Genomic DNA, 57,379 nt, shown 5'->3' with positions numbered 1-57,379 from the left:
CGTACGCCGGTCTGCTCGTCGCCGACCGAGCCGTCGATCTGCTCCGCGTGAACAGCGCTCTCTGTACCGCATCGGGCCGTGCCCGCTGTCGGGGCTGACGCCTTCTTCCAGCCCCCGCGTTCCTGACGAACACCGCACGCGCGGTGTGCCGTCGTCCGCCCAGCCCCCGGTCACCGAGCGTTCCCATGCGTCACGCCGCGCCGTCGTGGTGACGCATACCCGGCTCGCCGCGGTCCGGGGTTCCGACTCCCGCCGGAGCCCACCATGACTGAACCCCCAGGCACCGTGTTCCTCGCCGCGGCACCACCAGCCGACGCACCATCAAAGGTACTCAGCGCTCAGCGAGTTCAGCCGCTGCGCCGTCCCGGGCGGTGGATCCTCACCGCCGTCGTGCTGGTCCTCTCCGCGCAGATCGTGCACGGACTGGCCACGAACACCTTCTACCAGTGGGACCGCTTCGGCTACTGGTTCCTGCGCCCCACCCTGCTCGACGGGCTGCTCATCACCCTCGAAGTCACCGCGCTCAGCGCTGCGCTGGGCCTGTTCGGCGGCATCCTGCTGGCGCTGGCCAGGCTCTCCGGCAGCCCCGTCCTGCGCGCCGCGAGCTGGACGTACACCTGGCTGTTCCGTTCCGTGCCGCTGATCGTCGTCCTGATCTTCCTCTACAACTTCAGTGCCCTGTACCAGACGTTGAGCCTCGGCATCCCCTTCGGCCCGGCGTTCGTCACCTTCGACGAGTCCCGGCTCGCCACCGACATGACGGTCGCGGTCGTGGGCCTCAGCCTCAACGAGGCGGCGTACGCCTCCGAGGTCGTCCGCGGCGGCATCCTCTCCGTCGACCAGGGCCAGCACGAGGCGGCGGACGCGCTCGGCCTGCCCAAGCGCTACCAGTTCACCCGGATCGTCTTCCCGCAGGCCCTCCGGTCCATCACCCCGAACTACGTCAACCAGCTCATCGGCCTGATCAAGAGCACGTCCCTGGTCTTCTACGTGTCGCTGCTCGACCTCTTCGGCACGGCGCAGACGATGGGCGCGACCTACCCCGGCGACATCGTGCCGCTGCTGCTCGTGGTCACCGTCTGGTACCTGATCCTCACGAGCCTCGTGTCCGTCGTCCAGTTCTACGTCGAGCGGTACTACGCCCGGGGCGCCACGCGCTCCCTGCCGCCGACCCCACTGCAGAAGTTCCGCACCGCCCTGCGCGGCCTGCGCGAGCGCGTGCGCAGGGAGGCCGCCGTATGACCACCGGAGCGCTCACCGTCCCGCAGGCCGTGCCCGCCGCGGTCGAGGTGCACGACGTGCACAAGTGGTATGGCGCCCACCGGGTCCTCGACGGGGTCCAGCTGACCGTCCGGCCCGGGGAGGTCACCGTGATCCTCGGCCCGTCCGGCTCCGGCAAGTCCACCCTGCTGAGGGTCATCAACCACCTGGAGCGGCCCGAGATCGGGTACGTGAGCGTCAACGGCGAGCTGATCGGCGTGAAGCGCAGCGGGGACCGCCTCAAGGAACTCAGCGAGCGCGCCATCCTGGCCCAGCGAAGCCGCATCGGCTTCGTCTTCCAGAACTTCAACCTCTTCCCGCACCTGACCGTGCTGGACAACGTGGCTGCCGCCCCCGTGGCGACCCGCAGGCTGGCCAAGCCCGCGGCCCTGGAACTGGCCCGCGAACTCCTCGGCCGCGTCGGACTCGCCGACAAGGCCGGCGCTTACCCGCGGCAGCTCTCCGGCGGTCAGCAGCAGCGTGTGGCCATCGCCCGCGCCCTCGCGCTGCGCCCCGGGATCATCCTCTTCGACGAGCCGACCTCCGCGCTCGACCCGGAACTCGTCGGCGAGGTGCTCTCCGTCATCAAGGACCTGGCGACCAGCGGCACCACCCTCGTCATCGTCACCCACGAGATCGGCTTCGCCCGCGAGGTCGCCGACCGGATCGTCTTCATCGACGACGGCCGGATCGTCGAACAGGGCCCGCCCGCCCAGGTGCTGGACAAGCCGCAGCACGAACGGACCCGGGACTTCCTCAGCAAGGTCCTCTGATCCGCCCCACGACTGTCCCCCCACGCCGTTCCTCACACCCGCTCCCAGCCACGCGAAGGACGACCATGTCTGCCCACTTCACCCGACGCAGCCTGATACGCGGCATCACCGCGGCGACCGCCGTCGCCACCCTGGCCACCGGCCTCGCCGCCTGCGGCGGTGACAGCGACGCCGCGACGAAGACCGACGCCGCCGCCTCCGGCAGCGTGAGCGTCGGCCAACTCTCCAACGGCGCCGCGAAGGAGACCGCCCTGAAGGTCTCCGAGGTCAAGTCCATCAGCGCGCAGTTGCCCGAGTCCGTACGCAAGAGCGGCAAGCTCGTCATCGGACACGGCGCCCTGCCCGCCGGCTTCGCGCCGCTGGACTACGTGGGCAGCGACCAGAAGACCCTCACCGGCTCCGAGCCCGACCTCGGCCGGCTGGTCGCCGCGGTCCTCGGGCTCAAGGCCGAGAACAAGAACTTCACCTGGGAGAACCTCTTCGTCGGCATCGACAGCGGCAAGGTCGACGTCGGTTTCACGAACATCACCGTCACCGAGGAGCGCAAGCGGAAGTACGAGTTCGCGTCCTACCGCAAGGACGACCTCGGTTTCGAGGTGCCCAAGGCCAGCACGTGGAACTTCGACGGGAACTACGAGAACCTCGCGGGCCTGACCGTCTCCGTCGGCTCCGGCACCAACCAGGAGAAGATCCTCCTGGAGTGGAAGAAGAAGCTGGAGAGCGAGGGCAAGAAGCTCACCGTCAAGTACTACCCGGACCGCAACGGCACCTATCTCGCGCTCAGCAGCGGCAAGATCGACGCGTTCCTCGGCCCCAACCCGGGCATCGCCTACAACATCGCCAAGACGGCGAACACGCCCAAGGCGACCCGTAGCGCGGGCACCTTCTCCGGTGCCGGCGAGACGCTGCAGGGCCTGATCGCCGCCACCGTCAAGAAGGACAGCGGCCTGGCCGGGCCCATCGCCGCCGCGATCAACTACTTGATCGAGAACGGGCAGTACGCCAAGTGGCTGGCCGCCTGGAACCTCTCCAACGAGGCCGTGGCCAAGTCCGAGGTCAACCCGCCCGGGCTGCCGCTCGACAATGCGTGATCAGCTGTCGCGCGGTTTCGCGCGGCAGGGAACAGACGGGTCGGGCGCGGTGTTCGCACCCACGACGAGATGTGCGCCGCGCTCGCCGTTCGGCCCGACGCGCCCGACGAACGGAGGAGAGGACATGACACGTATCCGCCGTGCCGTCCGCCTCCACTCCCGGTCCCACATCGATCTTCTGCGCGTGGCCGGCGCGCTCTGTTGCTCCTGACGCTGCCCCAGCCGCCGGGCCCGCCCTCCCGCGCGGGCCCGCGTTCTCGTACGGACATCCAGGAAGGCACCCTCGTGTCGTCATCTTCTTCCGCATCCGCGCCCCTGCATCTCGCCGTCGCCCTCGACGGCACCGGCTGGCACCCGGCCTCCTGGCGCGAGCCGGTGGCCCGGCCCCGGGAGCTGTTCACCGCCGCTTACTGGGCCGATCTGGTCACCGAGGCCGAGCACGGTCTGATCGACTTCGTGACCTTCGAGGACGGACTCGGCCCGCAGTCCTCGCATTTCCTCGAACCCGACGAGCGCACGGACCAGGTACGCGGCCGGCTCGACGCCGTCCTTGTCGCCTCCCGCGTTGCGCCCCTCACCCGGCACATAGGTCTGGTGCCGACCGTGGTGGCCACACACACGGAGCCGTTCCATATATCCAAGGCGACAGCCACCCTCGACCATGTGAGCGCCGGCCGTGCCGGGCTGCGCGTCCAGATCGACGCCCGCCCGAACGAGGCCGCCCACTTCGGCCGCCGCACGATCCCCCGGATCGAGGCGTACGACAGCCCGGCCGCGCAGGACCTGGTGGTCGACCTGTTCGACGAGGCCGCCGACTACGTCGAGGTCGTGCGCAGACTCTGGGACAGCTGGGAGGACGACGCGGAGATCCGGGAGGTCGCCACCGGCCGCTTCATCGACCGCGACAAGCTGCACTACATCGACTTCGAGGGCCGTCACTTCAGTGTCAAGGGCCCCTCCATCACGCCCCGGCCGCCGCAGGGGCAGCCGGTCGTGACCGCGCTGGCCCACCAGACGGTGCCGTACCGGCTCGTGGCCCGGCAGGCGGACGTCGGGTACGTCACCCCGCACGACACCGACCAGGCCCGCGCGATCGTCGCCGAGATCCGCGCCGAACAGGCCGTGGCCGGACGCGCCGACCAGCCCCTGCACGTCCTCGGCGACCTCGTGGTCTTCCTCGACGACGACCAGGCCGGGGCGCGGGCGCGCCGGGAGCGGCTCGAGGCCCTCGCGGGGGAGCCGTACACGAGCGACGCCCGGATCTTCACCGGAACGCCGGTCCAACTCGCCGATCTTCTGGAGGAGTTGGCCGAGGGCGGCCTGACCGGGTTCCGGCTGCGGCCGGCCGTGGCCGACCATGACCTGCCGAAGATCACGCGCGGCCTGGTGCCCGAACTCCAGCGCCGCGGCCGCTTCCGGCACGCCTACGAGGCCGACACCCTGCGCGGGCTTCTCGGGCTCGACCGCCCCGCCAACCGCTTCGCAGCCGCCTGAGCCGGAGGGACCGCACCGATCATGAGCAAACGGCAGAAGCAGATCCATCTGGCCGCCCACTTCCCCGGCGTCAACAACACCACCGTGTGGAGCGACCCGGCCGCCGGCAGCCACATCGAGTTCAGCTCCTTCGCGCACTTCGCGAAGACCGCCGAACGCGCCAAGTTCGACTTCCTGTTCCTCGCCGAGGGCCTTCGGCTGCGCGAACAGGGGGGAAAAATCTACGACTTGGACGTGGTGGGCCGCCCCGACACCTTCACCGTGCTGGCCGCGCTGGCAGCCGTCACCGACCGCCTCGGCCTGACCGGCACCATCAACTCCACCTTCAACGAGCCCTATGAGGTGGCCCGCCAGTTCGCCAGCCTCGACCATCTCTCCGGCGGACGCTCCGCCTGGAACGTGGTCACCTCCTGGGACGCCTTCACCGGCGAGAACTTCCGGCGTGGCGGCTTCCTGCCGCAGGAGGAGCGCTATTCCCGCGCCGAGGAGTTCCTGACCACCGCGAACGAACTCTTCGACTCCTGGTACGGCGACGAGATCCTTGCCGACCAGGCCACCGGCACCTTCCTGCGCGACGCCAAGGCCGGCGCCTTCGTCCACCGGGGGCGGCACTTCGACATCCACGGGCGGTTCAACGTCCCGCGCTCCCCGCAGGGCCGTCCGGTGATCTTCCAGGCCGGCGACTCCGACGAGGGGCGCGAGTTCGCCGCCTCGAGCGCCGACGCGATCTTCAGCCGGTACGCCACGCTGAAGGAGGGCCAGGCGTTCTACACCGACGTCAAGGCACGTCTCGCCAAGTACGGCCGTGCGCACGACCAGTTGCTCATCCTGCCCGCGGCGACCTTCGTCCTCGGCGACACCGACGAGGAGGCCGCCGAGCTGGCCCGCGAGGTCCGCCGGGCCCAGGTCAGCGGGGCCACCGCCCTCAAGCACCTCGAGTTCGTCTGGAACCGGGACCTGTCGTCGTACGACCCGGACGGCCCGCTGCCCGACATCGACCCGAACGTGAGCGCGGAGCACATCTCCCGCGGTCGCGCCCAGGTCCGGATGTACCGTGACCCGCTCGCCATCGCCCGTGAGTGGCGCGAACTCGCCGCCGCCAACAAGTGGTCCATCCGCGACCTGGTCATCGAGACCGGCAACCGGCAGAACTTCGTCGGCGCTCCCGCCACCGTCGCCCGGACGATCAACGAGTTCGTCCAGGCCGACGCCGGCGACGGATTCATCCTCGTCCCGCACATCACCCCGGGCGGCCTCGACGTGTTCGCCGACAAGGTCGTCCCGCTGCTCCAGGAACAGGGCGTGTTCCGCGCCGACTACGAGGGCACCACCCTGCGCGACCACCTCGGCCTCACCCACCCGGACGAGGCGCGCACCGACCGGGTGGCGTCCTGAGGTTCCTCGCCATCACCCTGATCGTGCACCGCCCGGACCCGGTCATGGGCGTGGAGAAGTCCACGCACGAGCGTTTCCGGGAAGTCGTCGACAACGTGCTGCTCGCCGAGGAGCTGGGCTTCGACGGTTTCGGCGTGGGGGAGCGGCACGAGCGTCCGTTCATCTCCTCCTCGCCGCCGGTGGTGCTCAGTCATCTCGCCGCGCTCACGAAGCGCATCAGGCTCTTCACCGCCGCGACGACCCTGAGCCTGCTCGACCCGGCCCGCGTCCCGGCAGGCCGGACAGGACGATGAGCATGGCCCCATCATCCTGGCCTCGGCCGACCCTGGGCGGGTGGGTCTTCACGCGGTTGCAATGCTCCCGCACGGTTGCGGCAGTGAACCCCTGCCTGCCGTGGGAGAACGGACATGAGGCGCCGGCGTGGCCGGGCACGTTTCCCTCCCCCGAAGGCAACGTGCCCGGCCGCTCCCCCGGCGCCGGACAGGTGGTCTCAGCGCCCGCGTGCCGCGGCCCGTGCTGTCACCAGCACATGACGGCCGTTTCGCCCGAACCCCAGGCGGAGTACAGGCGGACGCGGACGAAGTAGCGGCGGTCCTTCACGAGCCGGACCTTGAGTGTTGCGTCGTGCGGTGTGCCTCCGTCGTCATGACCCGCGAGGAAGCGCGGTTCCCCGTCGCGTTCCTCGAAGATCACGACGACCCGGTCGCCCTCGCCGAAGGCGCCCACCGTGTAGGTGCGGGTCTCCGGTGGCTCGATGGTGAAGTCGGCCTGTCCGCCCGGGGCCAGGCGCAGCGGCGCCGACCGGAACGGGGCCAGCCCGGCCGGTTCGACGGGACCCCGGGGCGGGTACCAGCGGAGCGCGCACTCCTTGTCCGCCGGGGACAGCGTGCCCGGCGGGTGGAGGCCCCCGCGGTACTGCTCCGGCTCCAGGATCAGACCCGGTGCGAAGGGGTACTGCATGATCGACTGCGGGTCCCACACCGAGCCGTTGACCTCGGACGGGTCCAGCTTGCGCAGGACGTTGTCGTACGTCCGCTCCCGGCCCCAGAAGTTCGGTGGGCCCGCCAGCTCGGCGTACACGGCCTCGTCGTCCCAGTGGAAGCCGGAGAACGGGCTCTGGTGCTCGTGCAGCAGCCCCAGCGCGTGGCCGATCTCGTGCAGGGCCGTTCCGTGTCCGCCCGGCGCGGTCAGGTCCCAGCCCAGGTTCATCGTGCGTTCGTCCAGGCCGGCCGAGAGCGCGTCGCGGCCCACCGCCGACCAGGAGCCGTCACCGGGCTGGAAACCGATGCGCAGCTCTGCCTCGCGACGGTCACCGACCTCGGCGAACCGCAGGCCGATGCCCAGCTCCTGCCACTCGCGGAAGCACTCCCGTACGACGTCCTGCTGCTCCTTGGCACCGGCCCACGGCATCCGCCGCAGTTCCCCGGTCCCCGGCACCGGTATCACAGAGGTGTCGTCGGAGCCGTCCTCGGCGTCGAAGAAGTAGTAGTGCAGGACCGTCCCGTTGATCCACATGCGCCGTCCGCTCAGCAGCGCGCTCAGCCGCTTCGCGGTCAGCCCCGGTGCGTAGGAGGGGGCCGACTGCCGCGGGAGCGAGCAGTAGCGCTGAGTCATAGCCCCAGCCTGCCGTCGGGCCCACCCCTGGCGCCTGAGTCGGGGGCTACTCAAGTCGCCCTGTATCAGGAGTGAGTAGGCGGGCTCTTCATCATGTGACGACTTACTCCCAGGAGGCGAAGACCCTCGAGCTGCCGTGGCCGTTCACGGGCCGGGACGAGGAGCTGGCGCTGATCCGCCGCTCCCTGGCCGCCGGACGGCACGGCATCGTGGTGACCGGGCCGGTCGGCTGCGGCAAGACCCGGCTGGTCACGGAGGCCGTGCGCGGCACCGACTGCGCCCGCGTGACCGGGCTGCCCGAGGCCGGCGGGCTGCCCTTCGCCGCGTTCGCCCATCTGCTGCCCGAGACCGTATCGCTGCACCGCGCCGTCCAACTCCTGTCCGGTGTACGGCTCCTCGTGGTCGACGACGCCCATCTGCTCGACGAGGCCTCGGCCGCTCTGGTCCACCAGCTCGCCGCGCACGGCCGCACCCGCCTCGTCGTGGTCGCCGCCGACGGCGCACCGGTACCGGGCGCCGTGTCCAGGCTGTGGGCCGGCGAGCTCCTGCCGCGCCTCGCCCTGGAGCCGCTGCCCCACGAGGGGGTGGCCCAACTGCTCACCGCAGGGGGCGCGTTGGAACCGCTGACTGTGAACCGCCTGCACCGGTTGTGCCGTGGAGACCTGAGGCTGCTGCGCGACCTGCTCGGCGCCCTGCACGAGTCCGGACAGCTCACCCGCCTTCCCGACGCGGACGAACGGGCGTGGCGCGGCCCGGTGCCGGTCACCGCCACCGTGCGCGAGCGCATGGCACCGGTGTTGGACCGTTCCGGGCCCGAACGCGACACCCTGGAACGCCTGGCCTTCGCCGAACCCCTCCCGCTGCACCTGGACGGCCTCGACCTCGACGTGCTCGAACGCCTCGAGGCCGACGGTCTGCTCCACGTCGACGACCACGGCGCCGTCCGCCTCGCCCACCCCCTGCACGGCCCGGCCCTGCGCGCCACCGCCGGCCGGCTGCGGGCCCGCCGTCTGGCCCGCACACCGGAGCGGTGCGGCCCGGCCCTGGCGGCCGAACAGCGGGTGCTGGCGCGGCGGATCGAGGAGACGGACGTACGGCCGCTGCCGACGCCGGTGGGGGAGTGGCTGGCGGGGGAGGGCATACCCGTACCGGCCGGATACGCGGCCGTACGGGCCAGGTTCTCGCGGCTTCGGGGGGAGCTGCGAGAGGCGGCGGCGTGGGCGAGGGAAGGTCTGCGGGAGGCGCCGGGGGACGCGTCCTGCCGGATCGAACTCGCCCTCGCCGCCGCGCAGTCGGGGGAAGTGGCGGCCATGGGGACCGACACGGGCGCGGGGGACACGGCCGTGGAGGGGGACGGCGCCGGCTTCGAGGCCGTGGTCCCGATGGGCTCCGGCATGGTGACCGGCGAACCTCGCTCGTCCGCGGACGGCACGGCCGTCTGGACAGCCGCCGCGCGCGGTGACCTCGACGGTGCCGTACGAGCTCTCGCCGAGGACGGCTTCTACGCCCTGTACGACGCCGTACGCCTCGGTGTACCCGAGCGCGCCGTCGGACGGCTGCCCGCGGGCGGGCCGCTGGCCCGGCACGCCGACGCGCTGGTCCGCGGCGACGGACCCGCCCTCGACCGGGCCGCACGGGCCCTGCAGGAGCGCGGCTTCCTGCTCTTCGCGGCCGAGGCCCACGCCCAGGCCGTACGGGCGCACCGCGACCCGCGCGCCGCCCGCACCTCCCGTACCCGAGCGGTGGCTCTGGCCCGTCGCTGCCAGGGCGCCCGCACCCCGGCACTGTCCGGACTGGTCCTCGGTGAACTCACCGCCCGCCAGCGCCAGATCGTCACACTGGCCGCCGCCGGTCTGAGCAACCGGCAGATCGCGGAGCGGCTCACCCTGTCGATCCGCACGGTCGGCAACCACCTGTACAGCGCCTACGCGCGCCTCGGCGCCAGCGACCGCGGCGCCCTGCCCTGGCTGGTGGAACTGCCGGACTCGGCCTCCGCGTAACGGGAGCGGCCTCGCGTGCACCTCACGTCATGCCGCGCCGAACGCCGTGAACGCCCAGCCCGTCGCCTGGTGCACCGCGTCGTCCGGCACCGCGGCGCGGGCGTCGCGCAGGGCCTCGGCCAGGGACAGCCCCGTGTCGAGGCCCTTGTGCAGGGCGAGCATCAGCGGCACCACCGCGGCGTCGTTGACCGGTGCGCTCGCCGCCACCACGCCCGCCGTGCCCAGCGGGAGCAACGCCGTGACCAGACCGAGCAGTTCGTCCGCGCCCACCGAGGCCAGACGGGCGGTGTCGCAGCTGGAGAGGATGATGCGGTACGGACTGCGGTCGAGCCGCTCGAAGTCGTGCACGATCAGCGGACCGTCGGCCATCCGCAGCGACGAGAACAGCGGGCTGTCCGCGCGGAACGTGCCGTGCGCGGCGATGTGCGCCAGCGCCGCCCCGTCCAGTTCCCGCAGCACGCGCGGCACCCGGGCGTCGTCGTGGGAGAGGACCGTCGCCGCGCCGTACCGGTCGGCCACCTCGGGGACCTCGGCGCCGCCCGTGGCCAATCCCGGTCCCCGGACGAGGACATGGCGCCCGCCAGGCGGCGGCTCGGTCTCCCGCGCCCGCAGCCAGCTGCCCGCCGACGGCGACACACTGAGCACCCGGTCCCGCAGCGAGGGCAGCAGCGCCCAGGGCACCCGGTGCAGCGCGCCGGGCGGCACCACCACGACCGGTCCCTCGCCCAGGTGCGCCACGGCGCCGCCGAGCAGCAGCTCCTCCAGCCGCCGCCCCGCCGCCTCCACCAGCGGCAGCCGGGCCTCGGCCCCCGGGTGCGCAAGACGCCGTAGCCCCGCTTGTACGTGCTCGGCCTCGGCCACCGCCTCCGCCAGCGACCCTCCCTCGAACCGCCGTACCCGCCCCTGACCGCACAGCAGCACATGCACCCGCCCGTCCAGCACGGCGAGTTCGACCAGCCGCCCCTCACCGAGCCGTTCCAGCAGCCGTGCTGCGTCGAAACGGCGGCCGTCGCCGGGGGAGTCGCCGCGCATGTGATGGGTGCGGGAGCGTATCTCCCGTTCCCGGCGCCGCTGTTCACGCTCCAGGGCGGGCACCGGCCGCCCCTCCGTCCGGGCCTCCTCGGCGCGGGCGGCGATCTCCCGGAACGCGGTGAGCGCGCTCAGCAGCACGGGGTCGGCGGGCGGCCGGGTCGGCGGCGCGGACAGCACGGTGGCCCGCCAGCGCTCGCTCCACTCCAGGAGCCGACGCGGTCCGCCCCCGGCCAGGGACGCCTGCTGCGCCAGCGCCGCCAGTTCCGCGCCCTGTGCCGTCGCCCGGGCGCGCAACTCCGAGGCGCCCAGCGTCGTCCGGTGGTCGTCGAGCACGTCGAGCCCGCGCCGACAGGCCTCCAGCACGCCCCGCGTCGAACCGGCGGCCCGCGCGCGCAGTGCCTGCGCCGCCCAGCCCGTCATCCGGGCCAGCGGCGGGCCGACCGATCTGCTGCGCGCGGCCACCGTCAGATGCCGCTCCGCGTCCGCCGTCCAGCCCAGGTCCAGCGCGATCCGGCCCGCCAGCAGCGATGCCTCCGGGGCGGCGGGCGAGCCGAACGCCGAGAGCCGGTCGGCGACCGCGGCCGCGTCCGCGACCAGCCGCCCCGAGGACCGCCCGGTCGCCACCCGCGCCTCGAGCACCACCAGCCGGGCGTGCGTCTCCCACCAGGTGCGCCGCTGCCCCGCGAACAGCCGTACGGCGAGCGCCGCGCGGGCGATCGCCGTGTGCGGGTCGCCCGCCGAGCGGGCCGCCCGCGCCGCGGCGAGCAGCAGTTCGGCCTTGCGGGTGGACTGCCCGCCGATCCGGTCGAGCACCGCGATCGCCGCGTCCGCCTCGGCCAGCGCCTCCGGGGCGAGACCGGCCGCCATCAGCACCTCGCAGCGGCGGATGGACAGCATGAAGGTCGGCGTGCCGAGCTTGGCGTACCGCTCCTCGGCCTCGTCGAACAGCCGCAGCGCCGCTGGGATGTCGCCCGAGCGGAACGCTGCCAGGCCCCGGCTCTCCACCGCGTCGGCCTTGTCGTGCTCCTGGCCGGTGGTCTCCCACAGCCGCTCGGCGGCGGCGAAGTCGGCGTCCGCCCGCTCCACCGCGCCCAGTGCCAGATGCACCGTGGCCCGCAGCGTCAGCGCCCGCGCCGTCCAGATCACGTCGTCGGCCTGTCGCAGCACCGCGATCGCCCGCCGTACGTCCTCCAGAGCCTCCCGGTGATGCCCCAGCACCCACCACACGTAGGCCCGCCGGTACAGCACCCGGGCCCGGGTGTGCCCGGTGCCGCGTGCGACACCCCGTTCGAACGCCGTCAGCCCCTGCCGGGTGCGCCCCGCGTGCACCAGCGCGACCCCCAGCGTGGCCAGGACGTCCGCCTCGCGCTCGGCCGACTCCGCGTGGGCCGCGAGATCCCGGGCACGCCGCAGATGGCCCAGGGCGATCCGCATGTCGCCGAAGTCCCGCTGCCAGATGCCGATCACCTGATGGGCGACGGACGCGTGCAACGGGGGCGGGTCGGTCTCCAGCACCCGCTCCGCCCTCGCGAGCGCGTCGCCCGGGGCGGCGAACACCATGGGCAGCAGTTCGAGGACCGAGTCGCTTCCTGCTGTCACCTCTCGGATGGTAGTGGCCTCGGGATTTGCGTCACACGGGTTTGGCACGGCCCGTCGCGGCTGTATCAACGGGACGCTCCGAGGCTCTGATTGACGACCGCCGCCCCAGTGGGAGGACACCCCATGGCACCACAGCGATTCCACGAGCAGTTCGACCAGATCCAGCGCTCGCTGTCCGACGTCCCCCTGGCGATGGGGCCCGACGACTCGGCCGAGTTCATCTATGAGAAGGGCGTCGTCCTCGCCCGCGACGGCGAGGAGGCACAGGTCGTCGAGGAGACCGTGCGCGCCCACTTCACCACGGCTCCCGACCTGGTCGCGGACCATGTGCGACGGGTGAGCCCGGAGACCAACCGGACCGGCGTCACCCGGATCCAGGTCGGCGACCCGGGGCAGGGCGACCGCAGCGGTGACCCGGCCGTCGGGCGCGCGCTGCGTGCCCTGCGGGAGGCGGAAGGCCGTCGGGGACGCCGGCTGGCCAGCCGCAACCACGTGGTGTCGATCGCGGTCAACGCCTGCCCCGGTGACGAGCCGGTCCCCGCTCCGAGTTCCGAGCAGCCCAACCCGGCCGCGGCCGAGGCCGGTTACGATCCGGACACCGCCGTCGGTGTCCTCGTCGTCGACACCGGCCTGATGCACGACCACGGCTCCTACGCACTGCTCGCCCACACCCGGGGCGACGCGCAGATCCGCGAGACCGACGACCAGGGCGTCCTCCGGCAGTACGTCGGACACGGCACGTTCATCGCCGGGCTGGTCGCCGCCGTCGCGCCCAACACCGACGTCACCGTACGCAACACGCTCAACGACGCCGGGGCGATCCTGGAGTCCGAGTTCGGCGGGAAGCTCTTCGAGGCCGTCGACCGGGACGGCTGGCCCGACATCATCAGCCTCTCCGCGGGCACCTCCAACGGCCGCACCGACGGACTGCTCGGCCTCGACGCCTTCATGAGCGAACTGCGCGACCAGAACACCCTGCTGGTGGCCGCGGCCGGCAACAACGCCAGCGCCACGCCGTTCTGGCCCGCGGCCTACGCCACCCTGCCCGGCTACGAGGACGCCGTGCTGTCGGTCGGCGCGCTGCGCGGCGACGGCGAGTTCGGCGCCTGCTTCAGCAACCACGGCCCCTGGGTGCGGGTGTACGCCCCCGGAGAGCGCCTCACCAGCGCCCTCACCGGCTTCGAGGCGCCCGTGCCGTACGTGTACCAGCACTCCACCTACGACGCTTGCCGCTTCGGCTTCACCTACGCCTGCACCTGCCAGTCCCCGCGGCACACCGGTGTGTTGAGCGAGGCGCGGGAGGCCACCGCCGGCAAGCCCGACCAGGTGATGTTCGAGGGCTTCGCGCAGTGGAGCGGCACCTCGTTCGCGACCCCGCTCGCCGCCGGTCACGTCGCCGCCCACATGACGGCGCACAAGGAGTCCGACCCGCGCGCGGCACGCAGGCAACTGCTGGAGATCAACACCGGGTTCGCCGAGGTGCGTGGGGCCCACGTGCCGGCGCTCAGGCCGGCCACCTGGCGCCCGGTCCCGGTCGTGCGACTCGGTCCTGAGGCGTGAGGGCCGGAGCTGCCCCCTCCACGGCGTACGATGTCATGCCGTACACGAGGGGTGGGGCCGTGGACCGAACAGAGGTCGGCGCGCTGGTCAGGGCCGCGGTCGACGGTGACGCGGCTGCCTGGAAGGCGCTGGTGGAGGGGCTGAGCCCGCTGGTGTGGTCGGTGGTGCGCGCGCACCGGCTGTCCGACGCCGACGGGCACGAGGTGTACCAGACCGTGTGGTTCCGCTTCGCGCAGCACCTCGGCCGGATCCGGGAGCCGGAGAAGGCCGGGTCCTGGCTGGCGAGCACGACGCGGCACGAGTGCCTGAAGGTCATCAAGGCGCTGGCACGGCTGATGCCGACGGACGATCCGCAGGTGCTCGACCGGGTCAGCGAGGACCGTACGCCGGAGCAGACGGTGATCGACTCGGAGGAGGCCGCGGCCGAGTCCGAGCGGATCCGGCGGCTGTGGCAGGAGTTCGAGGAACTGGGCGAGCGCTGCCGTCAGTTGCTGCGGGTCCTGATGGCCACTCCGCCGCCGAGCTATGTCGAGGCGTCCGCGGCGCTGGGCATCGCGGTGGGCAGCATCGGCCCGCTGCGCCAGCGCTGTCTGCGACGGCTGCGGGCACGACTGGACGCACGGGGGGCGGTGTGAGGGACATGAGCGACATGAACGACATGAACGGGGCCCGGTTCCCCGACGACGGGGCCGAAGGGGACGAGGGCGTCGAAGAGGCCTTCGTCGACGCGGAGTTCGACGCCGGGCTGCTGGAGGAGGAGCTGCGCCGCGCGGCCGCCGTCCTGGATCCCGTACCGGCCGAGCTGCGGCGACTGGCCGTCGAGGCCTATGCCTTGCACGACCTGGACGCCAAGGTCGCCGAGCTGACCTTCGACTCCCTGGTGGACGCGCTGCCGGTGCGTGGAGCGACGGACGTGCCGCGGATGCTCACCTTCCGCGCGGGCGAGCTGACCGTGGACGTCGAGGTCACCGGCCAGGGCCTGATGGGACAGGTGCTGCCGCCACAGTCGGCCCGGATCGAGGTGCTCGGCGGCCCGCAGGCGGCGGCCCCGGTCCCGGTCGACACGCTGGGCCGCTTCACCAGCGACACACCGCCGTCCGGGCCGTTCGCGCTGCGCCTGCGGACCGGCGGCGACGTGATCGTCACGGAGTGGCTGCGGGCCTGAGCCCGGCCGCGGACCCTGCCGTCCGTCACCAGGTGACGGACAGGGCCCGCGGGCCGCGGATCATCGTCCCGCGACGCCAGGCCACCTCGTGGACCGGGACGGCCAGGCGCAGCCCGGGCAACCGCTCCGGCAGCGTGCCGACTTGCAGCTCGGCAGCCGGCCGAGGAGGGCACCGGTGCAGTGGCGCGGACCGTGGCCGAAGGCGAGGTGCGGACGCGGGGCGCTGTCCGGGGCGATGCGGTCCGGGTCGGTGAAGACCTCGGGCTCGCGCTTCGCGGCGCTCGCCTGCGCCCTCCGGCCGTCCCGTGGCTCCACGTCCTCCAGGGCGATCCGGGCCAGGCCGACCGCGCTGCGGTGCGGGATGCGGGGCAGCAGCTCGTCGAGGACGGCGCCGCGGCTCTCGGGCCGGGTGAGCGGCCGGGCCGTCAACCCGGGCCGGGTGGGCAGCGAGGGGCATCTGCACGGTGATGTGGGTGAGGGTGCCATGTCCTCCGTCAGGACCACCGCCCTGGGGAGGAACCCGCGCCTGTCCTGCCGGGTGCTCCGCCGGAGGTCAGTGGGCGGCGCCGTCGACTCCGTCGACCAGGGCGGCCAGGGCGGAGGCGAGCCGGGACACTCCCGGCCCGGCCGGACCGCCGGGCTCGCTCATGTACGTGTTCCGGCGGATCTCCACCATGAGCGCGCCGACCCTGGCGTCCGTGCCGTAGAACTCGAGAGGTACGTACGCCCCGGCGAAGGGGCTGTCGAGTCCCGTCTCCCCGCACCGGGCGAACGCCTCGCGGGCCAGGCCGGCCAGCTTCTCCGGGGTGTGGAAGGCGTCCGTGCCGATGCACACGGCCGGCCGCGGGCCCGCGCCGTGCAGCTCGTAGGGCAGCCGCTTCGTCGGATAGGAGTGGATGTCGATCACGACGGCCCGGCCGGTCGCGTCGAGCCTTGCCCGCACCGCCTCGGTCATGGCCTGGGCGTACGGCCGGAAGTACTGTTCGAGCAGCGGCTCGGGATCGGTGTCCGCGGGCCGCAGCGGCTCGCCGTGCGTGGTCCGCGTGTATACGGCGCCCATCCCCACGGCGAGCATCTCCTCCCGTTCGTCGGGGAACCGCTCGGGATCGACGACCAGCCGCGACATCCGGTTCACGAACCGCCAGGGCCTGAGCCGGGCCAGCCGGGCGGCGGCCTCCGCGATCCGTGCGGTGTGCGCGTCGGTGATGTGGTCCAGCTCCCGTTCCAGCGAGGCGGTGTCCAGGACGATCCCCGCGCGCACCGCGTCCGGGATCCTGCGCGCGGAGTGCGGCACATGCAGGATCACCGGGGAGTCCTCGGCACCGGGCAGAAGCTCGAAGGGCGTTGCGGCTGGGGCCATGGGGCTTCTCCCGGGGCGTCGTCAGTGGCGTGGTGCAGGATCAAAGGTGCCACATCGACCGACCTGCTCGCCCCGGAGCATCTCCACCGTCGGCGGTGACGTGCGGCGTCGGCAACTCCCGGACGAGAGTGGCGATTCGCTCCGTCCGGATGAGGAATCCCGGCCCCGCACGCGAAGATGCCCCCGCCCGGCGGGGGCGGAGGCATCTCTCAGTGGGCCGTGGGCGTCAGCTCAGCGACGCGAGGGCCTCGTTCCAGGTGGCCGACGGGCGCATCACCGCGTCCGCCTTGGCCTTCTCCGGCTTGTAGTAGCCGCCGATGTCGGCCGGGGAGCCCTGCACGGCGAGCAGTTCCTCGACGATCTTCTGCTCGTTCGCGGCGAGGGTCTCGGCGAGCGGGGCGAGGGCCTTGGCCAGGTCCGCGTCCTCGGTCTGCGCCGCAAGCTCCTGCGCCCAGTACAGGGACAGGTAGAAGTGGCTGCCGCGGTTGTCGATGCCGCCCACGCGACGGGTCGGCGACTTGTTCTCGTTCAGGAAGGTCGCCGTCGCCCGGTCCAGGGTGTCGGCGAGGACCTGGGCGCGGGCGTTGCCCGTGGTCTTGGCGTACTGCTCGAAGGACGGCACCAGGGCGAAGAACTCACCCAGCGAGTCCCAGCGCAGGTAGTTCTCCCTGACCAGCTGCTGGACGTGCTTCGGCGCGGAGCCGCCGGCGCCCGTCTCGAACAGGCCGCCGCCCGCCATCAGCGGGACGACCGACAGCATCTTGGCGCTGGTGCCCAGCTCCAGGATCGGGAACAGGTCGGTCAGGTAGTCGCGCAGCACGTTGCCGGTCACGGAGATGGTGTTCTCGCCGCGGCGGATGCGCTCGATCGACAGCTTCGTCGCCTCGATCGGGGAGAGGATCCTGATGTCCAGGCCCTCGGTGTCGTGCTCCGGCAGGTAGCGCTTGACCTTCTCGATGATCACGGCGTCGTGACCGCGGTTCTCGTCCAGCCAGAAGACGGCCGGGTCACCGGTGGCGCGGGCGCGGGTGACGGCCAGCTTGACCCAGTCGCGGATCGGGGCGTCCTTGGTCTGGGAGGAGCGGAAGATGTCACCGGCGGCGACCGGCTGCTCCAGGACGACGGTGCCGTCCTGGTCGACCAGGCGGACCGTGCCCGGGACCGGGATCTCGAAGGTCTTGTCGTGGGAGCCGTACTCCTCGGCCTTCTGCGCCATGAGGCCCACGTTCGGGACGGAGCCCATGGTGGCCGGGTCGAAGGCGCCGTTGGCGCGGCAGTCGTCGATCACGGCCTGGTAGACGCCGGAGTAGCTGTGGTCCGGCAGCACCGCGAGGGTGTCGTGCTCCTGGCCGTCCGGGCCCCACATGTGGCCGGAGGTGCGGATCATGGCCGGCATGGAGGCGTCGACGATGACGTCCGACGGGACGTGCAGGTTGCTGATGCCCTTGTCGGAGTCGACCATCGCCAGCCGCGGGCCGGCGGTGACCTCGTCGTCGAAGGACGCCTTGATCGCGTCGCCCTCGGGCAGGGAGTCGAGGCCCTTGAGGATGGCGCCCATACCGTCGTTCGGGGACAGGCCGGCGGCGGCCAGCGTCGCGCCGTACTGCTCGAACGTCTTCGGGAAGAACGTGCGCACCACGTGGCCGAAGATGATCGGGTCGGAGACCTTCATCATCGTGGCCTTCAGGTGCACGGAGAACAGGACGTCCTCGGCCTTGGCGCGGGCGACCTGGGCGGCGAGGAACTCGTTGAGCGCGGCGGCGCGCATCACGGAGGCGTCGACGACCTCGTCCTTGAGGACCGGCACGGACTCGCGCAGCACCGTGGTGGTGCCGTCCTCGCCGACCAGCTCGATGCGGAGCGCGCCGTCGGCGGCGATGACCGCGGACTTCTCGGTGGAGGCGAAGTCGTTCTCGCTCATCGTCGCCACATTGGTCTTGGACTCGGAGGTCCAGGCGCCCATGCGGTGCGGGTGGGTCTTGGCGTAGTTCTTGACCGAGGCGGGGGCGCGGCGGTCGGAGTTGCCCTCGCGCAGGACCGGGTTGACGGCGGAGCCCTTGATCTTGTCGTAGCGGGCGCGGATCTCGCGCTCCTCGTCGGTCTTCGGGTCGTCCGGGTAGTCCGGCAGCGCGTAGCCCTTGCCCTGGAGCTCGGCGACGGCGGCCTTCAGCTGCGGGATCGACGCCGAGATGTTCGGCAGCTTGACGATGTTGGCCTCGGGCGTCTTGGCCAGCTCGCCCAGCTCGGAGAGGGCGTCGGCGATGCGCTGGTCTTCCTTCAGGTACTCGGGGAAGACGGCGATGATGCGGCCCGCCAGCGAGATGTCGCGGGTCTCCACGGCGACACCGGCCTGCGAGGCGTACGCCTGGACCACCGGCAGGAACGAATGCGTCGCCAGGGCCGGGGCCTCGTCTGTGTAGGTGTAGAAGATGGTCGAGTCAGTCACCGGGTGCTCCGCTCCACGTCTGCAACATTGCTCGACATCAAGATATCTCGTGACCGACCCCGGTTCGACAGGGGTCCGCGACTCGGAAGATCGCGGGACGGGGTTGCTCGGACGCGTGCGCTGCGGGGCCGGCACGTTCCGTGGACAAACCGGCAAACCGCCACCCATCGGCCGGAACGGGACCGGCCCGCGCGGGGCGCGCGAGCCGGTCCGTGTCCGCTGCGAGGCCGGCTCTGCCGGCTCCCGCGCGGCCGGTCCTCGGGGTCGAGCCCGCGTCAGTCGCGGTGCGTGGCGCCCGTGTCGTCCCGCTCGTTCTCGGCGGCCCGCTGCTGCGGGATCACCACCGTGCCCTGCTGGAGCGCCACCGTGCGGGCCGGGGAGGGGATGCGGATGCCCTCCTCGCGGTAGCGGCGGTGCAAGCGCTTGATGAATTCGTGCTTGATCCGGTACTGGTCGCTGAACTCGCCGACACCCAGAATCACCGTGAAGCCGATGCGGGAGTCGCCGAAGGTGTGGAAGCGGATAGCGGGCTCGTGGTCCGGGACGGCGCCGGTGATCTCGGTCATCACCTCGGTGACCACCTCGGACGTCACGCGCTCGACCTGGTCCAGATCGCTGTCGTAGCTCACGCCGACCTGCACCAGGACCGTCAACCGCTGCTCGGGGCGCGTGAAGTTGGTCATGTTGGTCTTGGCGAGCTCCCCGTTGGGGACGACGACCAGGTTGTTGGAGAGCTGGCGGACCGTGGTCTGGCGCCAGTTGATGTCCACGACATAACCCTCCTCACCGCTGCTCAGCCGGATGTAGTCGCCGGGCTGGACGGTCTTGGACGCGAGGATGTGGATGCCCGCGAACAGGTTGGCGAGGGTGTCCTGGAGGGCAAGGGCGACGGCCAGACCACCGACGCCCAGTGCGGTCAGCAGGGGCGCTATGGAGATGCCCAGCGTCTGCAGCACGACCAGGAAGCCGATCGCCATCACCAGGACCCGGGTGATGTTGACGAAGATCGTGGCCGATCCGGCGACACCGGAGCGGGAGTGGGTGACGGACTGCACCAGCCCGGCGATCACCCGGGCCGCCGACACCGTCACGGCGAAGATCAGCAGCACCTCGAGCGTCTGGTTGGTGTGGTGCTGCACGGTCCGGGTCAGCGGCAGCACCGCCGCCGCGGCGGCACCGCCGGCCGCGATCGCCCCCCACGGGACGGCGGTCCGCAGCGCGTCCACGATGACGTCGTCGCCGCTCCAGCGGGTGCGCTTGGCATGTTTGGCCAGCCAGCGCAGCAGCGACCGCGACAGGAAGGCCGCCACCAGTCCGGCCGCCACCGCGATGCCGGCGAGGATCAGGTCGTCCAGGGTGAGAGCGCGGTTCACCGGTCACCTCCGGGGAGACGAAGTGCGGCGTGCTGCGCCGCCGACGGCCGGATGTGGAGTCTCGTCACGTGTGTCACCTGCTCGTTGCCGGGATGTGCGGTCGGGCCGGTCGTACGACGCGTCGACGACCGGCCGCGACGGCTCATCCTGCCGTACGGGAACGTGAGTTCGTGCCCAGGCGGGTGCGGTCGAGCCCGCGCGACTCACACGTCCGTGAAGGAACCGTGCCGGCCCGCGCCCCCGGCGAAGCGTGCCGCGCCTTCCAGACCTTCCGCCAACACGCCCATTCCATGGCGGAGTTCGCCCCGCAGCGCCGCCTGCTCGGCCAGGCCGTCCTGCTCCAGCACCGAGGCCCGGTCGCCGCGCAGACACGCCTGTGGGAATTGTGCGATCGCCGCGGCCAGTTCCTCGGCCTCGGCGCGGGCGCTGCCGGTCGGGACGACGCGGTTGGCCAGGCCCATCTCGTAGGCCTCGCGCGCCGGTACCGGGCGGCCCGTGAGGATCATGTCCAGCGCGCGACTGGTGCCGATCAGCCGGGGCAGCCGTACCGTGCCGCCGTCGATGAGCGGCACGCCCCAGCGGCGGCAGAACACGCCGAAGACCGCGTCCTCCTCCACGACCCGCAGATCGCACCACAGGGCCAGCTCCAGGCCGCCGGCGACGGCGTGCCCGGAGACCGCGGCGATCACCGGCTTGGACAGCCGCAGCCGGGTCGGCCCCATCGGGCCGTCGCCGTCCTCGGTGACCCGGTTGCCGCGATCGGACCCCATCGCCTTCAGGTCCGCGCCCGCGCAGAACGTGCCGCCCTCGCCCCACAGCACCGCCACACGGGCGTTGTCGTCGGCCTCGAACGCCCGGAAGGCGGCAGCGAGTTCGGCGGCCGTCGGGCCGTCCACGGCGTTGCGGACCTCGGGACGGGACAGCACGACCGTGGTGACATGCTCCTGGTGCTCCAGCCGGACCGGCATGGCCGGCTCCTCTCCTCGGACGGACGACGGACCGAGGAGCCACTGTGCCATCCGGTCGGGCGGGCGACCTGACCGACGGGTCACTGTGCCGTCCGGTCGGGCGGGCGACCTGATCGAGGAGCCACTGTGCCATCCGGTTGGGCGGGCGACCTGACCGACGGGTCACTGTGCCGTCCGGTCGGGCGGGTGACCTGACTGAGGAGTCGCTGTGCCGTCCGGTCGGGCGGGCGACCTGACCGACGGGTCACTGTGCCGTCCGGTCGGGCGGCGACCTGACCGAGGAGTCGCTGTGCCGTCCGGTCGGACGGATGACGGACCGAGGAGTCGCCGTGCCATCCGGTGCTGCGGACGACCGACCGAGGGGCCGCCGTGTCGTGCGCGCGGGCGCGGTCAGATGACCTTCAGCCGCACCAGCGCGCCCAGCGTGAGCGCCCCAGGTACGAGCGGCAGCCAGACCGTGATGATGCGGTAGGCGAGCACCACAGCCGTCGCCACCGCCACCGGACTGCCTGCCGCCACCAGCGCAACGACCAGCGCCGCCTCCACGGAGCCGAGCCCGCCCGGCGTCGGCACCACGGCCACGGCGACCGTCGCGGCCAGATAGGCGACGGCCATGTGTGCGGGCGGCACCGGCAGCCCCAGGGCGAGGCCCACCAGGACCAGCCCCGCCGCCTGGAGCGCGGGGAAGGCCAGCGAACCGCCCCACAGGGCGAGTGCCCGCGCCGGCCGGGTGTGCACCAGGCGCGCCTCGCCGAACGCGGTGCGCAGGAAGGAGAACACGGCCGTCCGCAGCCGCCGTACGAGCAGCAGAACGGCGGCCGCCACGGCCGCGGCCACGCCGACGCCGGCCAGCAGCGGCCCGCCCACGCCGTCGGGCAGCAGGCTGCCGAACCGCAGCGCGTGCGGGAACACGGTGAGCAGCACGGCCAGCATGCCCACGCGGGCGACCGACTCGGCGAGCAGAAACAGCGCGAGCGCGGCCGAGGACCGGGCCAGCGGCACCCCGCACACCGTCATGAACCGCAGATTGACCGCGCCGGCGCCCAGCCCGGTCGGCAGCAGATGATTGGCGGCGCCCGCCGCCAGCTGGGTGGCCAGCAGCCGGCGCCGGGGGAGCCGTTCCATGACCGCGCCCTGCCGGGTGAAGGCGGCCGCGACCCAGGTCAGGCAGGTCGCGGCGGCTGCCGCCAGCAGCCAGGGCCAGTCGGCCTCCCGCAGGTGCCGGAAGCCCTCGCTGAGCACGGGCCAGTGCTGCGCCGCGATCACGGCGACGAGCGCGACCGGGAGCAGGCACAGGATCGGGCGCACGGGCAGGCGCCGCAGGAGCCGCCGTCCCGGGCCGGAGTCGGGGAGTCGTACCGCTGTCACGTTCGGAGAGGTTTTCCGCGCCGTACCAACAGCGGGTTGCGGGATACGGGACGGCTGTTTACAGATCGGAAGCGGTCGCACGTTGACCTCAACGACGCTCGAGGTTCTACGTTCTTTCCATGAGCATGGAGACCACAGCGTGGACACAGTTGCACAGCGTCATGACCGCCCAGCAGGAGCGCCGCCCGTTCGCCCGCGCGACACTGCGCCGCATCGCCGCCTTCGCCCGCCCGCACCGCCGCCGCATCATCCACTTCGTGCTCCTCGGGGTGATCACCGCGCTGCTCGCCGTCGCCACGCCCGTGCTGGCCGGCCGCGTAGTGGACACGATCGTGTCGCACGGTGACGAGGGTACGGTCGTGCGGCTCGCGGTGCTCATCGCCGTGCTCGCGGTCGCGGAGGCGGCCCTCGGCATCCTCTCGCGCCGGCTCTCGGCGACGCTCGGGGAGGGACTCATCCTCGATCTGAGAACGGCCGTGTTCGATCATGTGCAGCGGATGCCGGTCGCCTTTTTCACACGTACCCGTACAGGGGCGCTCGTCTCCCGACTCAACAACGACGTCATCGGCGCGCAGCGCGCCTTCAGTAACACCCTCTCCGGGGTCGTGAGCAACTTCGTCACACTGCTGCTCACCCTCGCCGTCATGCTCACCCTGTCCTGGCAGATCACCCTGCTCGCCCTGGTACTGCTGCCGGTGTTCGTGATCCCGGCCCGCCGGATGGGCAGCCGGATGGCGCGGATGCAGCGGGAGGCGGCCGCGCTCAACGCCGCGATGGGCACCCGGATGACCGAGCGCTTCTCCGCCCCCGGCGCCACCCTGGTGAAGCTGTTCGGCCGCCCCGACGAGGAGTCGGCGGAGTTCGCGGCCCGCGCCGCCCGCGTCCGGGACATCGGTATCCGCACGGCCACCGCCCAGTCCGCGTTCATCACCGCCCTGACCCTGGTGTCCTCCCTGGCCCTCGCCCTGGTCTACGGGCTCGGCGGCTGGTTCGCGCTGCGCGGCACCCTGGAGGCGGGCGCCGTCGTGTCGCTGGCGCTGCTGCTGACCCGGCTGTACGCGCCGCTGACCGCGCTCGCCGGGGCCCGCGTCGAGGTGATGAGCGCGCTGGTCAGCTTCGAGCGCGTCTTCGAGGTGCTCGACCTGACACCGCTCATCACCGAGAAGCCCGACGCGCGCGAGCTGCCCGAGGGCCCGGTCGCGGTGGAGTTCGAGGACGTCCGCTTCGGCTACCCGTCCGCCGACAAGGTCTCCCTGGCCTCGCTCGAGGAGGTCGCCACCCTCGACACCCGTGGCGGCGCCGAGGTCCTGCACGGCATCTCCTTCCGCGCCGAACCCGGCGAGACGGTCGCGCTCGTCGGCTCGTCGGGCGCCGGGAAGTCGACGATCGCCGGACTGCTGCCGCGCCTGTACGACGTCGACGCGGGCGCCGTCCGCATCGGCGGCACCGACGTCCGTGACCTGAGCGCCGCGTCGCTGCGGGCCACTCTCGGCATGGTCACGCAGGACGGCCATCTGTTCCACGACACCGTCCGCGCCAACCTGCTGCTGGCCCGTCCCTCGGCGAGCGACGACGAGCTGTGGGCCGCGCTGACCCGGGCCCGCCTCGAGGAGGTCGTACGGTCCCTGCCCGACGGCCTGGACACGGTGGTCGGCGAACGCGGCTACCGCCTCTCCGGGGGCGAGCGCCAGCGCATGACGATCGCCCGGCTGCTGCTGGCCCGGCAGCGTGTCGTCATCCTCGACGAGGCCACCGCGCACCTGGACAACACGTCGGAGGCGGCCGTTCAGGAGGCGCTCGCCGAGGCGCTGGAGGGGCGGACCGCGGTCGTGATCGCGCACCGGCTGTCCACGGTCCGGGCCGCGGATCTGATCCTGGTGGTCGAGGACGGCCGGATCGTGGAACGGGGCACCCACGACGAACTCCTCGCGGCGGGCGGCCGGTACGCGGAGCTGCACCGCACGCAGTTCGCCGAACGGGACGGCGAGGTGGCGGCGGCCTGAGCCCCAGGGGTGGGAGGGGGTGGGTTGCGGCCCGCCCCCTCCCACCCCCTTGACGCCAGTGGTCCGGACCTTTAACTTCACGCCTTAAACAAAGACTCCGGATGCACTCAACACCCAGGAGACACGGGTGTGTTGGGCCTGCTCTCCGGCTCCCCCCACGCGAAAGGCCGCCGCAGATGGCCAGACCACTCCCCGCTGTCGTCTCGCTCGCCGACGGCAACCCGGTCGCGGGCGCGAGCGTCGACGTGTGGCAGGCCGACGCGGACGGCTACTACGACGTCCAGCGGCCCGGCGAGGTCCCGGACCGCAATCTGCGTGGCCTGTTCACCGCCGACGACGAGGGCCGCTTCCGGTTCCGCACCATCGTGCCGCGCCACTACCCCATCCCCGCGGACGGCCCGGTCGGCGGCCTGCTGAAGGCGACCGGACGCCACCCCAACCGCGCGGCCCACATCCACGTCGAGATCTCCGCGCCCGGCGTCCGCACCCTCACCACGCACCTCTTCGTCGCCGGGTCGCCGTACCTGGACTCCGACGCGGTCTTCGGCGTCAAGGAGAGCCTGATCCGTACGTTCGCGCAGGTCGACGACCCGGCCCTGGCCGCCGAGCACGGGCTGCCCAACCCCTTCCGCCACGTCGACTTCCCCATCACCGTCCAGCGAGGTGGCCGGCCGTGATCGAACGTCCGCGAAGATGGTGCTCGACGAACTGCTGCTTGTCGGCGTCCCGCTGACCCCGCCGCAGGCCCCCCACCGAGCCACCGGAGGTGCCCACCATGTCCGAGCCCGTCACCGAGCACGTGACCGTGCACGAGACCCTGCCCTCCCGGGTCCTCGTGGGCCGCGGAGCACGCCACGCGATCCCCGAGGAGACCGAACGCCTCGGCTCGCGGCGGGTCCTGCTCGTGTCGACCCGGTCGGCGAAGCCGGCCGCCGACGAACTCGCCGCCGCCCTCGGCCTCCGCCTGGCGGCGCTCGTCGACCGCCCCGTCGTGCACACGCCGGTGACGGTCACCGAAGAGGCGCTGGAGATCCTCCGCGAGCGGAACGCCGACAGCCTGGTGGCGCTCGGCGGCGGCTCGGCCGTCGGCCTCGCCAAGGCTCTGTCCGTGCGCACCGGCCTGCCGCAGATCGCCGTACCGACGACGTACGCCGGATCCGAGGTGACGCCGGTACTGGGCGAGACCCGCGACGGAGTGAAGACGACGCGCCGCGACCCGGCCATCGCGCCGGGCACGGTCGTCTACGATCCGGACCTCACCCTGACGATGCCGCCGGGGCTCACCCGCACCAGCGCCCTGAACGCCCTGGCGCACGCGGTCGAGGCACTGTGGGCGCCGGACGCGACCGCCGCCACCGACGCCCTGGCGACCGAGGCGGCCGACGGCATCCTGACCGCGCTCCCGGCGGTGCTGGCCGACCCCACCGCGCTACCCGGCCGCGAACGGCTCCAGGAGTGCGCCTGGCTGGCGGGCCTGTGCCTGGCCCGGACCCGCATGGGCCTGCACCACCAGCTCGCCCACGCCCTCGGCGGCACCTTCGACCTGCCGCACGCGGAACTCCACGCCCTGCTCCTGGCCCACGTCCTCGCCTTCAACCTCCCGGCGGCACCGAAGGCCGCCGCGCGCCTGAGCCGTGTCACCGGGGGAGACCCGGTGGAGGCGGTCGGCCGTCTGGCCCGCGGCCACGACGGCCCGACGACGCTCCATGAGCTGGGGGTACCACGTGACGGTCTGCGCACGATCGCCGAGCGGATCGCGGCGGAGCCGTACCCGAACCCGCGCCGTCCGGACGCGGTTGCGCTGCTGGGTCTCCTGGAGGCGGCCTGGTAGCCGGCCGGGAGGGCGCTCAGGCGTTCAGAGGCGGCTGTACTGCTCGATGTCCTCGGTGAACTCGTCGATCGCGCGGGCGGTGAGGGTGGGCCGGGTGTCGGCGATGGCGCTGAGGTAGTCCTCGGTGGTGGCGGGCCGGCCCTCGCGATGGGCGACCTCGTGCTCGAACGCCAACTGCGCGGCCTTGCGGGCCGCGAACTCGATGTCGGCCGGGGTGAACAGCTCACTGGCCGCGACCAGCCGGGCCAGATCCACCGAGCCCGCGGCCGCCCTGAGATACCGGGTCCAGATCGCCGCGCGGGCGGTGTCGTCGGGCGGTCCGATAGGGATGACGTAGTCGAACCGGCCCGGCCGCAGGAAGGCCGGATCGAGAGACCGTACGGAGTTGGTGGCGCACGTCAGCAGCCGGGCGTCGTGCTCGCGGAAGCCCGGGATGAGTTTCAGCAGTTCGTTGGTCACCCCGTGCCCGGGGTCGACCGCCTTCCCGGACCGCACACCGGCGATCTCCTCGACCTCGTCGATGAACAGCACCACCGAGTCCAGTGCCGCGAGGTCCGCGAACGCCTCACGCAGTGCCGCGGCGAGCCCGTCGTTCGTGGCGGCCGCGAGCCGGGACGGGAAGAGTTCGACGAAGGGCCAGCCGAGCCGCGAGGCCACGGCCTTGGCGAAGCTGGTCTTCCCGGTGCCGGGCGGGCCGAAGAGGATGACCGCCTTCGGCGGGGCGACGCCGTACCGGTCGGCCAGCGTCGGCTCGGCCAGCGGAAGCACGACACGGCGTTCGACGACCTGCTTCTCCTGCTCCATCCCGGCCATGGCGTCCCACAGCCCCTCGGGCATCATGCGCCCGCCGAGATCGGCCAGAACCGCCGTGTTGGAGGGCTCGTGCGGTTCGAGCTTCTCGTAGTAGATCAGGTCGTCGCGGGACTGGTAGCCGCAGTTCTCGAGGGCCTTGGTCCCGGCGGCGGCGCCCGGCAGCAGAGCACTGATACGGCGCACGCCCAGCGCCCTCAGCCGCCGCTCCAGCTCGGCGAGGAGCGCACTGCCGATGCCACGTTCACGCCACCGTGAGGCGAGCGCCATCAGCAGGACCCACCCCCGGCGGCCGTGTGCCTGTGCCACGGCCATCCCCACCAGCTCGTCCCCGACCACGGCGACGACGGCCGTCTGCCCGACCCGCGCCTCCGCCATCACCTCGGACACGGGAAAGACGGGACTCTCGTCGCCCCGCCGGCTCTCGTCCCAGATCTGAACAGCCTGATCGAGATCGTCATCACGATAGTCACGCAGATGCCATGCGGGCATAGCATCACCTCACGGGTCCCGGGTCTGCCATTGTCCCCGCGGGGGCGCGGGGCGGCGAGCGCAGCGGACGCCCGCGCGGGCGGGGCGGGACACCGGCCGTTCCGCCTACGGGAGTTGAGCCCGGGCCTAGCCGCCCGGAAGCGGCCGCTGTACGCTGACGGTAGGCTTTGACCTGCAGGAGCAGGCAGGGAGCCGAAACCCAGGAGCGGTCCATAGTCCATGAGCGCGATCGGCAGCTCGGCGGACAACGCACTCGCCGAGTCCTTCAACGCCACGTTCAAACGCGAGACGCTCCAAGATCGCAGGCACTGGTCCAGCTAGCGCGAAGCCCGCCTCGACGCGTTCCGCTGGCTGCACCGCTACAACACCCGACGTTGTCACTCCCGCCTCGGACATCGCAGCCCGATCGCTTACGAGACAGCGTCCGAAACGACATCAACGACGCTGGCACCAGCCTCATAACCAGTGTCCTGGACTCAGGGTCAAGGCCCCTGTACTGGCCCCTGTACGACTGATGTCCGTCCGCACCGACTGCGAGAGCAGGAAATAACCCTTCGCTCCGTCCTGGACGGCCGGGTAATCCGTCAAGCCGTCGGCGAGGCCCGTTCACTGCCCGGTGCGTCCCATGACGCCGGCCAGGACGTACTCGGTGAGTTCGTCCAGCAGCGGACTGTTCTCCTGGTCAGCGTCCAGCCCGAGGAGCAGCTCGTCCAGTACGGCGGCCGACAGCACCATACCGAATGTGAGCCGCACGGTCAGCCTGGCGTTTGTGGTCTCCTGGTCGTGGTCCCGCCGGCCGGAGGCGACTGCTTCCTCGAGGGCGGGGAACAGCCGGTCCAGTGGGCCCTCGGAGAACAGTTCCGGGTGGTGTGCGCGCATGGTGAGCAGGGTGAGGAGGTCGCGGCGGTTCTCCCGCAGGAAGGTGAAGAGCATGGTGACGTAGTCGCGGGCCAGCTGCTCGTCGCTCAGGCCACGTTCCGAGCGTTCCTCGAACTCTGTGAGGAAAATGGCCACCACCTGGGTGAAGGGTTCGAAGACCGACTGCTGGAACAGCTCTTCCTTGGTGCGGAAGTGCCGGTACATCATCTGCTCGGTGGCGTTGGCACGCTCTGCGATCTCGCGGGTGCGGGCGCCCGCGTAACCGCGTTCACCGAAGACCTGACGGGCCGCGTGCAGCAGATCCGCACGCACGGTGGCGCTGCTGCGACGAGTCCGGCCTCGGCCGAGGGCCCCGGTGCCGGGTGCGGTGCGTCCAGTCATGCGCTCATGCTATGCGGGGGTCCGGTCCGCCCGGTGGGCGGACCGGACGGCACCGGCTTCCCCGCTGTCAGGCAGGTGCGATCTTCGCCAGAACGTCTCCGACCTGGTACTTGGTCTCGACTTCGCCTATCAGCCGGATGGTGCCCGCGGCCGGGGAGTCGATCTCGTGCTCCACCTTGTCGGTGCCCAGCAGGTAGATCGGCTGACCGGCCTCCACGGTGTCTCCGTCCGAGACCAGCCAGTCCACCAGCTCTCCCTCCTGCATGGTCAGTCCGAGCTTGGGGAGTTTGACGAGGACGGTCACGCTCATGCCATCGACTTTCTGATCGCGCTCTCCACGTCGGAGATCTGGTAGAGGTACTTGTCTTCCAAAGGCTTGGAGAAAGGCACTGGGGCGTTCGCCGAGGTCACCCGGACCACCGGCGCCGCGAGCTGTCCGTGAAGCTCCTCGCTGATGCGGGCGGACACTTCCGCTCCCACCCCGAACTGGCCGACCGCCTCGTGGACGATGACGGCGCGGCGAGTCTTGGCCACCGACTCCAGGACGGTGCGCTCGTCCAGCGGCGAGATCGTGCGCAGGTCGACGACCTCGACATCGATGCCCTCGCCGGCCAGTTTCTCGGCGAGCTCGAGCACTTGGCCGACGGGCCGTCCGTAGGTGATGACGGATACGTCGGAGCCCTGGCGGGCGATGTTGGCCTTGCCGAGAGGGATGCGCAGCCCGGGCTCAGGGGCCTCGCCCTTGGTCCAGTAGAGCTGGGTGTGCTCGACGACCACGCAGGGGTCGTCGTCCAGCACGCTGGACAGCAGCAGGCCCTTGGCCTCGGCAGGGGAGGAGGGGACGACCACCTTGAGCCCGGGCACGTGCGCGAGCCAGGCCTCCAGCATGTCCGAGTGCTGGCCTCCGGTGCCTCCTCCGGCGCCGGTGGCCGTGCGCACGGTCAGCGGGACACCGGTGCGTCCCCCCGACATGAACCTCAACTTGGCGGCATGGTTGACCAGTTGGTCCAGTCCCAGCGTGATGAAGTTCATCAGCATGATCTCGGCGACCGGGCGCATGCCGGCCACCGCAGCGCCGACGGCGGTGCCCACGATGGCCTGCTCGGATATCGGGGTGGACCGAACCCGGTCGGTTCCGTACTTGGTGGACAGACCCGAGGTCACCTTGAAGGTGCCGCCGCCCTCGCGGTCGGCAACGTCCTCGCCGAGCAGGAAGACCGTGTCGTCGGCCGCCATCGCCTCGTCCAGGGCGATGGTGCAGGCCTGCTGGAACGTTATCTTCCTGGCGCGCTCCTTGCGCACGGTCCGGTCGGTCATGCGGGCACCTGCTCACGGTAGATGTCGAGGCGCAGTTCGTCCGCACCGGGGTAGGGGCTGTCGGAGGCGAAGGCGATCGCGTGCTCGACCTGGCCGGCGATCTCCTGCTCCATGGCGCTCAGCTGTTCCTCGTCGGCCAGACCGCGTTCGCGGAGCAGCGCGCGCAGCGCGGGAACGGGGTCCGCGGCCAGCGCGGCCTCGTACTGGGCACGGTCCATGTAGGTGCCGGGGTCGCCGAAGTAATGACCCATGAAGCGGTAGGTGACCGCTTCGACCAGGGTGGGGCCCTCGCCGGCCCTGGCCCGGTCAAGGGCCTCGGTGAAGGCGTCGAGGGCGGCCTCGGGGTCGTTGCCGTTCACGGTCACGCCGGGCATGCCGTAGCCGGCCGCGCGGTCCGCTATGTGTTCGGCGGTGGTGCCGTTGGCGTAGGCGGTGGACTCGGCGTACAGGTTGTTCTGGCAGACGAAGATGACCGGCAGCTTCCACAGGGAGGCCAGGTTGAGTGACTCGTGGAAGGCGCCGATATTGCTGGCGCCGTCGCCGAAGCAGACCACGGTCACCCGGCCGTCCTTGCGGATGCTGGATGATGTGGCCAGTCCGACGGCGATCGGCATTCCACTGCCGACGATGCCGGTGGTGACCATCACCCCGCTGTCGGGGTGGGTGACGTGCATGGGGCCGCCCTTGCCCTTGCAGGAGCCGGTGGCCTTGCCGAAGATCTCCGCGATCAGTTCGTCCAGCGGCATGCCCTTGGCGATCTGGTCGTGGATGCCGCGGTAGGTGGTGACCAGGTAGTCGTCGCTGGTCACTCCGCTGTGGGCGAGGGTCGCCGCGAGAACTTCCTGGCCGCGGGGGGAGTAGTAGGCGGCGGCGAGTTCGCCGGAGGTGAGCATGCCGCGCATGCGCTCGTCGACGCGGTGGATGAGTGCCGCGGTGCGGTAGATCCGGACCAGTGGGTGCTCCGCGGGTGCGCCCGCGGAGGGTGTGGTCTCAGGCAACGGACTTGCTCCTAGCTGTGTTGTCGATCATGTGGTGGGTGGCCAGCCAGCCGAAGACGAATGACGCGGCGATGCTGGCGCCCGCGCCCGGATAGGTACGGCCCATGACGGATGCGGTGCAGTTGCCCGTGGCGTACAGGCCGGGGATCGGTTCGCCGCCGTCCCGCAGCACCCGGCCGTGTTCGTCCGTCAGCAGACCCCCCGCGGTACCGACGTCACCGGGGTAGAGGGCGACGGCGTAGAAAGGTGCCTTCTCGACCGGTGCCACACAGGGGTTGGGCTTGACCCGGTGGTCGCCGTAGTAACGGTCGTAGGCACGCTCGCCCTTGTGGAACTCGGGGTCCCTGCCGTCGAGGGCCGAGGCGTTGTAGCGGTCCACCGTGGCGCGCAGCCCGGCCGGGTCGATTCCGCACTGCTCAGCCAGGCCCTCGAGGGTGTCGGCCTTCTTCATGTAGCCGGATTCGATCCACTTGCGCGGGGTGATGCCGCCGGGGCTGGTGCCCCACATGTAGCGCCCGCGGTGGCGCGCGTCCATGATGAACCAGCTCGGCACGGCCCCCACTTCCTTGTGCCGCGCGTACATCGCCTGGCCCACCTCCATGTAGGAGGCGGCCTCGTTGACGTACCGCGAACCGGTGGCGTCAACGAGCATGGAGAACGGCTTGGAGCGCTCGTACACCGCGAACAGCGGGCTGCCGTCGGGCAGGACCGAGGAGGGGATCCACCAGGCCTCCTCCATCAGGTCCACGGCGGCGCCGTGCCGCATCGCGGCCTCGATCACCTCGCCGGTGTCGCCCTCGTTGGCAGAGGTCCATTCGGCGGAGGCGGGGGAGGGCCCGTACTTCTCCCGCATGGCCGCGTTGTGGGAGAAGCCGCCCGAGTTCAGCAGCACGCCGGCACGTGCTCGGACCCGGACCCTGCGCCCGTCCCGCTCCACCTCGACACCCAGGACCTTGCCGTCCTCGACGATCAGGTCCACGACGGGTGTGCCGGTCCAGATCGGCACCTCGGCCCGCAGCGCGGCCTGCAGCATCCAGCCCTGCAGGGCCGCGCCCGTTCCCCGCATCTCACGGCCGGTCAGCTTGGCGGCGATCATCCGTCCGGCCAGCTTCGCCACCGTGGCCGCCCCACGCAGGGAGCGGGGCCCCAGGGACATCGGCGAGACCTCGCCGGTGTACAGCGGGATCGGAGGCATGTCCATGCGCGCACGGAACTTCTCGCGCCAAGGGCCGAGTTGGCGCAGATTGAAGAGCTCGGTCTCCAGCGAGCGGCTGCGTGCCTTGCCGCCCGGCAGCTCGTCGTAGTAGTCCGAGTAGCCCTCGCAGTGCCGGAATGGCACACCATGTTCCATCAGGAACCCGGTCATCGGCTCGACCGCGTTCAGGAAGGCCTCCACCCGCTCGGGGGAGGTGGACGGGCCGACATCGCCGACCGCCGACGCGAAGTAGGCGCGGGCGTCCTGGGGACTGTCCTCGACGCCTGCGCTGCGTGAGACCGGGTTGTCCGGCAGCCAGAGCACACCGCCGGACATCGCCGTGGAGCCGCCGACCACATCGGTCTTCTCGATCACGAGGGGCTCCAGACCACCCTGGCGGGCGACGAGGGCCGCACACAGTGAACCGCCGCCGCTGCCCACCACCACCAGGTCGGCCACAGCGTCCCAGCCTGCTTCGGGTTCATGCTCGGTCATCGGCGCACCTCCGTGTCCTTCGCGGTGCGCTCCGGCGTCGTGCTCGCGGCGTCGGCGGCCCGGTAGTAGTACTCGTGCAGCACCCGGTGGAAGTTGCTGATCGCCATCTCCTGGCGCGGGCTCGGCCGGGCCCCCGGGAAGCCGCGGGACTTCATGCCCTGCTGGACGGCGTCGAGGTTCTCGAAGTCCTGCTCGAGGATGCGGCCCCAGTCGTCGTGGTCGCGCCAGTCGGTGTAGAACTCGCGCTTGAGCGGGGGCTCGGCACCGGGGGCGTATCGCATGAGGGACCAGATGTCGAAGACGCAGCTGTCGGGGTCGTCGCCGTTGGGGCGGACGCGGTACCACAGAGCGCCGTCGGGGTAGGGCAGCACGATCAGGTTGGGGAAGATGTGCCAGTCCTGGCCGGCCCGGATCAGGTTCTCGGCGGTGAGCTTCGGCCAGCCGGCCCCGTCCTTCTCCGCCTCCTCGGCGGAGAACGCCATCAGAGCGCCCAGCACCCGTGCCGGGTCCGCGCCGTCCTTCTCGTCCAGCTCAGTCTCGAGGCGCCGCGCTGCCGTCAGGTCCCGGGGCGTCCAGATCGCCCGCAGCTGGTTCTCCAGCAACTCGATGAAGCTGATCACGCCCGGGCGCAGGTCCTTGGGGAACGGCTGGCCCAGCCGTCGGGAGGGCGCACCCAGCGGCCAGTTGTCCTCGGCCCCGGCGAAGGTGGAGTGCTTGCCGAAGCGGCTGCTGTTCGTCATGTCGTCGTTGAACCGCAGCAGCTGGGGGTGTGTGGTCTGGACGTGGTAGCCCTCGTTGAAGGCCTCGAGCGCGGTCTTCCAGTTGCAGGGCAGGACGACCGTCTTGTACCAGCGGTAGCGGAACTTCTCGAACTCGAAGGGGTCGAACACCTCCGGGAGGGGAGCGAGATAGTCCAGCAGCGGTTCGGCGTCCGGGTTCATGGTGACGAAGACGAACCCGCCCCAGGTGTCCACCCGGGGCTCCTTCAGGCGCAGTTCGTCGTCGGTGAGCCTGCCACCCCAGTCGTCGCGGTCCACGACCTCGCGCACCGTGCCGTCCAGGTTCCAGCGCCAGCCGTGGTACTGGCAGAAGAAGTGGTGGGCGGTGCCGCAGCCTTCGGTGAGCCGGCGCCCGCGGTGCTGGCATGCGTTGTAGTACGCCTTGACGGAGCCGTCGGCGAGGCGGATCACGATGATCGACTCGTCGACGATGTCGAACGTGACGAAGTCACCGGCGTTGGGGATCTCCTCCTCCCGGCAGGCGACTTGCCAAACGTCCGGCCAGAGCCGCTCCTTCTCGATCCGGACGTAGCGAGGGTCGATGTAGTCGTCCTTGGGGACGAAGTCCTCGCGCACCGGGCAGTCCGGCGGGAAGGGAGGTTGCTCCGGTTGTCCGTGTACCTCTTGCCCCTGTGCGCCAGGGAGGTCGACTGTTGTCACGTTGGTGTCCCTTCCATGTGTCCCGTTGGGTCCAGCAACATGTCAAGAGAGTGTTTGCTCTCTTGGCATGTTCGTCAATATCCACGCGCACACGGGATCGAGGCTCCGCGGGGCGCGGACCTAGATCTGTGCGCGCCTGTCGTTCGCCCACCCGGGGTCGCCCGGACGTCAACCCGGAAGCCGGACACCGCGTATGAGAAAATAAGTTATACCTATAAGATGATCTCACTCTTCGCTATACACTGCTCGGCAGAAGATGCCTCGGTGCGGCGCCGGGTCCAGGCGGCTCGGCACCGGAGATGTGGCGGAGGAAGAAGGTTCGAGCGCGGCCGAGCATCCCTCGCCCCGACCGACAACGTCGAGAACTGCCGTGTTCATGAAGCAGGCAGGCACCCGCTGGTACAGGAGATCTCCATGCCGCCGCACCCGACCAGGACGATCCGTCTCACCGAAGCGCACCGGCCAGCTGACACTCGCCCGACCTGTGGAAGATCCCGGTCGGCGAGCTCCTGCTGCGTAACGCCGCCGCCCATCCCGAAGGGCTCGCCGTCCAGGTGCCCGCCGACGCCGGTCTGGAGAGGAAGCGCAGTGGAAATCGCAGAGCTCCTGGCCGAGCGCAGGGCGGGCGAAACCCGTGACGACGTGATTGATGCGCTGCTGGCCGCCGAGGTCGACGGCGCGGCAACGCCCCTGGCGTGGCAGCGCAGTCGATTGCGCGCGGCGCCCTCACCAAGGGCGTCAATCTGCTCAAGCTGCCCTCCAACGACCTGTTCAGCGCGACCGCGATCCTGCGCACCATGGCCAAGGTGGCCCCGGGGCACCCGGTGGTGCGCTCCTTCTCGGCCGCGTACTGGCGAGGCGGGGACACGAGCGTGGAAAGTGTGCTCTTCCGTGCCCAGTTCTTCGACAAGCTGGTCGCCTGGGGCGGAGAGGCCACCATCCGTGGAGCCCTGAAGTATGTCGGTCCGGGATTCGAACTCGTTTCGTTCGATCCGAAGACGTCCATCTCGGTGATCGGCCGTGAGGCGTTCACCTCTGACGAGACGCTCGCGCAGGCCGCGGAGGCGGCGGCGACGGACGCCACGTTCTTCAACCAGCAGGCGTGCGTGTGTAGCCGCTTTCAGTTCGTCGAGGGATCCGACGAGGACGCGGACCGTTACGCGGCGGTGCTGTGCCAACGGCTGGGGATCGCCCGCGACTTCGCCTCCGCCGGCGGCCCGAAGGTCCCCGCCGATCTCCGTGAGGAGATAGACGGTCTTCGTGCCCTGGCTCCGGACTACCGGGTGTGGGGAGGATACGACGGACACGGCCTGGTGGTCCGCTCGCCCGAGCCCGTCGACTTCCACCCCGACGGCAAGATCGTCAACGTGGTCCCGGTCGCCTCGCTGTCCGACGCCGTCGCCTTCGCCGGTGTCGCCACACAGACGGTCGGCGTCTACCCGGACAAGCGCAAGGCGGAACTGCGCGATGCCCTGGCCTGCGCCGGGGTGCAGCGCGTGGTGTCGCTCGGCGCCGCGGGCGGCATGCCCCCGGGCATGGCCCACGACGGCTTCTATCCGCTGCAACGTCTCATGAGGTGGGTGAACGACGAATGAGTCGACACTGGCTGATCACCGGGGTGTCAGGAGGGCTCGGCCGGGCCCTGGCACGCGCGGTCCTCGACCGCGGTGACGTCGTGGTGGGAACCCTGCGTGACAAGACCCAGGTCGGGGACTTCGAAGAACTTGTCCCCGGGCGGGCCTTCGCTCTGGTGCTCGACGTCACCGAGGCCCCGCAGGTCGTCGAGGAGCGAGTGGCCGAGGCCGTGCGGCGGGCCGGGCACATCGATGTCCTGGTCAACAATGCCGGCTACGGACTGCTCGGCGCCGTCGAGGAGGTGAGCGAGGACGAGCTGCGCCACCAGATGGAGACCAACTTCTTCGGCCCGCTCAATCTGATTCGCGCGCTCGTACCCCACCTGCGTGAACGCGGCAGGGGCCATGTCGTCAACATCAGCTCCATCGCCGGCTTCCGCGGTCAGCCCGGCCTGGGCCTGTACAACGCGTCCAAGTTCGCGTTGGAGGGCCTGTCCGAGGCGCTCCAGCATGAGCTGAAGTCCTTCGGTATCGCGGTCACCATCGTCGAACCCGGCGCCTTCCGCACCAACTGGGCCGGCAAGGGGCTGCGCCGGGCGGACAGGCACCTGCCTGAGTATTCGGTGCTCGAGGCGATGAGTGCGGCGATGGAGCAGTCCGCCGGAACCCAGCAGGGCGACCCCGACCGGGCCGCCGCCGCGGTGATTGCCGCGGTCGAGGCGCCCAGGCCGCCCCGCCGCCTCCCACTCGGCGACGACGCGGTGGAAGCCGTCCGCAGCAAGCTCTACGGTGTAGGGCGGGAACTCGACGCCTGGGAGGACGTCGCACGTTCGACCTCGTACGAGAACCCTGCCGGGGCCTGAAGGCACGGGCAGGGGGAGCCGGCAGCGCGTGTGCAGGCCGCCCGGACGACCACATGTCGTCCGGGCGGCCTCGTCGTATCCGTAGTCCGTACCGGACGCCAGGACCTGTGAGCCCGGCCCGGTGGCGCCCCCGGTCACGTCTAGGTGCAGCGCGTCAGCAGCCTGAGCACAGTGGCGATCAAGAACGGCACGACAGGAGAACTCCTCTTCGTGACCGTGCGACCGCCGCGGCGACAACACGTGCCTGGTCGAGGAGCAAGACATCGTCTACCGGTCCGGGCGAAGTTCGGCACAGCACCCGCAGGACCTCGACACCGCGGCCTCGCCGCGTTCCGACGAGCCCTGGAACATCCCCCTGCAACCGGACCCCGCGCTGCTGTTCCGCTTCAGTGCCCTTACCGCGAACGCGCACCGTATCCACTACGACGCTCCGTACGCGCAAGGAGAAGAGGGCTACCCGGATCTCGTGGTCCACGGCCCGCTCCTGGTGCTCACGATGCTGGACCTGGTCCGCCGCAACGCCTCGGACCGCCGGGTGCAGTCGGTGTCCTACCGGCTGCGGCGCCCGGCGTTCGCACGCGAGCGCCTTCTGGCGTCCGGCATGCCCGTGGACAACAAGGCCATGCTGCGGGTCGGGACGCATCGCGAGCAGCGCCATGCAACAGCCGAGGTGATCTTCGCATGACAGTGTCCAGAGACCAGATTGAATCCGCTTGCAGTCTGCTGTTCGTCCCAGGTGACCGACCCGACAGATTCGCCAAGGCCGCCGACTCGGGCGCCGACTTGATCATCATTGATCTCGAGGACGCCGTTGCTGAGCTGGACAAGCCGTGCGCGCGAGAGAACGCGGCCGAATGGCTCGCCCAGGGCCACGGCGCCCTGATCCGGATCAACCCGCCCGGTACCCCGGAGAGCGACGCCGATGCCGAAATGGCCGCTCGATACGCCGCGCCGGTCATGGTGCCCAAGAGCGAGGACTCCGCCGTGCTGGCCGACCTGGTCCGCCGTACGGCCGGCAGAAGCCCGCTGATCCCTCTCGTCGAGACGGCCGCCGGCGTGGAAAGAGCCATGGATGTGTGCGCTGCGGCCGGCGCCGTCCGAGCAGCCCTCGGCAACGTCGACCTCGCCCGTCAGCTCGGCGTCGCCCACGACGACCACCTGGCACTCGCCTATGCCCGTTCCAAGGTGGTCTCCGCTGCGGCCGCGGCGGGCATGTGCCCACCGGTCGACGGGGTGACCACCGGAATCCGGGATCTGGAGGCGCTCACAGCGGATATCGCGCTTGCTCGGCGACTGGGCTTCACCGGCAAACTGTGCATCCACCCTTTCCAGATCGCCCCTGTCGCCGCCCACTTCGCTCCTTCAGAGAACGAACAGATGTGGGCACGCTCCGTGCTCGCCGCAGGGGACTCGGTCACGCTGGTCGATGGACACATGGTCGACAAGCCCGTGCTGGAACGCGCGAGACGCATCCGGGACGCCGCGCTTCGTTCTTCGGCTGTCCCGCGATGAAGAGAACGGGCCGCTCGCGGCGCCGCAGGCAGCGTCGCGAGCGGCTTCGTCGGCGCGTCGCGCCCGGGCGGAGCTTGAGCGAGAGGTGGGTCGCGCAACTCGCCCCGGCCAGTACCGGTCTCAACCGGTAGCCCTCGGCGGGCCGGAGCCAGGGCCGTCCAGCGGCGGGTACTGCCATGCCCATGCCGGTACGCCGCTCAGATATCCGTGATGCGGATACCGGCGTGGGCCTTGTATCGGCGATTGACGGAGATCAGGTTGGCGCCAAGGGCTTCCACCTGGTGTGTGTTGCGCAGTCGTCCCCCGAACACCCCTCGCATGCCAGGGATGCGTTCGGCTAGCGCCTGGACTGTGTTGGTGGCGGTGCGGTTGTCGCCCAGTACAAGGACGTCGGTGTTGATGCGGTCGACGTCCTGGTCGAGCAGCAGGACTGCGGACAGATGGTGGAAGGTGGCGGTGACCTGGGAGGCGGGCAGGAGCGCTGCGGCCTGTTCGGCTGCGCTGCCCTCCGGAGGCCTGTGAGCGAAGGCACGCGTTTGTCGAAGCCCAGGGGGTTGACGCAGTCCACCACGATTTTGCCGGCGAGCTCGTCGCCTTGAGCCCCAACTTCGGTGCCTGGCGATATACCCAGCTCGTCGACATGTTCAGCATGGCGGCGGTTAGCTGGACGTCCAGGAGGACGGAGTTTGCGTCCACTTCTGTGCCCCTCTTCCGTGAGACCAAGTGTGATCAAGTTCGTCAATGTGTGGCCAGAGTCCCGGCACGGTTCGATTTGGTGAGGCCGCTGATTTGGAGTAGCGCCGGGCTGTCGTTCTTGGGGCGGACGCACGCTGAGCGCACGGCGGCACGTGGTCACTCTCCTTAGCCTCGCCTGGCGCGCACCCCTCGTCCGCTCTCGGGGCACTGGGTGCCACATCCCGGTTGGGTCAAGTACCGTGTACGCGTCCCGCGAGCAGGGTGGAAGGCAGCCTCAGCGCCTCTGCACTTGTCTGGCGGGGTGTCAGAAAAGTCAGCATTCGGTCAGCATCAGTCCTGCAAAACCTTGCTGAAGCTGCCCATAGATGCGACTCGGACGACGGCGGGAAGACCGCCGCTGGCCTGTAAAGTGCAGGTCAGGAGGGTTCCTCGGGAGGGGCCACATGCTTCGCCAGATGTTCAAGTCCAAGATCCACCGAGCCACCGTCACCCAGGCCGACCTGCACTACGTGGGATCCGTGACCATCGACGCCGAGTTGCTCGACGCCGCCGATCTGCTGCCCGGCGAGCTGGTTCACATCGTCGACGTCACCAACGGTGCCCGGCTGGAGACGTACGTCATCGAGGGTGAGCGCGGCTCCGGTGTCGTGGGGATCAACGGGGCCGCCGCCCATCTCGTCCACCCCGGCGACCTGGTGATCATCATCAGCTACGCTCAGGTGACCGACGCCGAGGCGCGGACGCTGCAGCCGCGGGTCGTGCACGTCGACCACGACAACAGGGTCGTGGCTCTCGGTGCCGACCCGTCCGAGCCGGTGCCCGGCTCGGCGCAGGAGCGCAGCCCGCAGGCCGTGCCGGCCTGACCCGACCGTCAGGAGCGTGCCCATGAGCGACCTCGAGATCCGCGACGACCGGGCGGCGGGCCGTCTGGAGGCCGTGGCCGACGGCGAAGTCGTCGGCCACATCGAGTACTTCGTCCTCGAGGCTCCCGGGCGCGCGCTGGTCGCCGTCCACACGATCGTGGACCCTTCCCACCAGGGGAGGGGCATCGCGGGCTCCCTGTCCCGTGAGCTGTACGCCGTCGCCGCACGCGAGGGCATCGCGGTGGTCCCGCTGTGCGCGTACGTCGTGAAGTGGGCCGAAGGGCACCCCGAGGAGGCCCCGGCCGCCGACCCCGAGCTGCTGCGCGCGGCGAAGCGGTGGCTGGTGGCGCATCCCGAGCGGTTCTGAGAACGTACGGCCGACCTCGCCGCGTGGGTGCTCCCTCGCCTCGTGGCTCACGTGCCCGGAAAGGACACAGCCGACATGCTCGCCCTGCTCCACACCTCCCCGACGCACGTCCCGGTCTTCGACGCCCTCCGCGACGAGGACCACCCCGGCCTCGAACTGCGGCACTTCGTCGACGAGGAGCTGCTGGAGCGAGCCGGCCGGGAGGGGCCCGAGGCGGTGGCGGAGGAGGTCCGGGCTCTCCTCGACGAGGCCGTCGCCGGGGGCGCGCGGGCCGTGCTGTGCACCTGCTCGACCATCGGTGCCGTCGCTGAGTCGAGTCAGGTGGGCGTGCCGGTGCTGCGCGTCGACCGTCCGATGGCCGCCGCCGCGGTGGCCGCCGGACCGCGCGTCGTCGTGGCCGCGACCGTGGAGAGCACCCTCGAGCCGACCGTGGCCCTGGTGGAGGAGGAGGGCCGCCGGGCGGGGCGCGTCGTGACCGTGCGCACGCTGCTGGTCGAGGGCGCCTGGGCGCGTTTCAAAGCGGGGGACCACCAGGGCTACGCCCAGCTCGTCGCCGCCGCCGTGGACACGGTCACCGACGCCGACGCGATCATCCTCGCCCAGGCCTCCATGACCCCGGCGCAGCCGCTGACGTGTACCAAGGTGCCGGTGCTGTCCAGCCCGCGCCCCGGCCTGTCCGCAGGGGCGGAGGCCGCGGCACGGGTCCGATGATTCATGTCAGGGGCGGTCCCGGTTCCGGGCTCGGGACCGGCTCCGGGCCCGGAGGAATCGGAGACGGGGAGGGCTCCGGGGGCGGACCCGGATGTGGGGCCGGGGCCGGGGGCGGAGTCGGGACAGGAGCCGGCGGCGGTTCCGGAGGCGGGACCGGGTTCGGATACGGCTCAGGGTGCTGTGGGTCCGGACCGGGCGTCGGTCCGGGCCGTACGGGGTCCGGGTGCGGGTCACTCATGGTGTCCTCCGGCCAGTCGCGAGACATCGCCTCAGGACTACTACTACTCCATCACCTACCCGACCCGGGCACACTCCAAAGGGCCGCGGGACGGTGAGGACATGCGGCGAGGGAGACGCCACGAAGGGGCGCGGGGAACTGCGCGACCAGCCACGACTCACCCGCACCCGCTCCGCGACACCGATCACCCGAGTCATCGGGCGCCCCTCGACGCACCCGGCACCCAAGACCCGGCCGGAGCGCCGGAGGCCTACGCGGTGACCTCCGACCGGTCCCCGCCCCACAGCGTGTGGAACGACCCGTCCCGGTCCGCCCGCCGATAGGTGTGCGCACCGAAGAAGTCCCGCTGCCCCTGCGTGAGCGCCGCGGGCAGCCGCTCGGCGCGCAGCGCGTCGTAGTACGCCAGCGCCGCCGCGAAGCCCGGCGTCGGCACGCCCTGGCGGGTCGCCGCGACCAGCACCTCGCGCCAGTCGTCCTGCGCCGCCGCGATCTCCTGCGCGAAGGTCTCGTCGGACAGCAGGCTCGGCAGATCCGGCCGGGCGTCGTACGCGGCACGGATCCGGTCCAGGAACGCGGCGCGGATGATGCAGCCGGCGCGCCAGATTGCGGCGATGGCACCGTGGTCGATGTCCCAGCCGTACTCCTCGCCGCCCGCCGCGATCTCGTGGAAGCCCTGCGTGTACGACACGATCTTCGACGCGTACAGCGCCTGCTCGACCTTGTCGGCGAAGGCCGCCGCCTCCGCCTCGGACAGCGGAGTGGGCTTCGGACCGGCCAGCCCCCGGGACGCCTCCCGCAGCGCCGCGTGACCGGACAGGGACCGCGCGAACACCGCCTCCGCGATGCCCGACACCGGCACGCCCAGGTCGAGGGCGATCTGCACCGTCCAGCGGCCCGTGCCCTTCTGTTCCGCCTGGTCCACGACGACGTCCACGAACGGCTTGCCCGTCGCCGCGTCCACGTGCGACAGCACCTCGGCCGTGATCTCGATCAGATAGGAGTCGAGGCGGCCCGTGTTCCAGGTGCGGAAGATGTCCGCGATCTGGGCGGGGGAGTACCCGGCGACGTCCCGCAGCAACTGATACGCCTCGCCGATCAGCTGCATGTCGGCGTACTCGATGCCGTTGTGCACCATCTTCACGAAGTGCCCGGCGCCGTCCGGCCCCACGTGCGTGACGCACGGCGCGCCGTCCTTCGCCTTCGCGGAGATCTTCTCCAGCATCGGGCCCAGGGACTTGTACGACTCCTTCGAGCCGCCCGGCATGATGCTCGGGCCGTGCAGCGCGCCCTCCTCGCCGCCGGAGATGCCCGTACCGACGAAGTGGATGCCCTGCTCACGCAGCTCCCGCTCGCGGCGCCGGGTGTCGGCGAAGTGCGCGTTGCCGCCGTCGATGATCATGTCACCGGGCTCCAGGAGCGGGGCGAACTCCTGGATGACCGCGTCGGTGGGGTCACCGGCCTTCACCATGATGACCAGGCGGCGCGGACGCTCCAGCGCCGCGACGAACTCCTTGGCCGTCTCGGCCGCGATGAAGTCGCCCTCACTCCCGAACTCCTCGACCAGCGCGTGCGTCCGCGACGCCGTCCGGTTGTGCACCGCGACCGTGTAGCCGTTGCGCGCGAAGTTCCGGGCGAGGTTGCGGCCCATGACCGCGAGACCCGTGACGCCGATCTGGGCTGAAGTGTTCATTCGGTTGACTCCTAAGCATCCTGGTAATCGGTGGTGCCAGTTCTGCCCGCCAGTATTGCCCCTGACCATCCTGACGTGCCGGTAGGCCGACCGCATGTCCGGTTTGTGCCGGTCCGGCGGAGGCCTGTGCAGGCAGATACGCAAGGACAACCCCAGATGCCTCACCCGTAATCCAAGTGGGACCGGATTCCTGGTCCCTTGTGAGCCGACGCGGCCGATTGCCGCCTTGTCATGGCCTGTTCGCGGCCCTTACTTTTGCCCCTCCTGACGCATGTGGAGGGGGCTCTCCATGGCCGTACGCGGCCGGCACCGCCGGTATCAGCCGAACAGGATCAACCGCGCCTCGCTCACCGTCACCGCGGGCGGCGCGGGCCTCGCGATCCCGCTGATCGGCGCCGGAACCGCCCACGCGGCCGACTCGGCCACCTGGAACAAGGTCGCCGCCTGCGAGTCGAACGGCGACTGGAGCGTCAACACCGGCAACGGGCATTACGGCGGGCTCCAGTTCACCCGGTCCACGTGGGAGGCGTACGGAGGCGCGAAGTACGCCCCGCGTGCGGATCTGGCCACCCGTGACGAGCAGATCGCGGTGGCCGAGCAGGTGCTCGACGGACAGGGGCCCGGCGCCTGGCCGGTGTGCTCGGCGCGGGCCGGTCTCACCCGCGGTGGTGAAGGCACGTCCGGCGTACGTACGGACAGCGCGGCGACCCGGCCCGCCAAGAGTGCCGTACGGGACGTACAGCCCCAGACCCCGCCACAATCGCGGGCGGGCCGGGCGGAGATGTACACGGTCGTGCACGGCGACACGCTGTCCGGGATCGCCGAGGAACGGCAGGTCCGCGGCGGCTGGCAGGGGCTGTACGCGGCCAACCGCGCGACGATCGGCTCCGATCCCGACCTGATCCTGCCCGGCCAGCGCCTCGACCTGCGTGCCGGTGCCGCGTCGGTACCGGACCGGCACGCCACCCCCAAGCGGTCGGTGAAGAAGGCTTCGGAGAAGCGGGAGGCCAAGAAGGGGACGAAGAAGCACTCCTCCGGCACCCACGTCTCATCCACCGGCAGCCACTCCCACTCCCTCGTCGCCCCCGTGAACGCCTCGACCGGCACGCCGTACCACGCGGCCGGCTCCCACTGGTCGAAGGGCTACCACACCGGCGTCGACTTCCCCGTGCCCACCGGTACGTCCGTACAGGCGGTCGGCGCCGGGCACGTCGTCGAGGCCGGCTGGGGCGGGTCGTACGGCTACCAGGTGGTGATCCGGCACGCCGACGGGCGCTACTCGCAGTACGCCCACCTCTCCGCGATCTCGGTGAAGGCCGGGCAGCCGGTCTCCGGCGGTCAGCGGATCGGGCGCTCCGGCTCCACCGGAAACGCCACGGGCCCGCATCTGCACTTCGAGGTGCGGACGGGGCCCGGTTTCGGCTCGGACGTCGACCCGGTCGCCTATCTCCGGGCCGGCGGGGTCAGGATTTGACCCTCGTGCCAGGTCGGTCGGGGACCAGCAGAGGGACATAGATGCCGGTGTAGAACGGCGAGTACGAGGCGGTGAGGGGATACGGGTCCGTGGTGGGGCCTTCTCCTCCGTCCTCCCGCCCGCCCTCCGGAGCGAGCTCTCCGTCCGACGTCGGTGCGAGGACGTCCTCCAGTACGGTGTCGTCCGCGTCCAGGATCGTCCGCAGGGCCTTGCTCTCGAGGGCCACGGAGGTCACGAGGTCCACGGCGTCCGCGTCTTCCACGGCGACCCGCTGCTGCGGAACGCTCACCTGCGGCTCGGGCTCGATCCGCTCCGTCGTCAGCAGGATCAGTCCGCCCGCCGCCACCACACCGCAGCTCAGGGCGAGCGCGGTGCCCGTGGTGCCGTAGCGGAAGGTCTCGCCGAACATCGTGATGCCGACGGCCGCTGCAAGCACCGGGTTCACCACGGTCAGCGTGGCCAGCGGTGCCGCCAGACCGCCGCCGCGGTACGCGGCCTGCGACAGGAGCACGCCGCCGACGGCAAAGGCGCCGATCACCGCGAGGGCCGGCAGGTCCGCCGCGGAGACGCCGCCGGTCCAGTCGACCGCGACGGTCTTGGTGAACACCGACGACATGCCGAAGGCTATGCCGGACGCAGTGGCGAGCAGCACGCTGCGCACGGCCGGGTGCCGGTGGGCCGCACGGCCCGCGATCATCAGTGCCGCGACCGCCCCGCCGGTGACCAGCGCCACGCCCACGCGCTGGGCTCCGGCGAGCGAATGGCCGTCGGAGGTGCCGACCAGGGACAGCAGGCCCGCGAGGCCCACGGTCGCCATGATCGCGCCGCGCCAGGCCGTTTTGCCGGCCCCGCGGCCGACGAACAGGGCTGCCATCGGAAGTGCGAACACGATGGTCAGGGCACCGAGCGGCTGCACCAGGCTGAGCGGGCCGTAGGCCAGCGCCGCCACGTGCAGGAGTCCACCGAGTCCGTTCAGTGCCACGGCCGCCCACCAGCTCGGCCGGCGCAGCGGCGCGTACTGCTCGCCGGGGGAGGTCACCGCGACCTGCTCCTGCACGATCGCTCCACCCGCGTAGGCGATGGCGGAGACGAACGACAGCACCACGGACAACGCGAGGGCACTCACGAGCTGCTCCCCTGCGTGAGGCGGGGGCGTTGGGCCCGTCGCGGCGAACGGTCGGCTTTCATGGCGAACACTCTGCCCGTCCGGATGCTTCCCGTCGTCGTACCTGAGCAGGCAATGGGTCCTACTGCCGATGGAGTACGCCCCCCGTCCCATCCTCCCCAGGGTGGGCGACAGCGGGTGGAGTCCCGCTCGCCCCGGCCTCCGGCGTTTCTGGTACTACTCGCGATCGTGGACCTCGCCCCCGATCTCGCCGCACTCCGCCCGCTCGGCGGCTTCTTCGTCCTGCGGACGACCGGAGCGACCGGAGCCCGGCGTGAGCCGCCGGGCGGTCCGCTGCCGACCCTCGCGGAGATCTACGAAAATCCGGGGTCGGATGTTTACGGGAGGTCCCTTGCTTTCCGCGTCGAACTGGTCGCTGATCGTATTCGCGCAGCTGAGCTGCGAGTTTCGGTCTCCGTCGCCCAGCAGGCGCTCGCGGCCCGGCTGTGGTCCGTGGCCCTCGGCTGCGCCGCCCTGTACGGCCGTGTCCCCGACCTCGCTCCGCGTCTGCTGCGCTGGGACCCGGCCGCCACTGCCCCGGAGGACCTGTGGCTGACCGAGGTTCGACCGCTGCCCGGCGACGCGGCCACACTCGTGGACACCGTCCTCGCCGGGCACCTCGAACCGCTCGTCGAGGCGCTGCACACCCGCTACGGCGTCGCGACCGGCCTGCTGTGGGGCAACGCGGGTTCCGCCCTGGCCGGGGCCGCCCGCGAACTCGCCCGCTGGGCGCGCGCCCACGGACGTGCCGACGTGGCCCACCGGACGCGCACGCTCACCGCCGACCTGTTCACCCACCCGCTCCTGAGCGGCACCGGAACCTTCACCGGCACCGCCTTCCGGCGCCGCAGCTGCTGCCTCTACTACCGCGTCCCCGACGGAGGAGTCTGCGGAGACTGTTGCTTCACACGGCCCCCACGCTCTTCCCCGCGCGCCCCGTCTGGGTGACCATGGGGACCGGCGCCAAGACCAGGGGGTTACGGGTGCGAGTAGGACTGCTGAGCCGGGAGTACCCCCCGGACGTGTACGGCGGCGCGGGCGTCCATGTCGAGTTCCTCGCCCGGGAGTTGACGCCCCTGGTCGACCTCGAGGTGCACTGCTGGGGCGAGGGTCGCGGCGTCGGCGTCGTACGCCACCGCCCGTGGTCCGCTCTCGACACCGCCAACGACGCGCTGCGCACCTTCTCCGTGGACCTGTCCATCGCCGCCGCGCTCGAGGGCCGCGAACTCGTCCACTCCCACACCTGGTACGCCAACCTCGCCGGGCACTTCGCCAAGCTCCTGTACGGAGTCCCGCACGTGATGACCGCCCACTCGCTGGAGCCGCTGCGTCCCTGGAAGGCCGAGCAACTCGGCGGCGGATACGCCCTGTCCGGCTTCGCCGAGCGCACCGCGATCGAGGCCGCCGACGCGGTGATCGCCGTGTCCGGGGCCATGCGCGAGGACATTCTCGGCTGCTATCCGGCACTGGATCCCGCCCGGGTGCACGTCGTGCACAACGGCATCGACACCAGGCTCTACCGGCCCGATCCCGGTACCGACGTCCTCACCCGTCTGGGCGTGGACCCGGGCCGCCCCTACGTCCTGTTCGTCGGCCGTATCACCCGCCAGAAGGGCGTGCCTCATCTGCTGCGCGCCGTACGGGACATCGATCCGGCGGCCCAGGTCGTGCTGTGCGCCGGAGCCCCCGACACCCCGGAGATCGACCGGGAGTTCCGCGACCTGTTCGAGGAACTCAGCCGGGCCCGCGAGGGCGTGCACTGGATCCCGCAGATGCTGCCGCGCGCGGACGTCATCCAACTCCTCACCCACGCCTCCGTGTTCGTCTGCCCCTCGGTGTACGAACCGCTCGGCATCGTCAACCTGGAGGCGATGGCCTGCGGCACGCCCGTGGTGGCCTCCCGGGTCGGCGGCATCCCCGAGGTCGTCGCGGACGGCGAGACGGGCCTCCTGGTCACCCTGGACGAGGACTTCGAGGCCTCCCTCGCACGGGCGCTGGACTCCGTGCTCGGCGACCCGGTGAGGGCACACCTGATGGGCGAGGCCGGACGGGAGCGCGCGGTGGGGGAGTTCGGCTGGGACGCGGTCGCCCGCCGCACGGTCCGGCTGTACGAGGAGATCCTCAAGGCTTAGCCCGTGCCGCACAGGGGCATCCATCGGGCACAACCAGGGTGAGGGGAGCGGCCATGCGTGGTGGTGGTCCTTCGGTTCTCGGGATCGTGCTGGCGGGCGGCGAGGGGAAGCGGCTGATGCCGCTGACAGCGGACCGTGCCAAACCCGCGGTCACCTTCGGCGGCACGTACCGCCTCGTCGACTTCGTCCTCTCCAACCTCGTCAACGCCGACGTGCTGCGCATCTGCGTGCTGACGCAGTACAAGTCGCACTCGCTGGACCGGCACATCACCACCACCTGGCGGATGTCCAGCCTGCTCGGCAACTACGTCACCCCGGTCCCCGCCCAGCAGCGGCTCGGCCCGCGCTGGTACCTGGGCAGCGCCGACGCGATCCTGCAGTCCCTCAACCTGATCTACGACGAACAGCCCGACTACGTCGCGGTGTTCGGCGCCGACCACGTCTACCGCATGGATCCGCGGCAGATGCTCACCCAGCACATCGAGGGCGGCGCGGGCGTCACGGTAGCGGGCATACGGGTGCCCCGCTCCGAGTCCTCCTCGTTCGGTGTGATCACGCCGGGCTCGGACGGGCAGACCGTCGAGCGCTTCCTGGAGAAGCCCGCCGATCCTCCGGGCCTCCCGGACGCCCCGGAGTGCGTGTTCGCGTCGATGGGCAACTACATCTTCACCACCAAGGCCCTGATCGAGGCGCTCCAGCGGGACGCCGAGGACGAGCAGTCCGTCCACGACATGGGCGGCTCGATCCTGCCCCAGCTCACCGGCCGCGGCGAGGCCCAGCTGTATGACTTCAGCAACAACCACGTCCCCGGCGAGACCACCCGCGACCAGGGCTACTGGCGCGACGTGGGCACCCTCGACGCCTACTACGACGCCCACATGGACCTGATCGCCGAGCGGCCCGCGTTCAACCTGTTCAACCGCAGCTGGCCCATCTACACCCACTCCAACCAGCTCTCACCGGCCCGGTTCAATGCCGGCGGCATCGCGAGCGAGTCCATCATCAGCGCGGGCTGTCTGATCCGCGGCCAGGTCACCCGGTCCGTGCTGTCCCCGGGAGCCGTGGTCGACCCGGGAGCCGTCGTGCAGGGTTCCGTGCTGCACGACAACGTCCACATCGGCCGGGGCGCGGTCGTGCGCGGTGCCGTCCTCGACAAGAACGTCGAGGTACCGCCCGGCGCGACGATCGGCGTCAACCCGGAGCGGGACGCCGAGCTGTACACGGTCTCCAAGGGCGGCGTCATCGCACTGGGGAAGGGCCAGCGGGTGCCGTGACGAAGGGCCGGCGGGTCCTGTGACGCCGTGCCGGCCGGCCTCGCGAGGTCCGCCCCCGTACCGCCGCGCCCGCGACGCGCACCGCGCCGACGCGCCCGGTTACCGGGCTTCACGCCCCCGTGACCTCAGGATGCAGACACATACGTCGAGCTCCGGAGGTCATCAGAGATGAGACGGACCCGTCGTCCGCGCCTGTGCCTGGCCGGGGTGCTGGCAGCGTCCGCGCTGCTGGCCGCGCCGACCGCACGGTCCGCCGAGCCGACCGACGGTCACCTCACCGATCTGGTCAACCCGTTCATCGGCACCCGGAACGAGGGCAACACCTTCCCCGGCGCGGCCGTGCCCTTCGGCATGGTGCAGCTCTCGCCGGACACCGGGCACAGGACCGGATACGACTACGCGGACAGCCGTATCCGCGGCTTCTCGCTGGTCCACCTCTCGGGCGTCGGCTGCCGGATCGGCGGCGACCTGCCCGTCCTGCCGACCACCGGCGAGGTCACGCAGACGGACAACGCGCGCTACGCGTCCGGCTTCCGCCACGAGGACGAGGCGGCGAGCCCGGGCTACTACCGCGTGGGCCTGTCCTCCGGGATCGACGCCGAACTCACCGCGACCGCGCGCACCGGCGTCCAGCGCTACACCTTCCCCGCCACCGACAAGGCCAACGTCCTGCTGAACGCCGCCCAGTCGCTGCACAAGGCGGTGGGCAGCAGGGTCGAGATCCTCGACGACCGGACCGTACGCACCGAGATCACGGGCCGCGGCTTCTGCCGCGACACCCTGCCGTACACGGTGTACACGGTCACCCGCTTCGACCGGCCCTTCACCGCGTACGGCACCTGGGACGGCAAGACCGTCAGCCCCGGTTCGCGGACCGGACCGGGCGGCGCCTATGTCCGCTTCGACACCACCCAGAACCGTACGGTCACCGCGACCACCGCCCTGTCGTACGTCGACGCGAAGGGCGCCGGGACCAACCTGCGGGCGGAGGGCGGCCGTTCCTTCGACGCCGTCCGCGAGGCGGCCCGGCGCGCCTGGGAGGAGCGCCTCGGCGCCGTCCGCGTCCAGGGCGGCGGCGACACCCTGCGCCGTACCTTCTACTCCTCGCTGTACCGGTCCTTCCTCGCGCCCGACGTCGGGAGCGACGCCGACGGCCGCTACACCGGCTGGGACCGGAGGGTGCACCGCGCCGAGGGCTTCACCTACTACCAGAACTGGTCCTTGTGGGACACCTACCGCACCCAGTGCCAGCTCCTCGCGCTGCTCGCGCCCCGCGAGGCCCGCAACATGGCGATCTCGGTCGTCCGGGTCGGCGAGGAGGGCGGCTGGCTGCCCAAGTGGGGCTACGGCACGGTCGAGACGAACATCATGACCGGCGACCCGGTCACCCCGTTCCTGACCACCGCCTATCACAGCGGGCTCCTCGACGGGTATGAGGAGCGGGCGTACCGCCTGCTGCGTCAGAACGCCGACGGCGTCCCGCCGGCCGACGTGCCGACGGCGGGCCGGGAGGCCAACGCCGAGTACATCGCACGGGGCTGGGCGCCCTACGTCAAGGGACGCCCGCAGACCAAGCTCGGCGACTCGGACTACCACCAGGGCGGCTCGGTGACCCTCGAGTACGCCCTGTCTGACGCGATGCTCGCGCAGATGGCCCGCAGCCTCGGACACACGGCGGACGCCGACCGGTACGCGGCCCGCGCGCGCAACTACCGCAACGTCTTCGACCCCTCGACCGGTTTCTTCCGCGCCCGGGACGCCGCCGGCGCCTTCGCCGGACCTGCCGACCCCGCCCACAGCGTGGGCTTCCACGAGGGCACCGCCTGGCAGTACCAGTGGCTGGTGCCGCAGGACCTGCCCGGCCTGGTCGGCCTGATCGGCGGCGATCGCGCCGCCAACGACCGGCTCGACAAGTTCTTCGCCTACGACCGGCTGCTCGCCGACCCGGCGACGACCGCGCGCGAGGTGTGGGTGCACGGCAACGCGTACGCGTACTACGACGCCGCCACCTACAACCCGCAGAACGAGCCCGACCTCATCGCCCCGTACACCTATCTGTCGACCGGTCAGCCCTGGAAGACCACGGACGTCGTGCACGCGGCGCTGACCCTCTTCACGGACACGCCGACCGGCATGACCGGCAACGACGACCTGGGCACGATGTCCGCCTGGAACGTCCTGTCGTCCATCGGCCTCTTCCCCGTCCAGCCCGGATACGGCACCTGGGGCCTGACCACGCCCGTCTTCGACCGCGTCGACCTCACCCTGGACCGCGCCCACTGGCCGGGCGGCGGGCTCACCGTGACCGCGAACGGCACCTCGGCCGCCGACCGCTACGTCCAGTCGGCCCGCGCCGACGGAGTGCCATACGACCGCACGTACCTGACGACCCGTGCGCTGCGCTCCCTGCGCTCGCTCGACTTCACGGTCGGCCCGCGCCCGTCGGAGTGGGGTACGTCACCCCGAGCGGCGCCACCGGCACTGAAGTGACCTCAGGCACCTCACCCCCTTTCGGCGAGGTGGGACTTAATCTTGCGTTAACTGAGCGTAGCCTGATCGTACTTGACCGTAATCGCCTCACAGGGGTTGACTGCTTTGCCCCACCCACCGTCGACGCGAGGCAAGCCATTGACTTCTGACCTGCTCGCTCCCCTCGACCTTGCGTTCTGGCACATCGAGTCCGACCGGCACCCCATGCACCTCGGCGCGCTCGGTGTCTTCTCCGCGCACTCGCCCACCGCCGGCGCCCACGCCGCCGACCTGCTCGCCGCCCGCGCCGCCGCCGTGCCCGGGCTGCGCATGCGCATCCGGGACGTGTGGCAGCCCGTCGGCTCCCCGCTGGCGCTCCCGCTCGCCTTCGGCGGCGCCGCCCGCGAACCTGATCCGGACTTCGACCCCATGAACCACGTACGGCTGCATGCGCCGACCGGCGACTTCCAGGCCGTCGCCGGCCGGCTCATGGAGCGCCCGCTGGAGCGGAACCGGCCGCCGTGGGAGGCCCACGTGCTGCCCGGCGAGGACGGTGTCTCCTTCGCCGTGCTGTTCAAGTTCCACCACGCGCTGGCCGACGGCCTGCGCGCGCTCAAGCTCGCCGCCGGCGTCCTGGACCCGGTGGACCTGCCCGAGCGCGGCCCCCGCCCGGTCGAGCCGCCGCGCGGCCTGCTGCCCGACGTGCGCAAGCTGCCCGCTCTGCTGCGGGGCGCCCTGTCGGACGTCGGCCGGGCCCTCGACATCGGCGCCTCCGTCGCCCTCTCCACGCTCGGGGTGCGCTCGTCCTCGGCTCTGACCTCCGAATCCAGCGGCACCCGCCGCACCGCCGGGGTCGTCCTCGACATCGACGACGTGCACAAGGTCCGCAAGGCCGTCGGCGGCACCGTCAACGACGTCCTCATCGCCGTCGTCGCCGGCGCTCTGCGTCGCTGGCTCGACGAGCGCGGCGACGGCAGCGAGGGCATCGCGCCGCGCGCCCTGATCCCCGTCTCCAAGCGCCGCCCGCGCAGCGCCCAGCCACAGGGCAACCGGCTCTCCGGTTACTTGATACGGCTTCCCGTCGGTGACCCCGACCCGCTGCGCCGCCTCGACACGGTCCGTACGGCGATGGGCCGCAGAAAGGACGCCGGGCCCAACCGGGGCGCCGGTGCCGTCGCCCTGCTCGCCGACCACGTGCCCGCGCTCGGGCACCGGCTCGGCGGACCGCTGGTCGGCCAGGCCGCCCGGCTCTGGTTCGACATCCTGGTGACCAGCGTCCCGCTGCCCGGCCTCGGCCTCAGGCTCGGCGGCCACCCGCTCACCGAGGTCTACCCCTTCGCCCCGCTCGCGCCCGGCCAGTCCCTGGCGGTCGCCATCTCGACGTACCGCGGCCGTGTCCACTACGGCCTGGTCGCCGACGCGCGCGCCGTCCCGGACCTCGACCGGCTCGCCCGCGCGGTCACGGACGAGGTGGAGACCCTGATCACAGCCTGCGAGTCCGAGTAGGGCCGGGTTTGGCCATGTGGCCCGGCGCTCCGTAAAATTCCGCGTTCGAAGCGGGTGCGACCGGAGCGCCGCGCGGGTGATCAGGGAAACGGCAGCGCAATGACGGTGACAGAGGACGGCCCGACGACGGCCATCGACGAGACGGCCGGCGAGTCCCATGGTCCCGGAATCGACCCCGGGCGCCTCGCGGTGTGCCTCAGTGTGCTGGCGGAGCTCGACGAGCTCGACGTGGACCACCCCGACGCGATCACGGTGCGCCGGGCCACCTCGCACCTCTACCGCACGGTCAAGCAGCGCCGCCGCCAGGAGCGGCGCGCCGCCAAGACCGCGCACGACAAGGCGGTCACGGAGGCCACCGCGACCGGCTCCGCACAGCGCATCGACGACGAGACCGAGGGCATCCTGCCCTCCTCGGCGACCGGCGAGGGCCAGATCGCGGGCATACTCCAGCGCCCGCGCTCCTGCTACATCTGCAAGCAGCGCTATGTCGAGGTCGACTACTTCTACCACCAGCTCTGCCAGAAATGCGCCGCCGAGAACCGCGCCCGCCGCGACGCCCGTGCCGACCTCACCGGCAAGCGCGCGTTGCTCACCGGCGGCCGCGCCAAGATCGGCATGTACATCTCGCTCAGGCTGCTGCGCGACGGCGCCCACACCACGATCACGACGCGCTTCCCGAACGACGCGATCCGCCGCTTCAAGGCCCAGCCCGACAGCGCGGACTGGATCCACCGGCTGAAGATCGTCGGCATCGACCTGCGCGACCCCGCGCAGGTCGTGGCGCTGGCCGACTCGGTCGCCGCCGAAGGTCCGCTGGACATCCTGATCAACAACGCGGCACAGACCGTACGGCGCTCCCCGGGGGCCTACAGCGAGCTGGTCGCCGCCGAGTCGGCGCCGCTGCCCGCCGGTGAGCTGCCCGCCGCCGAGGTCATCGGCACGTTCGGCTCCGGCGCGGTCGCCGCTCTCCCCGTCGCGGGCGGCGGCGCACTGACCGCGCAGGACGTCACGGACCTGGCGCTGGTCTCCGGCTCGGCGTCCCTGGAGCGCATCGCGGCCGGTACGGCCATCGACGCGGGCGGCCTCGTGCCCGACCTGCACCACACCAACAGCTGGATCCAGTCGGTGGACGAGGTCACGCCGGTGGAACTGCTCGAGGTCCAGCTGTGCAACTCCACGGCACCGTTCATCCTGATCAGCCGTCTGCGGGCGGCGATGGCGGCCTCCCCGGCCCGCCGCACCTACATCGTGAACGTCTCCGCCATGGAGGGCGTCTTCAGCCGCGGCTACAAGGGCGCCGGCCACCCGCACACCAACATGGCCAAGGCCGCCCTGAACATGCTCACGCGCACCAGCGCCCAGGAGATGTTCGAGAAGGACCGCATCCTCATGACGGCCGTCGACACCGGCTGGATCACCGACGAGCGCCCGCACCCCGACAAGGTCCGCCTCGCCGAGGCGGGCTTCCACGCGCCCCTGGACCTGGTCGACGGCGCGGCCCGGGTGTACGACCCGATCGTGCGCGGCGAGGAGGGCGAGGACCTGTACGGCGTGTTCCTGAAGGACTACGCACCGGGCAAGTGGTGACACCGGCGCCGGGCCGCGGGCGACAGGTCGCCGGTGCGCGGGTCACCGTCTGATGACGGACCCTCAGTCGACCGCCCCCAGGCGGGAATTGCGCGCCGCCACCAGTTCCAGGACTGTACGCCAGTCCTCCAGGACCCCGGCGTCGAAACCGGCGAACCGGCCCTCCTCGGTGGCCTGGCGCAGACGCAGCAGGTCGTCGTCCGTGGCGGGGCCGTGGTGCCGCACCAGACGGTGGACCCGCTCGCCGAGCAGGGGGCGCACGGCCTCGGCCGCGTGTTGCGCGCGATCGGCCCCGCCGCCGGGGCCGAGCAGTTCCCCGATGCCGTGCACCAGCCCCGCCACCTGGAGTTCCTTGTCGGCGGGGCGGGTGCGGCGCAGCAGCGCGGCGGTGCGCAGCGCGTGCTCGTGGGGGCAGGCGTACAGCAGGTCCATCAGCTCCTCGACGCTGCGCAGCTCCATGCGTCAGTCCTCCCGCGAGACAGCCGTTGTCTGATGTCAGCAGATCATGAGGAGCTTGCGACGCGGCCAACGGCACTTGAACTGCGCGACGTCGACGCCCAAGTGTTCGGCCATGTAGGCCAAACGGGTGCATCCAGACAGCGCACCGCGTAACAAACCGGTGCAGACTGGCTTGGGTGAAGTACGGAGTGACTCGGGAAAGTTACGGCTTGTTTGCACTCCCGATCGAGCGGACCCCCGCTCATTTGGTTAATCTAAGGGGTGGCGGACAGCATTACGGGTCCCACCCACACCCATGGTCCGTCCCGGGACTCGCCGGTCACAACGGCCTGCTCTCGTGAGAGGTACCGGCGCCACCGCGTCCGAACTGGCCTTCCATCCAGACCCGAGCGGGTGTCCGGCGCCGGAGTACAGGCTGTCCGACAGACCCCGAGGGTGACCCGACACATAAGGAGTGCGCGGTGACACCGGAGAAGACGAATCGCGATCAGCGCCCCAAGGAACGGACGGAGCGCACGGGCCGCCGGCCCGGACAGCTCGGCAGTCTGGACGTGTGGGCCCGGTCCGCCCCGATCCGCCTCGCGGGCTACGAGGACGACCTGGCCGAACCCCACATCCTGCCCAGCGTGGACTGAGCCGACCGGTCCCGCCGCGTTCTCCTGAGGCATGGGCGTGCGAGACTCACGCCCATGCTGATCAGACAAGCCGTGGCCGACGACTGGCCGCGGATCTGGCCGTTCTGGCACCGGATCGTCGCCGCCGCCGAGACATACGCCTGGGACCCCGGCACCTCGCAGGAAGCGGCCCGGGCCCTGTGGACGGGCCCTGGCAAGCGGGTGTACGTGGCCGAGGACGCCGACGGCACCGTGGTCGGCTCCGCCTACCTCACCCCCAACTACGGGGGTCCCGCAGCGCAGGTCGCGAACGCCGGCTTCATGGTCGACCCGGACCAGGGCGACCGCGGTATCGGCCGCGCCCTGGCCGAGCACGTTCTGGCTGAGGCGAGGGCTCACGGTTACCGCGCGATGGTCTTCAACGCGGTGGTGGAGACCAACCCCGCCGTCGCCCTCTGGACGTCCCTCGGCTTCACGATCGTCGGCACGATCCCCAGGGCCTTCGACCATCCCCGGCACGGCCCGGTGGGGCTGCACATCATGTACCGCGCGCTCGACGAGGACTAGCTGCTCAGTCGAGCGGTGCCGTGCGGTGCCACGGGTGCAGGGACTCCAGCTGTTCCGCCAGGCCCAGCAGGGTGGACTCCGCGCCCGGGCGGGCCGCGAGCTGTACGGCGCAGGGGGCGCCCGACGGGAGCGTGCCGAAGGGGACGGACATGGCCGGCCAGCCCGTGAGGTTCCACGGGGGCGTCAGAGGCGAGTAGTTGGTGTTGGCAAGGATGTTGCGCAGCCAGCCGCGCTCGTGCCACGGCCCGGCCGTGGGGGAGCGGCGGGCGAGGGCCGGGGTGAGCAGCACGTCGTGTTCGGTGAAGAAGGGGGTCAGCCGGGCGCGCAGCCGCTCGCGCCGGTCCCCGGAGCGCACCGAGCCCAGGAAGCGGCGGCCCAGCGCCGCGTGCACCCGGGTCCGCCGGTTCAGTCGCGCCGGATCGAGGCCCTCGGCGTCCATCGCCGTGCCCGCCGTCCAGTGCTGCAGCGAGGTGAGGCCCAGCGAGAGCGGATACGGCGGCTCGGCGCGTCGCACCTGGTGCCCGGCCCCGGTGAGCAGCCCGGCCGCCTCCCGGACCGCGGTCGTATACGATCCGGCGATCGTAACCCCGGCGAGCGGGCTGCGCAGGGACACCGCGATGCGCAGCTGGTCCGGCTCGTCCCGCCGTACGAATGCCGTGTCCGTGTCGGCGAGGAGGGACAGCGCGAGCCGCAGATCCTCGACGGTGGTGGCCAGCACCCCGTTCTCGGCCATCCCGAACCAGTCGCCGTGGCCGATCCCCGCCGGCACCACTCCGTGTCCCGGCTTCAGCGTGACCAGCCCACAGTTCGCCGCCGGGATGCGCAGCGAGCCCATGCCGTCGTTGCCGAGCGCGATCGGCACCAGGCCGGCCGCCACCGCCGCCGCGCTGCCGCCCGACGAGCCGCCCGCCGTGCGCGCGGTGTCCCAGGGATTGCGGGCGGTGCCGTGGACGCCCTCCGTCGTGCCGAAGACGCACAACTCGGGCACGTTCGTCAGCCCCACGACCACCGCGCCCGCCGCCCGCAGCCGGGCCACGGTGGGATGGTCCTCGGCGGCGGGCGTGTCCGGCGTCGCCGCCGAGCCGTTCCGGCTGGCCTCGCCGCGCACCGCCAGGTTGTCCTTGACCGCCAGAGGCACACCCGCGAGCGGCAGCCCGGCCAGGTCGGTACGGGCGGCCACCTCGTCCGCCTCCGCGAGCGCCGCCGCGGCCCGCACCGTACGGAACGCGCCGATCCGGCCGTCGAGCCGCTCGATCCGGGCGAGATGCCCGGCGACCACC

General features: G+C 71.4%; 44 protein-coding genes and 6 pseudogenes (1 of these 50 only partly in view). 30 read left to right on the top strand and 20 right to left on the bottom strand.

Annotation, left to right across the window (positions count from 1 at the left end; all coding sequences use genetic code 11):
• The first annotated feature begins 264 nt into the window (after positions 1-264).
• The 6 genes and pseudogenes from IEZ19_RS03395 to IEZ19_RS03370 form a co-directional block, all read left to right on the top strand.
• The gene (locus IEZ19_RS03395; RefSeq protein WP_189309421.1) at positions 265-1,242 is read left to right on the top strand and encodes an amino acid ABC transporter permease; all 978 of its coding nucleotides are present in this window, start codon (positions 265-267) and stop codon (positions 1,240-1,242) included.
• Positions 1,239-2,033, top strand: a complete 795-nt coding sequence (locus tag IEZ19_RS03390) for an amino acid ABC transporter ATP-binding protein (protein WP_189309420.1) — start codon at positions 1,239-1,241, stop codon at positions 2,031-2,033. The genes IEZ19_RS03395 and IEZ19_RS03390 overlap by 4 nt, the downstream gene beginning before the upstream one ends.
• Before the next feature lie 65 nt (positions 2,034-2,098).
• On the top strand, positions 2,099-3,124 hold the full coding sequence (locus tag IEZ19_RS03385) for a transporter substrate-binding domain-containing protein (RefSeq protein ID WP_189309419.1): 1,026 nt from the start codon (positions 2,099-2,101) through the stop codon (positions 3,122-3,124).
• Between the two features lie 285 nt (positions 3,125-3,409).
• Positions 3,410-4,618, top strand: coding sequence for an LLM class flavin-dependent oxidoreductase (locus IEZ19_RS03380; RefSeq protein ID WP_229839874.1), 1,209 nt, complete (start codon positions 3,410-3,412; stop codon positions 4,616-4,618).
• Between the two features lie 21 nt (positions 4,619-4,639).
• On the top strand, positions 4,640-6,013 hold the full coding sequence (locus IEZ19_RS03375) for an NtaA/DmoA family FMN-dependent monooxygenase (RefSeq protein ID WP_189309418.1): 1,374 nt from the start codon (positions 4,640-4,642) through the stop codon (positions 6,011-6,013).
• Positions 6,010-6,279, top strand: a pseudogene (locus IEZ19_RS03370) (LLM class flavin-dependent oxidoreductase); the annotation flags it as partial. The gene IEZ19_RS03375 and the pseudogene IEZ19_RS03370, both read left to right, overlap by 4 nt.
• A gap of 253 nt (positions 6,280-6,532) precedes the next feature.
• Here the strand turns inward: IEZ19_RS03370 and absR1 are convergent.
• Positions 6,533-7,627: a beta-glucuronidase AbsR1 gene (absR1, locus tag IEZ19_RS03365; protein WP_189309417.1), complete on the bottom strand. Its 1,095-nt coding sequence runs from the start codon at positions 7,625-7,627 to the stop codon at positions 6,533-6,535.
• Between the two features lie 95 nt (positions 7,628-7,722).
• Here absR1 and IEZ19_RS03360 point away from each other — a divergent pair, with 95 nt between their 5' ends.
• Positions 7,723-9,627: a LuxR family transcriptional regulator AbsR2 gene (locus IEZ19_RS03360; protein WP_189309416.1), complete on the top strand. Its 1,905-nt coding sequence runs from the start codon at positions 7,723-7,725 to the stop codon at positions 9,625-9,627.
• A 27-nt stretch (positions 9,628-9,654) separates the two neighbouring features.
• Here the strand turns inward: IEZ19_RS03360 and IEZ19_RS03355 are convergent, their stop codons facing one another.
• Positions 9,655-12,258 carry a CHAT domain-containing protein gene (locus tag IEZ19_RS03355; protein WP_189309415.1) on the bottom strand — a complete coding sequence of 868 codons (2,604 nt, stop codon included), beginning with the start codon at positions 12,256-12,258 and terminating at the stop codon, positions 9,655-9,657.
• A 123-nt stretch (positions 12,259-12,381) separates the two neighbouring features.
• Here IEZ19_RS03355 and IEZ19_RS03350 point away from each other — a divergent pair, with 123 nt between their 5' ends.
• Genes IEZ19_RS03350 through IEZ19_RS03340 form a run of 3 tightly spaced genes read left to right on the top strand, consistent with a single transcriptional unit; the run spans position 12,382 to position 14,983 of the window.
• A complete protein-coding gene (locus IEZ19_RS03350) occupies positions 12,382-13,818 on the top strand; it encodes a S8/S53 family peptidase (RefSeq protein ID WP_189309414.1) in 1,437 nt (478 codons plus the stop codon).
• 35 nt (positions 13,819-13,853) lie between these two features.
• Positions 13,854-14,453: an RNA polymerase sigma factor gene (locus IEZ19_RS03345; protein WP_189309413.1), complete on the top strand. Its 600-nt coding sequence runs from the start codon at positions 13,854-13,856 to the stop codon at positions 14,451-14,453.
• A 14-nt stretch (positions 14,454-14,467) separates the two neighbouring features.
• The gene (locus IEZ19_RS03340) at positions 14,468-14,983 is read left to right on the top strand and encodes a hypothetical protein (RefSeq protein ID WP_229839910.1); all 516 of its coding nucleotides are present in this window, start codon (positions 14,468-14,470) and stop codon (positions 14,981-14,983) included.
• Between the two features lie 25 nt (positions 14,984-15,008).
• On the opposite strand, the pseudogene IEZ19_RS03335 reads toward IEZ19_RS03340, so the two are convergent.
• The 6 genes and pseudogenes from IEZ19_RS03335 to IEZ19_RS03310 form a co-directional block, all read right to left on the bottom strand.
• Positions 15,009-15,430, bottom strand: a pseudogene (locus IEZ19_RS03335) (cytochrome P450 family protein); the annotation flags it as partial.
• Positions 15,431-15,536: 106 nt separating this feature from the next.
• Positions 15,537-16,343: an N-formylglutamate amidohydrolase gene (locus IEZ19_RS03330; protein WP_189309411.1), complete on the bottom strand. Its 807-nt coding sequence runs from the start codon at positions 16,341-16,343 to the stop codon at positions 15,537-15,539.
• A 226-nt stretch (positions 16,344-16,569) separates the two neighbouring features.
• Entirely contained in the window at positions 16,570-18,789 is a 2,220-nt protein-coding gene (locus IEZ19_RS03325) for an NADP-dependent isocitrate dehydrogenase (RefSeq protein ID WP_189309410.1), read from the bottom strand.
• Between the two features lie 275 nt (positions 18,790-19,064).
• Positions 19,065-20,162 carry a mechanosensitive ion channel family protein gene (locus IEZ19_RS03320; RefSeq protein ID WP_189309409.1) on the bottom strand — a complete coding sequence of 366 codons (1,098 nt, stop codon included), beginning with the start codon at positions 20,160-20,162 and terminating at the stop codon, positions 19,065-19,067.
• A gap of 203 nt (positions 20,163-20,365) precedes the next feature.
• The gene (locus IEZ19_RS03315) at positions 20,366-21,130 is read right to left on the bottom strand and encodes a crotonase/enoyl-CoA hydratase family protein (RefSeq protein WP_189309408.1); all 765 of its coding nucleotides are present in this window, start codon (positions 21,128-21,130) and stop codon (positions 20,366-20,368) included.
• A gap of 390 nt (positions 21,131-21,520) precedes the next feature.
• Positions 21,521-22,498 carry a lysylphosphatidylglycerol synthase domain-containing protein gene (locus IEZ19_RS03310; protein WP_229839873.1) on the bottom strand — a complete coding sequence of 326 codons (978 nt, stop codon included), beginning with the start codon at positions 22,496-22,498 and terminating at the stop codon, positions 21,521-21,523.
• Positions 22,499-22,623: 125 nt separating this feature from the next.
• Here IEZ19_RS03310 and IEZ19_RS03305 point away from each other — a divergent pair, with 125 nt between their 5' ends.
• The 3 genes and pseudogenes from IEZ19_RS03305 to IEZ19_RS03295 all read left to right on the top strand — a co-directional run bounded on the left by IEZ19_RS03305 (position 22,624) and on the right by IEZ19_RS03295 (position 26,332).
• Positions 22,624-24,501, top strand: a complete 1,878-nt coding sequence (locus IEZ19_RS03305) for an ABC transporter ATP-binding protein (protein WP_189309503.1) — start codon at positions 22,624-22,626, stop codon at positions 24,499-24,501.
• Positions 24,502-24,701: 200 nt separating this feature from the next.
• A pseudogene (locus tag IEZ19_RS03300) lies at positions 24,702-25,178 on the top strand (dioxygenase family protein); the annotation flags it as partial.
• Positions 25,179-25,276: 98 nt separating this feature from the next.
• On the top strand, positions 25,277-26,332 hold the full coding sequence (locus IEZ19_RS03295; RefSeq protein WP_189309407.1) for a maleylacetate reductase: 1,056 nt from the start codon (positions 25,277-25,279) through the stop codon (positions 26,330-26,332).
• 24 nt (positions 26,333-26,356) lie between these two features.
• On the opposite strand, the gene IEZ19_RS03290 is transcribed toward IEZ19_RS03295, so the two are convergent.
• The gene (locus IEZ19_RS03290) at positions 26,357-27,634 is read right to left on the bottom strand and encodes an ATP-binding protein (protein ID WP_189309406.1); all 1,278 of its coding nucleotides are present in this window, start codon (positions 27,632-27,634) and stop codon (positions 26,357-26,359) included.
• Between the two features lie 216 nt (positions 27,635-27,850).
• Here IEZ19_RS03290 and IEZ19_RS50380 point away from each other — a divergent pair.
• Positions 27,851-28,096, top strand: a pseudogene (locus IEZ19_RS50380) (integrase core domain-containing protein); the annotation flags it as partial.
• 144 nt (positions 28,097-28,240) lie between these two features.
• Here IEZ19_RS50380 and IEZ19_RS03285 read toward each other — a convergent pair.
• The 6 genes from IEZ19_RS03285 to IEZ19_RS03260 all read right to left on the bottom strand — a co-directional run bounded on the left by IEZ19_RS03285 (position 28,241) and on the right by IEZ19_RS03260 (position 34,254).
• The gene (locus IEZ19_RS03285; protein ID WP_189309405.1) at positions 28,241-28,894 is read right to left on the bottom strand and encodes a TetR/AcrR family transcriptional regulator; all 654 of its coding nucleotides are present in this window, start codon (positions 28,892-28,894) and stop codon (positions 28,241-28,243) included.
• A gap of 67 nt (positions 28,895-28,961) precedes the next feature.
• A complete protein-coding gene (locus IEZ19_RS03280; RefSeq protein WP_229839872.1) occupies positions 28,962-29,204 on the bottom strand; it encodes a lipoyl domain-containing protein in 243 nt (80 codons plus the stop codon).
• Positions 29,201-30,211, bottom strand: coding sequence for an alpha-ketoacid dehydrogenase subunit beta (locus tag IEZ19_RS03275; RefSeq protein WP_189309404.1), 1,011 nt, complete (start codon positions 30,209-30,211; stop codon positions 29,201-29,203). Before IEZ19_RS03275 ends, IEZ19_RS03280 begins: the two co-directional genes overlap by 4 nt.
• Entirely contained in the window at positions 30,208-31,209 is a 1,002-nt protein-coding gene (locus IEZ19_RS03270) for a thiamine pyrophosphate-dependent dehydrogenase E1 component subunit alpha (protein WP_229839871.1), read from the bottom strand. The genes IEZ19_RS03275 and IEZ19_RS03270 overlap by 4 nt, the downstream gene beginning before the upstream one ends.
• Complete coding sequence (locus tag IEZ19_RS03265; RefSeq protein WP_189309403.1) at positions 31,202-32,899, bottom strand: FAD-binding protein; 1,698 nt, start codon at positions 32,897-32,899, stop codon at positions 31,202-31,204. Before IEZ19_RS03265 ends, IEZ19_RS03270 begins: the two co-directional genes overlap by 8 nt.
• Complete coding sequence (locus IEZ19_RS03260; RefSeq protein ID WP_189309402.1) at positions 32,896-34,254, bottom strand: aromatic ring-hydroxylating oxygenase subunit alpha; 1,359 nt, start codon at positions 34,252-34,254, stop codon at positions 32,896-32,898. Before IEZ19_RS03260 ends, IEZ19_RS03265 begins: the two co-directional genes overlap by 4 nt.
• A 776-nt stretch (positions 34,255-35,030) precedes the next feature.
• Between IEZ19_RS03260 and IEZ19_RS03255 the strand changes: the two are divergent.
• From IEZ19_RS03255 to IEZ19_RS03240, 4 genes and pseudogenes are all read left to right on the top strand, one after another.
• A pseudogene (locus IEZ19_RS03255) lies at positions 35,031-35,933 on the top strand (acyl-CoA reductase); the annotation flags it as partial.
• A complete protein-coding gene (locus IEZ19_RS03250) occupies positions 35,930-36,775 on the top strand; it encodes an oxidoreductase (protein WP_189309401.1) in 846 nt (281 codons plus the stop codon). The pseudogene IEZ19_RS03255 and the gene IEZ19_RS03250, both read left to right, overlap by 4 nt.
• A gap of 244 nt (positions 36,776-37,019) precedes the next feature.
• Positions 37,020-37,460 (top strand): HTD2 family dehydratase, encoded by a 441-nt coding sequence (locus tag IEZ19_RS54365; protein ID WP_506004995.1) that lies wholly within the window; start codon positions 37,020-37,022, stop codon positions 37,458-37,460.
• Positions 37,457-38,287: an HpcH/HpaI aldolase/citrate lyase family protein gene (locus IEZ19_RS03240; protein WP_189309400.1), complete on the top strand. Its 831-nt coding sequence runs from the start codon at positions 37,457-37,459 to the stop codon at positions 38,285-38,287. Before IEZ19_RS54365 ends, IEZ19_RS03240 begins: the two co-directional genes overlap by 4 nt.
• 197 nt (positions 38,288-38,484) lie before the next feature.
• Here the strand turns inward: IEZ19_RS03240 and IEZ19_RS50370 are convergent.
• Positions 38,485-38,879 (bottom strand): annotated as a pseudogene (locus IEZ19_RS50370) (Rossmann-fold NAD(P)-binding domain-containing protein); the annotation flags it as partial.
• Between the two features lie 547 nt (positions 38,880-39,426).
• On the opposite strand from IEZ19_RS50370, the gene panD reads away from it, so the two are divergent.
• The 3 genes from panD to IEZ19_RS03225 all read left to right on the top strand — a co-directional run bounded on the left by panD (position 39,427) and on the right by IEZ19_RS03225 (position 40,924).
• Positions 39,427-39,846 carry an aspartate 1-decarboxylase gene (gene panD, locus IEZ19_RS03235; protein WP_189309399.1) on the top strand — a complete coding sequence of 140 codons (420 nt, stop codon included), beginning with the start codon at positions 39,427-39,429 and terminating at the stop codon, positions 39,844-39,846.
• Positions 39,847-39,868: 22 nt separating this feature from the next.
• The gene (locus IEZ19_RS03230; protein WP_189309398.1) at positions 39,869-40,213 is read left to right on the top strand and encodes a GNAT family N-acetyltransferase; all 345 of its coding nucleotides are present in this window, start codon (positions 39,869-39,871) and stop codon (positions 40,211-40,213) included.
• A gap of 75 nt (positions 40,214-40,288) precedes the next feature.
• Complete coding sequence (locus IEZ19_RS03225; RefSeq protein WP_189309397.1) at positions 40,289-40,924, top strand: aspartate/glutamate racemase family protein; 636 nt, start codon at positions 40,289-40,291, stop codon at positions 40,922-40,924.
• 488 nt (positions 40,925-41,412) lie between these two features.
• Here the strand turns inward: IEZ19_RS03225 and gnd are convergent, their stop codons facing one another.
• Entirely contained in the window at positions 41,413-42,852 is a 1,440-nt protein-coding gene (gene gnd / locus IEZ19_RS03220; protein ID WP_189309396.1) for an NADP-dependent phosphogluconate dehydrogenase, read from the bottom strand.
• Positions 42,853-43,141: 289 nt separating this feature from the next.
• Here gnd and IEZ19_RS03215 point away from each other — a divergent pair, with 289 nt between their 5' ends.
• Positions 43,142-44,326 (top strand): transglycosylase family protein, encoded by a 1,185-nt coding sequence (locus IEZ19_RS03215; protein WP_189309395.1) that lies wholly within the window; start codon positions 43,142-43,144, stop codon positions 44,324-44,326.
• Here the strand turns inward: IEZ19_RS03215 and IEZ19_RS03210 are convergent.
• Positions 44,316-45,452, bottom strand: a complete 1,137-nt coding sequence (locus IEZ19_RS03210) for a DMT family transporter (RefSeq protein WP_189309394.1) — start codon at positions 45,450-45,452, stop codon at positions 44,316-44,318. The genes IEZ19_RS03215 and IEZ19_RS03210 overlap by 11 nt on opposite strands.
• 228 nt (positions 45,453-45,680) lie before the next feature.
• On the opposite strand from IEZ19_RS03210, the gene IEZ19_RS03205 reads away from it, so the two are divergent.
• The 6 genes from IEZ19_RS03205 (at position 45,681) to IEZ19_RS03180 (ending at position 54,459) form a co-directional block, all read left to right on the top strand.
• On the top strand, positions 45,681-46,439 hold the full coding sequence (locus IEZ19_RS03205) for an IucA/IucC family C-terminal-domain containing protein (RefSeq protein WP_229839868.1): 759 nt from the start codon (positions 45,681-45,683) through the stop codon (positions 46,437-46,439).
• 35 nt (positions 46,440-46,474) lie between these two features.
• Positions 46,475-47,623, top strand: a complete 1,149-nt coding sequence (glgA, locus tag IEZ19_RS03200; protein ID WP_189309499.1) for a glycogen synthase — start codon at positions 46,475-46,477, stop codon at positions 47,621-47,623.
• A gap of 53 nt (positions 47,624-47,676) precedes the next feature.
• The gene (gene glgC, locus IEZ19_RS03195; protein WP_189309393.1) at positions 47,677-48,897 is read left to right on the top strand and encodes a glucose-1-phosphate adenylyltransferase; all 1,221 of its coding nucleotides are present in this window, start codon (positions 47,677-47,679) and stop codon (positions 48,895-48,897) included.
• Between the two features lie 168 nt (positions 48,898-49,065).
• The gene (locus IEZ19_RS03190) at positions 49,066-51,387 is read left to right on the top strand and encodes a GH92 family glycosyl hydrolase (RefSeq protein ID WP_189309392.1); all 2,322 of its coding nucleotides are present in this window, start codon (positions 49,066-49,068) and stop codon (positions 51,385-51,387) included.
• Positions 51,388-51,525: 138 nt separating this feature from the next.
• Complete coding sequence (locus IEZ19_RS03185) at positions 51,526-52,872, top strand: wax ester/triacylglycerol synthase family O-acyltransferase (RefSeq protein ID WP_189309391.1); 1,347 nt, start codon at positions 51,526-51,528, stop codon at positions 52,870-52,872.
• Positions 52,873-52,971: 99 nt separating this feature from the next.
• Positions 52,972-54,459: an SDR family NAD(P)-dependent oxidoreductase gene (locus tag IEZ19_RS03180; RefSeq protein ID WP_189309390.1), complete on the top strand. Its 1,488-nt coding sequence runs from the start codon at positions 52,972-52,974 to the stop codon at positions 54,457-54,459.
• Between the two features lie 63 nt (positions 54,460-54,522).
• Here IEZ19_RS03180 and IEZ19_RS03175 read toward each other — a convergent pair whose 3' ends face one another.
• Positions 54,523-54,918, bottom strand: coding sequence for a hypothetical protein (locus tag IEZ19_RS03175; RefSeq protein WP_189309389.1), 396 nt, complete (start codon positions 54,916-54,918; stop codon positions 54,523-54,525).
• Positions 54,919-55,379: 461 nt separating this feature from the next.
• Between IEZ19_RS03175 and IEZ19_RS03170 the strand changes: the two genes are divergently transcribed.
• Together IEZ19_RS03170 and IEZ19_RS03165 are read left to right on the top strand one after the other, a co-directional pair.
• The gene (locus tag IEZ19_RS03170; RefSeq protein WP_189309388.1) at positions 55,380-55,553 is read left to right on the top strand and encodes a hypothetical protein; all 174 of its coding nucleotides are present in this window, start codon (positions 55,380-55,382) and stop codon (positions 55,551-55,553) included.
• A gap of 54 nt (positions 55,554-55,607) precedes the next feature.
• The gene (locus tag IEZ19_RS03165; protein WP_189309387.1) at positions 55,608-56,099 is read left to right on the top strand and encodes a GNAT family N-acetyltransferase; all 492 of its coding nucleotides are present in this window, start codon (positions 55,608-55,610) and stop codon (positions 56,097-56,099) included.
• Positions 56,100-56,103: 4 nt separating this feature from the next.
• Here the strand turns inward: IEZ19_RS03165 and IEZ19_RS03160 are convergent, their stop codons facing one another.
• Positions 56,104-57,379 carry the 3' portion of an amidase gene (locus IEZ19_RS03160; RefSeq protein ID WP_189309386.1) on the bottom strand. Its footprint extends 74 nt past the window's final position, so the window shows 1,276 of its 1,350 coding nt (coding positions 75-1,350); its start codon lies off the right edge, out of view — the gene reads right to left on this strand; the stop codon is at positions 56,104-56,106.

Origin of the sequence: Streptomyces brasiliensis (assembly GCF_014647875.1) — a bacterium.
GTDB lineage: Bacteria > Actinomycetota > Actinomycetes > Streptomycetales > Streptomycetaceae > Streptomyces > Streptomyces brasiliensis.
Note: the sequence above shows the minus strand (reverse complement) of the source record. Positions and strands in the feature narration are given on the sequence as shown.

What these genes read in the sequence shown, in the direction of transcription:
- IEZ19_RS03395 (WP_189309421.1), top strand. Translation starts at nt 265, where the DNA reads ATGACTGAACCCCCAGGCACCGTGTTCCTCGCCGCGGCACCACCAGCC.
- IEZ19_RS03390 (WP_189309420.1), top strand. Translation starts at nt 1,239, where the DNA reads ATGACCACCGGAGCGCTCACCGTCCCGCAGGCCGTGCCCGCCGCGGTC.
- IEZ19_RS03385 (WP_189309419.1), top strand. Translation starts at nt 2,099, where the DNA reads ATGTCTGCCCACTTCACCCGACGCAGCCTGATACGCGGCATCACCGCG.
- IEZ19_RS03375 (WP_189309418.1), top strand. Translation starts at nt 4,640, where the DNA reads ATGAGCAAACGGCAGAAGCAGATCCATCTGGCCGCCCACTTCCCCGGC.
- absR1 (WP_189309417.1), bottom strand. Translation starts at nt 7,627, where the DNA reads ATGACTCAGCGCTACTGCTCGCTCCCGCGGCAGTCGGCCCCCTCCTAC.
- IEZ19_RS03350 (WP_189309414.1), top strand. Translation starts at nt 12,382, where the DNA reads ATGGCACCACAGCGATTCCACGAGCAGTTCGACCAGATCCAGCGCTCG.
- IEZ19_RS03345 (WP_189309413.1), top strand. Translation starts at nt 13,854, where the DNA reads ATGCCGTACACGAGGGGTGGGGCCGTGGACCGAACAGAGGTCGGCGCG.
- IEZ19_RS03340 (WP_229839910.1), top strand. Translation starts at nt 14,468, where the DNA reads ATGAACGACATGAACGGGGCCCGGTTCCCCGACGACGGGGCCGAAGGG.
- IEZ19_RS03330 (WP_189309411.1), bottom strand. Translation starts at nt 16,343, where the DNA reads ATGGCCCCAGCCGCAACGCCCTTCGAGCTTCTGCCCGGTGCCGAGGAC.
- IEZ19_RS03315 (WP_189309408.1), bottom strand. Translation starts at nt 21,130, where the DNA reads ATGCCGGTCCGGCTGGAGCACCAGGAGCATGTCACCACGGTCGTGCTG.
- IEZ19_RS03305 (WP_189309503.1), top strand. Translation starts at nt 22,624, where the DNA reads ATGGAGACCACAGCGTGGACACAGTTGCACAGCGTCATGACCGCCCAG.
- IEZ19_RS03295 (WP_189309407.1), top strand. Translation starts at nt 25,277, where the DNA reads ATGTCCGAGCCCGTCACCGAGCACGTGACCGTGCACGAGACCCTGCCC.
- IEZ19_RS03290 (WP_189309406.1), bottom strand. Translation starts at nt 27,634, where the DNA reads ATGCCCGCATGGCATCTGCGTGACTATCGTGATGACGATCTCGATCAG.
- IEZ19_RS03285 (WP_189309405.1), bottom strand. Translation starts at nt 28,894, where the DNA reads ATGACTGGACGCACCGCACCCGGCACCGGGGCCCTCGGCCGAGGCCGG.
- IEZ19_RS03280 (WP_229839872.1), bottom strand. Translation starts at nt 29,204, where the DNA reads ATGAGCGTGACCGTCCTCGTCAAACTCCCCAAGCTCGGACTGACCATG.
- IEZ19_RS03275 (WP_189309404.1), bottom strand. Translation starts at nt 30,211, where the DNA reads ATGACCGACCGGACCGTGCGCAAGGAGCGCGCCAGGAAGATAACGTTC.
- IEZ19_RS03265 (WP_189309403.1), bottom strand. Translation starts at nt 32,899, where the DNA reads ATGACCGAGCATGAACCCGAAGCAGGCTGGGACGCTGTGGCCGACCTG.
- IEZ19_RS03250 (WP_189309401.1), top strand. Translation starts at nt 35,930, where the DNA reads ATGAGTCGACACTGGCTGATCACCGGGGTGTCAGGAGGGCTCGGCCGG.
- IEZ19_RS03240 (WP_189309400.1), top strand. Translation starts at nt 37,457, where the DNA reads ATGACAGTGTCCAGAGACCAGATTGAATCCGCTTGCAGTCTGCTGTTC.
- panD (WP_189309399.1), top strand. Translation starts at nt 39,427, where the DNA reads ATGCTTCGCCAGATGTTCAAGTCCAAGATCCACCGAGCCACCGTCACC.
- IEZ19_RS03230 (WP_189309398.1), top strand. Translation starts at nt 39,869, where the DNA reads ATGAGCGACCTCGAGATCCGCGACGACCGGGCGGCGGGCCGTCTGGAG.
- IEZ19_RS03225 (WP_189309397.1), top strand. Translation starts at nt 40,289, where the DNA reads ATGCTCGCCCTGCTCCACACCTCCCCGACGCACGTCCCGGTCTTCGAC.
- gnd (WP_189309396.1), bottom strand. Translation starts at nt 42,852, where the DNA reads ATGAACACTTCAGCCCAGATCGGCGTCACGGGTCTCGCGGTCATGGGC.
- IEZ19_RS03215 (WP_189309395.1), top strand. Translation starts at nt 43,142, where the DNA reads ATGGCCGTACGCGGCCGGCACCGCCGGTATCAGCCGAACAGGATCAAC.
- glgC (WP_189309393.1), top strand. Translation starts at nt 47,677, where the DNA reads ATGCGTGGTGGTGGTCCTTCGGTTCTCGGGATCGTGCTGGCGGGCGGC.
- IEZ19_RS03190 (WP_189309392.1), top strand. Translation starts at nt 49,066, where the DNA reads ATGAGACGGACCCGTCGTCCGCGCCTGTGCCTGGCCGGGGTGCTGGCA.
- IEZ19_RS03180 (WP_189309390.1), top strand. Translation starts at nt 52,972, where the DNA reads ATGACGGTGACAGAGGACGGCCCGACGACGGCCATCGACGAGACGGCC.
- IEZ19_RS03175 (WP_189309389.1), bottom strand. Translation starts at nt 54,918, where the DNA reads ATGGAGCTGCGCAGCGTCGAGGAGCTGATGGACCTGCTGTACGCCTGC.
- IEZ19_RS03165 (WP_189309387.1), top strand. Translation starts at nt 55,608, where the DNA reads ATGCTGATCAGACAAGCCGTGGCCGACGACTGGCCGCGGATCTGGCCG.